The sequence below is a fragment of the Pseudomonas sp. Leaf15 genome (assembly GCF_001421425.1).
Classification (GTDB): domain Bacteria; phylum Pseudomonadota; class Gammaproteobacteria; order Pseudomonadales; family Pseudomonadaceae; genus Aquipseudomonas; species Aquipseudomonas salomonii.
In genome coordinates this window covers 56,411-111,901 of record NZ_LMKI01000007.1, presented here as the reverse complement: position 1 = coordinate 111,901, position 55,491 = coordinate 56,411, and the positions used below count along the sequence as shown (strand labels likewise).

57 protein-coding genes and 2 pseudogenes (1 of these 59 running past the window's edge) are annotated in these 55,491 nt (G+C 60.7%); 34 read left to right on the top strand and 25 right to left on the bottom strand.

The window, feature by feature from the left end; genetic code table 11:
• From recB to ASE80_RS07645, 5 genes are all read left to right on the top strand, one after another.
• Positions 1-976: the 3' portion of an exodeoxyribonuclease V subunit beta gene (gene recB / locus ASE80_RS07665; RefSeq protein WP_056858377.1), read on the top strand. Its footprint begins 2,696 nt before the window's first position; 976 of the gene's 3,672 nt are visible here — the last part of the coding sequence; its start codon lies off the left edge, out of view; it ends in the stop codon at positions 974-976.
• Entirely contained in the window at positions 973-3,042 is a 2,070-nt protein-coding gene (gene recD, locus ASE80_RS07660; protein WP_056858376.1) for an exodeoxyribonuclease V subunit alpha, read from the top strand. The genes recB and recD overlap by 4 nt, the downstream gene beginning before the upstream one ends.
• A 142-nt stretch (positions 3,043-3,184) precedes the next feature.
• A complete protein-coding gene (locus ASE80_RS07655; RefSeq protein ID WP_056858375.1) occupies positions 3,185-3,751 on the top strand; it encodes a YfiR family protein in 567 nt (188 codons plus the stop codon).
• Positions 3,748-5,010 carry a diguanylate cyclase domain-containing protein gene (locus tag ASE80_RS07650; RefSeq protein WP_056858374.1) on the top strand — a complete coding sequence of 421 codons (1,263 nt, stop codon included), beginning with the start codon at positions 3,748-3,750 and terminating at the stop codon, positions 5,008-5,010. The genes ASE80_RS07655 and ASE80_RS07650 overlap by 4 nt, the downstream gene beginning before the upstream one ends.
• 4 nt (positions 5,011-5,014) lie before the next feature.
• The gene (locus tag ASE80_RS07645; RefSeq protein WP_056858373.1) at positions 5,015-5,506 is read left to right on the top strand and encodes an OmpA family protein; all 492 of its coding nucleotides are present in this window, start codon (positions 5,015-5,017) and stop codon (positions 5,504-5,506) included.
• Positions 5,507-5,809: 303 nt separating this feature from the next.
• Here the strand turns inward: ASE80_RS07645 and ASE80_RS07640 are convergent, their stop codons facing one another.
• Together ASE80_RS07640 and ASE80_RS07635 are read right to left on the bottom strand one after the other, a co-directional pair.
• A complete protein-coding gene (locus tag ASE80_RS07640) occupies positions 5,810-6,100 on the bottom strand; it encodes a DUF3077 domain-containing protein (RefSeq protein ID WP_017137974.1) in 291 nt (96 codons plus the stop codon).
• Between the two features lie 326 nt (positions 6,101-6,426).
• On the bottom strand, positions 6,427-7,374 hold the full coding sequence (locus tag ASE80_RS07635) for a LysR family transcriptional regulator (protein ID WP_017137973.1): 948 nt from the start codon (positions 7,372-7,374) through the stop codon (positions 6,427-6,429).
• A 130-nt stretch (positions 7,375-7,504) separates the two neighbouring features.
• On the opposite strand from ASE80_RS07635, the gene ASE80_RS07630 reads away from it, so the two are divergent.
• Together ASE80_RS07630 and mmsB are read left to right on the top strand one after the other, a co-directional pair.
• The gene (locus tag ASE80_RS07630; protein WP_056858372.1) at positions 7,505-9,022 is read left to right on the top strand and encodes a CoA-acylating methylmalonate-semialdehyde dehydrogenase; all 1,518 of its coding nucleotides are present in this window, start codon (positions 7,505-7,507) and stop codon (positions 9,020-9,022) included.
• A gap of 15 nt (positions 9,023-9,037) precedes the next feature.
• Positions 9,038-9,925 (top strand): 3-hydroxyisobutyrate dehydrogenase, encoded by an 888-nt coding sequence (gene mmsB / locus ASE80_RS07625; RefSeq protein WP_056858371.1) that lies wholly within the window; start codon positions 9,038-9,040, stop codon positions 9,923-9,925.
• Between the two features lie 51 nt (positions 9,926-9,976).
• Here the strand turns inward: mmsB and ASE80_RS07620 are convergent, their stop codons facing one another.
• On the bottom strand, positions 9,977-11,227 hold the full coding sequence (locus tag ASE80_RS07620; RefSeq protein WP_056858370.1) for an OprD family porin: 1,251 nt from the start codon (positions 11,225-11,227) through the stop codon (positions 9,977-9,979).
• A gap of 105 nt (positions 11,228-11,332) precedes the next feature.
• A complete protein-coding gene (locus ASE80_RS07615) occupies positions 11,333-11,677 on the bottom strand; it encodes a cupin domain-containing protein (RefSeq protein ID WP_003194115.1) in 345 nt (114 codons plus the stop codon).
• 374 nt (positions 11,678-12,051) lie between these two features.
• Between ASE80_RS07615 and kynB the strand changes: the two genes are divergently transcribed.
• On the top strand, positions 12,052-12,702 hold the full coding sequence (gene kynB, locus ASE80_RS07610; RefSeq protein WP_056858369.1) for an arylformamidase: 651 nt from the start codon (positions 12,052-12,054) through the stop codon (positions 12,700-12,702).
• Positions 12,699-13,556: a tryptophan 2,3-dioxygenase gene (gene kynA, locus ASE80_RS07605; RefSeq protein WP_017137968.1), complete on the top strand. Its 858-nt coding sequence runs from the start codon at positions 12,699-12,701 to the stop codon at positions 13,554-13,556. The genes kynB and kynA overlap by 4 nt, the downstream gene beginning before the upstream one ends.
• A gap of 175 nt (positions 13,557-13,731) precedes the next feature.
• Here the strand turns inward: kynA and ASE80_RS07600 are convergent, their stop codons facing one another.
• From ASE80_RS07600 to antA, 4 genes are all read right to left on the bottom strand, one after another.
• A complete protein-coding gene (locus ASE80_RS07600; protein WP_056858368.1) occupies positions 13,732-15,132 on the bottom strand; it encodes an amino acid permease in 1,401 nt (466 codons plus the stop codon).
• 72 nt (positions 15,133-15,204) lie between these two features.
• Complete coding sequence (gene antC, locus ASE80_RS07595) at positions 15,205-16,212, bottom strand: anthranilate 1,2-dioxygenase electron transfer component AntC (protein WP_056858367.1); 1,008 nt, start codon at positions 16,210-16,212, stop codon at positions 15,205-15,207.
• Between the two features lie 245 nt (positions 16,213-16,457).
• On the bottom strand, positions 16,458-16,949 hold the full coding sequence (gene antB, locus ASE80_RS07590; RefSeq protein WP_056858366.1) for an anthranilate 1,2-dioxygenase small subunit: 492 nt from the start codon (positions 16,947-16,949) through the stop codon (positions 16,458-16,460).
• Positions 16,949-18,340 (bottom strand): anthranilate 1,2-dioxygenase large subunit, encoded by a 1,392-nt coding sequence (gene antA / locus ASE80_RS07585; protein ID WP_056858365.1) that lies wholly within the window; start codon positions 18,338-18,340, stop codon positions 16,949-16,951. The genes antB and antA overlap by 1 nt, the downstream gene beginning before the upstream one ends.
• Positions 18,341-18,653: 313 nt before the next feature.
• On the opposite strand from antA, the gene ASE80_RS07580 reads away from it, so the two are divergent.
• Positions 18,654-19,646, top strand: a complete 993-nt coding sequence (locus ASE80_RS07580; RefSeq protein ID WP_056858364.1) for an AraC family transcriptional regulator — start codon at positions 18,654-18,656, stop codon at positions 19,644-19,646.
• A 133-nt stretch (positions 19,647-19,779) separates the two neighbouring features.
• Here ASE80_RS07580 and ASE80_RS07575 read toward each other — a convergent pair whose 3' ends face one another.
• Positions 19,780-20,655 carry a LysR family transcriptional regulator gene (locus ASE80_RS07575; RefSeq protein WP_056858363.1) on the bottom strand — a complete coding sequence of 292 codons (876 nt, stop codon included), beginning with the start codon at positions 20,653-20,655 and terminating at the stop codon, positions 19,780-19,782.
• A 114-nt stretch (positions 20,656-20,769) separates the two neighbouring features.
• Here ASE80_RS07575 and ASE80_RS07570 point away from each other — a divergent pair, with 114 nt between their 5' ends.
• The 3 genes from ASE80_RS07570 to catA are packed head-to-tail and all read left to right on the top strand — an operon-like array spanning position 20,770 to position 23,171.
• Entirely contained in the window at positions 20,770-21,897 is a 1,128-nt protein-coding gene (locus tag ASE80_RS07570) for a muconate cycloisomerase family protein (protein ID WP_056858362.1), read from the top strand.
• Positions 21,898-21,909: 12 nt separating this feature from the next.
• Positions 21,910-22,200 carry a muconolactone Delta-isomerase gene (gene catC / locus ASE80_RS07565; protein WP_056858361.1) on the top strand — a complete coding sequence of 97 codons (291 nt, stop codon included), beginning with the start codon at positions 21,910-21,912 and terminating at the stop codon, positions 22,198-22,200.
• A gap of 41 nt (positions 22,201-22,241) precedes the next feature.
• On the top strand, positions 22,242-23,171 hold the full coding sequence (catA, locus tag ASE80_RS07560; RefSeq protein ID WP_056858360.1) for a catechol 1,2-dioxygenase: 930 nt from the start codon (positions 22,242-22,244) through the stop codon (positions 23,169-23,171).
• Between the two features lie 131 nt (positions 23,172-23,302).
• On the opposite strand, the gene ASE80_RS07555 is transcribed toward catA, so the two are convergent.
• The gene (locus ASE80_RS07555) at positions 23,303-23,776 is read right to left on the bottom strand and encodes an Lrp/AsnC family transcriptional regulator (RefSeq protein ID WP_017531067.1); all 474 of its coding nucleotides are present in this window, start codon (positions 23,774-23,776) and stop codon (positions 23,303-23,305) included.
• A 144-nt stretch (positions 23,777-23,920) separates the two neighbouring features.
• On the opposite strand from ASE80_RS07555, the gene kynU reads away from it, so the two are divergent.
• On the top strand, positions 23,921-25,171 hold the full coding sequence (kynU, locus tag ASE80_RS07550; RefSeq protein WP_056858359.1) for a kynureninase: 1,251 nt from the start codon (positions 23,921-23,923) through the stop codon (positions 25,169-25,171).
• 137 nt (positions 25,172-25,308) lie between these two features.
• Positions 25,309-26,715 (top strand): amino acid permease, encoded by a 1,407-nt coding sequence (locus tag ASE80_RS07545; RefSeq protein ID WP_056858358.1) that lies wholly within the window; start codon positions 25,309-25,311, stop codon positions 26,713-26,715.
• On the opposite strand, the gene ASE80_RS07540 is transcribed toward ASE80_RS07545, so the two are convergent.
• Positions 26,661-27,551, bottom strand: coding sequence for a LysR substrate-binding domain-containing protein (locus ASE80_RS07540; RefSeq protein WP_056858357.1), 891 nt, complete (start codon positions 27,549-27,551; stop codon positions 26,661-26,663). The two genes, ASE80_RS07545 and ASE80_RS07540, sit on opposite strands and share 55 nt — an antisense overlap.
• A 190-nt stretch (positions 27,552-27,741) precedes the next feature.
• Between ASE80_RS07540 and ASE80_RS07535 the strand changes: the two genes are divergently transcribed.
• The 5 genes from ASE80_RS07535 to ASE80_RS07515 all read left to right on the top strand — a co-directional run bounded on the left by ASE80_RS07535 (position 27,742) and on the right by ASE80_RS07515 (position 32,788).
• Complete coding sequence (locus ASE80_RS07535) at positions 27,742-28,506, top strand: sulfite exporter TauE/SafE family protein (RefSeq protein ID WP_056858356.1); 765 nt, start codon at positions 27,742-27,744, stop codon at positions 28,504-28,506.
• A gap of 124 nt (positions 28,507-28,630) precedes the next feature.
• Positions 28,631-29,221, top strand: coding sequence for an NAD(P)H-dependent oxidoreductase (locus ASE80_RS07530; RefSeq protein WP_056858355.1), 591 nt, complete (start codon positions 28,631-28,633; stop codon positions 29,219-29,221).
• A 30-nt stretch (positions 29,222-29,251) separates the two neighbouring features.
• Positions 29,252-30,148, top strand: a complete 897-nt coding sequence (locus tag ASE80_RS07525) for a LysR family transcriptional regulator (protein WP_056858354.1) — start codon at positions 29,252-29,254, stop codon at positions 30,146-30,148.
• 103 nt (positions 30,149-30,251) lie between these two features.
• Positions 30,252-31,145, top strand: coding sequence for an NAD-dependent epimerase/dehydratase family protein (locus tag ASE80_RS07520; protein ID WP_056858353.1), 894 nt, complete (start codon positions 30,252-30,254; stop codon positions 31,143-31,145).
• A gap of 197 nt (positions 31,146-31,342) precedes the next feature.
• Positions 31,343-32,788, top strand: coding sequence for a SulP family inorganic anion transporter (locus tag ASE80_RS07515; protein WP_056858352.1), 1,446 nt, complete (start codon positions 31,343-31,345; stop codon positions 32,786-32,788).
• On the opposite strand, the gene ASE80_RS07510 is transcribed toward ASE80_RS07515, so the two are convergent.
• Positions 32,789-33,181, bottom strand: a complete 393-nt coding sequence (locus tag ASE80_RS07510; RefSeq protein WP_056858351.1) for a lysozyme inhibitor LprI family protein — start codon at positions 33,179-33,181, stop codon at positions 32,789-32,791.
• A 193-nt stretch (positions 33,182-33,374) separates the two neighbouring features.
• Between ASE80_RS07510 and ASE80_RS07505 the strand changes: the two genes are divergently transcribed.
• The 5 genes from ASE80_RS07505 to ASE80_RS30655 are packed head-to-tail and all read left to right on the top strand — an operon-like array spanning position 33,375 to position 37,775.
• Positions 33,375-34,778: a GntT/GntP/DsdX family permease gene (locus ASE80_RS07505; protein ID WP_056858350.1), complete on the top strand. Its 1,404-nt coding sequence runs from the start codon at positions 33,375-33,377 to the stop codon at positions 34,776-34,778.
• Positions 34,779-34,804: 26 nt separating this feature from the next.
• Positions 34,805-35,665 (top strand): MurR/RpiR family transcriptional regulator, encoded by an 861-nt coding sequence (locus ASE80_RS07500; RefSeq protein ID WP_056858349.1) that lies wholly within the window; start codon positions 34,805-34,807, stop codon positions 35,663-35,665.
• A gap of 1 nt (position 35,666) precedes the next feature.
• Positions 35,667-37,130: an N-acyl-D-amino-acid deacylase family protein gene (locus tag ASE80_RS07495; protein WP_056858348.1), complete on the top strand. Its 1,464-nt coding sequence runs from the start codon at positions 35,667-35,669 to the stop codon at positions 37,128-37,130.
• A gap of 29 nt (positions 37,131-37,159) precedes the next feature.
• Positions 37,160-37,528 carry a glyoxalase superfamily protein gene (locus ASE80_RS07490; RefSeq protein ID WP_056858347.1) on the top strand — a complete coding sequence of 123 codons (369 nt, stop codon included), beginning with the start codon at positions 37,160-37,162 and terminating at the stop codon, positions 37,526-37,528.
• Between the two features lie 49 nt (positions 37,529-37,577).
• On the top strand, positions 37,578-37,775 hold the full coding sequence (locus tag ASE80_RS30655; RefSeq protein ID WP_133257339.1) for a hypothetical protein: 198 nt from the start codon (positions 37,578-37,580) through the stop codon (positions 37,773-37,775).
• A 403-nt stretch (positions 37,776-38,178) separates the two neighbouring features.
• Here the strand turns inward: ASE80_RS30655 and ASE80_RS31720 are convergent.
• Positions 38,179-38,772: pseudogene (locus ASE80_RS31720) on the bottom strand (methyl-accepting chemotaxis protein); the annotation flags it as partial.
• Between the two features lie 309 nt (positions 38,773-39,081).
• Positions 39,082-40,098 (bottom strand): annotated as a pseudogene (locus tag ASE80_RS31715) (methyl-accepting chemotaxis protein); the annotation flags it as partial.
• A gap of 264 nt (positions 40,099-40,362) precedes the next feature.
• On the opposite strand from ASE80_RS31715, the gene ASE80_RS07480 reads away from it, so the two are divergent.
• On the top strand, positions 40,363-40,980 hold the full coding sequence (locus ASE80_RS07480) for an FKBP-type peptidyl-prolyl cis-trans isomerase (protein ID WP_056858345.1): 618 nt from the start codon (positions 40,363-40,365) through the stop codon (positions 40,978-40,980).
• A 145-nt stretch (positions 40,981-41,125) separates the two neighbouring features.
• Here the strand turns inward: ASE80_RS07480 and ASE80_RS07475 are convergent, their stop codons facing one another.
• From ASE80_RS07475 to ASE80_RS07465, 3 genes are all read right to left on the bottom strand, one after another.
• Positions 41,126-41,383 carry a PA4570 family protein gene (locus tag ASE80_RS07475; RefSeq protein ID WP_056858344.1) on the bottom strand — a complete coding sequence of 86 codons (258 nt, stop codon included), beginning with the start codon at positions 41,381-41,383 and terminating at the stop codon, positions 41,126-41,128.
• A gap of 159 nt (positions 41,384-41,542) precedes the next feature.
• On the bottom strand, positions 41,543-41,884 hold the full coding sequence (locus ASE80_RS07470; RefSeq protein ID WP_056858343.1) for a zinc ribbon domain-containing protein YjdM: 342 nt from the start codon (positions 41,882-41,884) through the stop codon (positions 41,543-41,545).
• Between the two features lie 193 nt (positions 41,885-42,077).
• Positions 42,078-43,046, bottom strand: coding sequence for a polyprenyl synthetase family protein (locus ASE80_RS07465; RefSeq protein WP_056858342.1), 969 nt, complete (start codon positions 43,044-43,046; stop codon positions 42,078-42,080).
• Positions 43,047-43,285: 239 nt separating this feature from the next.
• Here ASE80_RS07465 and rplU point away from each other — a divergent pair, with 239 nt between their 5' ends.
• From rplU to ASE80_RS07430, 7 genes are all read left to right on the top strand, one after another.
• Entirely contained in the window at positions 43,286-43,600 is a 315-nt protein-coding gene (gene rplU, locus ASE80_RS07460) for a 50S ribosomal protein L21 (protein WP_007950961.1), read from the top strand.
• 34 nt (positions 43,601-43,634) lie between these two features.
• Positions 43,635-43,892, top strand: coding sequence for a 50S ribosomal protein L27 (rpmA, locus tag ASE80_RS07455; RefSeq protein WP_003176049.1), 258 nt, complete (start codon positions 43,635-43,637; stop codon positions 43,890-43,892).
• 193 nt (positions 43,893-44,085) lie between these two features.
• On the top strand, positions 44,086-45,309 hold the full coding sequence (gene cgtA / locus ASE80_RS07450) for an Obg family GTPase CgtA (RefSeq protein ID WP_016976186.1): 1,224 nt from the start codon (positions 44,086-44,088) through the stop codon (positions 45,307-45,309).
• A 111-nt stretch (positions 45,310-45,420) separates the two neighbouring features.
• Entirely contained in the window at positions 45,421-46,539 is a 1,119-nt protein-coding gene (gene proB, locus ASE80_RS07445; protein WP_026013771.1) for a glutamate 5-kinase, read from the top strand.
• Between the two features lie 16 nt (positions 46,540-46,555).
• A complete protein-coding gene (locus tag ASE80_RS07440; protein ID WP_017137940.1) occupies positions 46,556-47,020 on the top strand; it encodes a CreA family protein in 465 nt (154 codons plus the stop codon).
• Positions 47,021-47,121: 101 nt separating this feature from the next.
• Positions 47,122-47,604 (top strand): glutathione peroxidase, encoded by a 483-nt coding sequence (locus tag ASE80_RS07435; RefSeq protein ID WP_056858341.1) that lies wholly within the window; start codon positions 47,122-47,124, stop codon positions 47,602-47,604.
• 286 nt (positions 47,605-47,890) lie between these two features.
• Complete coding sequence (locus ASE80_RS07430) at positions 47,891-48,994, top strand: NADH:flavin oxidoreductase (protein ID WP_056858340.1); 1,104 nt, start codon at positions 47,891-47,893, stop codon at positions 48,992-48,994.
• A 107-nt stretch (positions 48,995-49,101) separates the two neighbouring features.
• Here ASE80_RS07430 and ASE80_RS07425 read toward each other — a convergent pair whose 3' ends face one another.
• Positions 49,102-50,280 carry a glycosyltransferase family 4 protein gene (locus ASE80_RS07425; RefSeq protein WP_056858339.1) on the bottom strand — a complete coding sequence of 393 codons (1,179 nt, stop codon included), beginning with the start codon at positions 50,278-50,280 and terminating at the stop codon, positions 49,102-49,104.
• Between the two features lie 54 nt (positions 50,281-50,334).
• Positions 50,335-51,099 carry a sulfate transporter CysZ gene (cysZ, locus tag ASE80_RS07420; RefSeq protein ID WP_056858338.1) on the bottom strand — a complete coding sequence of 255 codons (765 nt, stop codon included), beginning with the start codon at positions 51,097-51,099 and terminating at the stop codon, positions 50,335-50,337.
• A 292-nt stretch (positions 51,100-51,391) separates the two neighbouring features.
• Here cysZ and trxB point away from each other — a divergent pair, with 292 nt between their 5' ends.
• Entirely contained in the window at positions 51,392-52,354 is a 963-nt protein-coding gene (trxB, locus tag ASE80_RS07415) for a thioredoxin-disulfide reductase (protein ID WP_010206474.1), read from the top strand.
• A gap of 181 nt (positions 52,355-52,535) precedes the next feature.
• On the opposite strand, the gene ASE80_RS07410 is transcribed toward trxB, so the two are convergent.
• The 6 genes from ASE80_RS07410 to ASE80_RS07385 are packed head-to-tail and all read right to left on the bottom strand — an operon-like array spanning position 52,536 to position 55,463.
• A complete protein-coding gene (locus tag ASE80_RS07410) occupies positions 52,536-52,877 on the bottom strand; it encodes a HopJ type III effector protein (RefSeq protein WP_056858337.1) in 342 nt (113 codons plus the stop codon).
• Positions 52,870-53,166 carry a DUF1244 domain-containing protein gene (locus ASE80_RS07405; RefSeq protein ID WP_017135092.1) on the bottom strand — a complete coding sequence of 99 codons (297 nt, stop codon included), beginning with the start codon at positions 53,164-53,166 and terminating at the stop codon, positions 52,870-52,872. Before ASE80_RS07405 ends, ASE80_RS07410 begins: the two co-directional genes overlap by 8 nt.
• A gap of 16 nt (positions 53,167-53,182) precedes the next feature.
• Positions 53,183-53,554 carry a dihydroneopterin triphosphate 2'-epimerase gene (gene folX, locus ASE80_RS07400; protein ID WP_017135091.1) on the bottom strand — a complete coding sequence of 124 codons (372 nt, stop codon included), beginning with the start codon at positions 53,552-53,554 and terminating at the stop codon, positions 53,183-53,185.
• A 2-nt stretch (positions 53,555-53,556) separates the two neighbouring features.
• Positions 53,557-54,117: a GTP cyclohydrolase I FolE gene (gene folE / locus ASE80_RS07395; protein WP_056858336.1), complete on the bottom strand. Its 561-nt coding sequence runs from the start codon at positions 54,115-54,117 to the stop codon at positions 53,557-53,559.
• Between the two features lie 20 nt (positions 54,118-54,137).
• Positions 54,138-54,848 carry a dihydromonapterin reductase gene (gene folM / locus ASE80_RS07390; protein ID WP_056858335.1) on the bottom strand — a complete coding sequence of 237 codons (711 nt, stop codon included), beginning with the start codon at positions 54,846-54,848 and terminating at the stop codon, positions 54,138-54,140.
• A 57-nt stretch (positions 54,849-54,905) separates the two neighbouring features.
• A complete protein-coding gene (locus ASE80_RS07385; protein ID WP_056858334.1) occupies positions 54,906-55,463 on the bottom strand; it encodes a hypothetical protein in 558 nt (185 codons plus the stop codon).
• Positions 55,464-55,491 lie beyond the last annotated feature (28 nt).

Genomic DNA, 55,491 nt, shown 5'->3' with positions numbered 1-55,491 from the left:
CCACCCGCCGCGCAACGAGGCTACCTTGCTCGCACCGCTACTGCCCAAGCGCAAGGCCGCTGAAAACTGGTGGATCGCTTCCTACAGCGCTTTGAGAATTGGCGACAGCTTGAGCGCCGCAAGCCTTGAAGCGCCGGAAAGCCCACAAGCCCAGAAACTGTTCGACGACGAACGCCTCGACCCCGACGCACCGCGTGAAGTGGCAGCGTCTGGCGGCGACATTCACCGTTTCCCACGGGGCCCTAACCCCGGCACCTTTCTCCATGGCCTGTTGGAGTGGGCGGGCGAGGAAGGCTTCAACGTGACGCCCGAGGCCATCGAAAAAGCCGTGGGCGCACGCTGTAACCGGCGTAACTGGGAAGGCTGGATCGTCACCCTCAGCGGCTGGCTCGGCCATTTGCTGCAAACGCCGCTGCCGGTAGATAACGATCTGGTCGCCCTCAGCAGCCTGCAGCACTACCAGATCGAAATGGAGTTCTGGTTCGCCAGCCACAAAGTCGACGTGCTGGCCCTCGACAAGCTGGTGTGCCAATACACCCATAAAGGCGTGTCCCGAGTGGCCGCCGAACCGGTGCTGCTTAACGGCATGTTCAAGGGCTTTATCGACCTGACGTTCGAACACGACGGGCGCTATTACGTGGCCGATTACAAATCCAACTGGCTTGGGCCTGACGATTCGGCCTACACGCAGGACGCCATGGAACAGTCGATCCTCGAGCATCGGTACGACCTGCAATACGTACTTTACCTGCTGGCCCTGCACCGCCAGTTGAAGGCACGCCTGCCGGATTATGACTACGACCGCCATGTCGGCGGCGCGCTGTACCTGTTCCTGCGTGGCACCCAGGCCACCGGCCAAGGTGCGTATTTCACCCGGCCGCCACGGGAGCTGATCGAAGGCTTGGACCTGTTGTTCCAGGGCAAACCCATACCGCCCAAGGTTGAGCCCGCCTGGGAACAAGGAGTGCTGCTATGAGCCTGTCGCCATTACCGCTTGAGGACCTGCTGCCCCTCAGCCGCGCCGCCGACCTGGTGCAGTTGTTGGAGCGTTGGGTCGACCGTGGCTGGCTGCGCGCATTGGACAAAGCCTTCGTCGGCTTCCTCCACGAACTCGACCCGCAGGCCGACCCGCTGGTATTGCTGGCCGCCGCATTGACCAGCCACCAACTGGGCCATGGCCACGTCTGCCTGGACTTGTTCGAAACCCTTAAAGCGCCAGACTTTGCCCTGTCATTGCCCCCCGAAGGCGACCTGCAAACCGGCGCCATGTTGCTGCCCTCGCAATTGCTCGACGGCCTTGATGGCGCGCACTGGTGCCATGCGCTGGCCGCCAGCCACTTGGTCGCGCTGGCTGTGGATGGCAGTGAATCGGCCCAAAGCCGCCCGCTGGTGCTGTCCGGCAAACGCCTGTATTTGCGCCGCTACTGGACCTACGAACGGCGCATCGACACAGCGTTGCGCCTGCGCCTGGCCACCCAGGAAACTGTCGCCACTGATTTGCCGCAGCGCCTGAACACCTTGTTCGATCAAGCGCCGCCGGACGGCGTGATCGACTGGCAAAAACTCGCCTGCGCCCTGGCCACACGCGCAGCCTTCAGCATCGTCACCGGCGGCCCCGGCACCGGCAAAACCACTACGGTGGTGCGCTTGCTCGCGCTGCTGCAGGCCCCGGCCGTAGAGGCCAGCAGCCCATTGCGCATTCGCCTCGCCGCGCCCACCGGCAAAGCCGCCGCACGCCTCACCGAATCCATCAGCCAGCAAGTGTTGTCGCTGAATGTGCCGGACAGCGTGCGGGAAAAAATCCCCACCCAAGTCACCACGGTTCACCGCCTGCTCGGCAGCCGTCCCGGCACGCGACATTTTCGCCATCACATCGGCAACCCGTTGCCATTGGACGTGCTGGTGGTGGACGAAGCCTCGATGATCGACCTGGAAATGATGGCCAACCTGCTCGACGCGTTGCCGGCCCACGCACGCCTGGTATTGCTCGGGGACAAAGACCAACTCGCCTCGGTAGAAGCCGGCGCCGTGCTCGGCGACTTGTGCCGTGATGCCGAAGCCGGCTGGTACAGCCCCGACACGCGCCAATGGCTGCAAGCGGTCAGTGGCGAAGACCTCAGCGCCAGCGGCCTGCAGGAAGACCTCGAGGGCAGTCATCCGCTCGCCCAGCAAGTGGTCATGCTGCGCTACTCGCGACGCTTCGGCGAAGGCAGTGGCATTGGCCAACTGGCGCGCTGGGTCAACCAGCAAAATGCCGAGGAGGCGCGCAAACTGCTTGCCGCGCGCAGCCACAGCGACCTGTTCTGCTTAAGCCTCAAGGGCGAACACGATCACGCCCTTGAGCGCCTGGTGCTGGACGGGCAGGGCGACGAAGCCCAGGGTTATCGCTATTACCTGAATCTGCTGCAAAGCGCGCGTCCGGCACTCGACACCCCACGCGAAGACGCCGCCTGGACCCACTGGGCGCAACAACTGTTGCAAGCCTTCGACGCCTTCCAGCTGCTCTGCGCCGTGCGCAAGGGCCCGTGGGGTGTGGAAGGTTTAAACCAGCGCATCACCGCCGCCTTGCGCAAAGTGCGGCTGATCGAAGGCGACGACCAATGGTACGAAGGCCGACCGGTGCTGATGACGCGCAACGACTACGGCCTGGGCTTGATGAACGGCGACATCGGCATCGCCCTCAAACTGCCCGAAAGCGACGGTGGCCCGCAGGTGCTGCGTGTGGCTTTCCCACGCAACGATGGCCAAGGCGGCGTGCGTTTTGTACTGCCCAGCCGTCTGAATGATGTGGAAACCGTGTACGCCATGACCGTGCACAAATCCCAGGGCTCGGAATTCACCCACACGGCGCTGATACTGCCGGATGCGCTGAACCCGGTGCTGACCAAAGAGCTGATCTACACCGGCATCACCCGCGCCAAACGCTGGTTCAGTTTGATCGAACCGCGAGCCGGGGTGTTTGAGGAAGCGGTGCGGCGCAAGGTCAAACGCCTGAGCGGGTTGATGCTGGAGTTGGAGGCTGCGCCTGATGAAACTGACTGATCGGTCGTAAAATATTTCTGGTTTAGTTGCCTGATTTTTCTGAAAAAATAGCGGGCTTTGATAAACCCCCAAGTCGTGGGGTTTTCTGCCGCTGTGCTATCGTTGCGGCATCACCCTGTAAAATAGCTGAGAGAATCGCTGCATGAACGTGGCTGTCTCGCCCACAGAGCGCAGTTTGAGCTGGAGACGCATGTTACTGGTGGCGGTGCTATGCCTGCTCGCCCCGCGTGTATTTGCGCAGACGCCCAGCCTGGCGGATCACCGCGCCCAGGCGGTCACCCAAGTGGTACTCGGCATCCTCAGTTATGCCCGTTGGCCGGTGGAGCCTGCGCAACTGCGCTTGTGCATCGTCGGCCCCACCCAATACACCGACGACCTGATCAAAGGCACCACCCAGGCCACTGGCCGCCCGGTAGTGGTGCAGCGCCTGTTGGCCGATAATCCCAATATCGTCAGCGCCTGCGACGCCATTTACATCGGCAAACTCTCCGCCGATGAACGCGGCCGTTTGTTCACCTCATTGATCGGTCACCCGGTGCTCAGCATCAGCGAAGGCGGCGACCAATGCACCGTGGGCAGTCTGTTCTGCCTGCGCGTAAGCGATGAGCAAGTGTCGTTTGAGGTCAACCTGGACTCCGTCGCCCGCAGTGGCGTGCGTATTCACCCCAGCGTGTTGCAACTGTCCCGCCGTCGAGCGCCAGCGCCATGAGTACCGCTAAAGTGCGGCCGACCTTGCGTTCGGTCATTGGCCGTGGGCATTTGATCCTGGCACTGGTGGCCGTGACCCTGGCCAGTGTGTCGCTGACCCTGCTCGGCGTGTTGGCGCTGCGTGTGTATGCCGAGCACAACCTGCACCTGATCGCGCGCTCCATCAACTACACCGTTGAGGCGGCAGTGGTGTTCGACGACAGTGCCGCCGCCACCGAGGCCCTGAGCCTGATTGCCTCCACCGAAGAAGTGGCCCAGGCCGAAGTCTTCGATGCCAACGGCAAGCTGCTGGCGCAATGGATACGGCCCGATACCGGCATGCTCTCCAGGGTTGAACTGGCGGTGGCGCACACCCTGCTCGAACAGCCCATCAGCCAGCCGATCCTGCACCAGGGCCAACCCGTCGGCAGCATTCACTTGATCGGCCATGGCGGCAGCCTGCTGCGTTTCTTGCTCAGCGGCCTGGCCGGGATTCTCATCTGTACCGCGCTCAGCGCCTGGGTCGCGTTATACCTGGCGCGGCGCCTGTTGCAAGGCATCACCCAACCGCTGCAAAGCCTCGCCGCCGTGGCCCACGCCGCCCGCAGCGAGCGCGATTTCGACCGGCGCGTGCCGCCGGCGCAGATCGCCGAACTCGACAGCCTCGGCAGCGACTTCAACGCCCTGCTCGGCGAGATGGAAGCCTGGCAGAGCCACCTGCAAAGTGAAAATGAAACCCTTGCGCACCAGGCCAGCCACGACAGCCTCACCGGCTTGCCCAATCGCGCATTTTTCGAGGGCCGAATGATCCGCGCCCTGCGCAGCGCCGCCAAGGTCAATGAGAAGGTGGCGGTGCTGTTCCTCGACAGCGACCGCTTCAAAGACATCAACGACAACTTCGGCCACGCCGCCGGCGATGCCGTGCTGGTCGCCGTCGCCGAGCGTGTGCGTGCACAACTGCGTGAGGATGACCTGGTGGCGCGCCTGGGCGGTGATGAGTTCGCGATCCTGCTGGCGCCGCTGCACAAGGCCGAGGATGCCCAGCGCATTGCCGACAAGATCATTGCCAGCATGGACAAGCCGATCCCGTTGCCCGGCAATACCCAGGTGTTGACCTCCCTCAGTATCGGCATCGCCATCTACCCCGATCATGGCGCCACTCCCGGCACCCTGCTCAATGCCGCCGACGCGGCCATGTACCAAGCCAAGCGGCTGTCCCAGGGCGGCCAGCAAACGGCGGAGGCGGAGCCTACCGCTGCCAATGTTCAACACAGGAGTTGATCCCTTGTTCTCGAAAACGCGTGTTCTGTTTATCACTTTGCTGGTGGCCTTTTTGGCCCTCGGCGGCTGTCAGACGCCGCCACCCAAAGGCCTGACCCCCGCCCAAGTCGCGGTCCTCAAACAACAAGGCTTTGAACTCACCGACGAAGGTTGGGCGTTCGGCCTGTCCGGCAAAGTGCTGTTCGGCAGCGACGTCGAAAGCCTTAACAAAGCCAGCACTGACATCGTCGAACGCATCGGCAAAGCCCTGACGGGCGCCGGCATCGAGCGCGTGCGCGTCGACGGCCACACCGATGCCTCGGGCAAAGAAACCTACAACCAGCAACTGTCCCTGCGCCGCGCAAAAAGCGTGGGCAAGGTGCTGACCAGCGTGGGCATGAAAGAAGAAAACGTCCAACTGCGCGGCCTGGGCAGCAGCGAACCGGTGGCGTCGAACACCACCGTGGCAGGCCGCACCGAGAACCGGCGCGTGTCGATCGTTGTGATTGCCGACTAAGCACCTCACTCAATCCCAACGTGGCAATGCGGTCAACGGTGGGAGCTGGCTTGCCTGCGATGGCGGTGTATCAGCAGTAGATAAGCTGCCTGACCCACCGCCATCGCAGGCAAGCCAGCTCCCACACTTATTTGTGCCAGACCTGAATCCTGTACCCACCACCCTTCAACTGTCACCGATCGTTCCCACGCTCCGCGTGGGAATGCATCCTGTGACGCTCGGCGTCACGACTTCAAGAGCAGACGCAGAGCGTCCAGGGCGGCATTCCCACGCAGAGCGTGGGAACGATCTGCGATCTAGCCTTTAGCTCGTAGGCGTCATCGCTTGTGTCAGGTCATCCACCACGGCTTTGCCCATCTCACACAGGTAGTGTGCGGCCCAGGCGTATTGCTCGCCGCGTACATCCATGGCGGCTTCCATGGCGAGTTTCTTGGAGTAAAACAGCAGGGTGGAGGCGTGTTCCAGGGCTTGCTCGATGGGCATGCCGGAGTTGACGCGGAACAGTGGTTTTTGGTTTTCGCCGTAATCGCCGAAGGTGACGACGCCGAGGGTGGTGATGGAGGAAAGCGGTGGATCGGGGACGATTTTTGACATGATGTTTCCCAAATTTGCAGTAGGGGGCACCGCGGCATGTCGCTAAACATGAAGAGGTGGCAGCTGTACACGGGTTAGCGAACCGGTAAATTTGGGAACCCGGCAGACCCGAAGGTCTCCCGCGTACAGCCGCCATAAAACGGTAAAGACAGGCAAGAAGCCTGGCAATACTTTGGCATCACATCCCAACTAATCCGAGTCGCTAAACCCGATCGCTGATGAGCAGCGAAGTCAGGAGGCTAGTGACCCAAACGGTAAGGCGCAATAGGGTAGAGAGTCTCTAGGAAACGTCCTGCAAATTAAAGCGAATCGTCGCTGATGGCCCTTTAATCCGCGAACCTCATCTCCCGCGTTTCCCCCATCAACAACCCCGCGTTCTGCTCCGTCACTTCCCTGATGTAATCCCACAACAACGTAATCCGCTTCAGCTTCCTCAAATCCTCCCGGCAATACATCCAGAACTGCCGCGTAATCGCAATCTGCTCGCCCAGCACCGGCAACAACCGTGGGTCTTGCGCTGCCAAAAAGCACGGCAATATCGCCATCGACCGGCCCTGCTGCGCCGCCACGTACTGGGCGATCACGCTGGTACTGCGCAAACTCGCGCTGGCGCCGGGCACCACGTTGGCCAGGTACAACAGCTCCGAACTGAACGCCAGATCATCCACATAGCTGATAAACGGATGCTCGGCCAAATCCGCCGGTTTGCGGATCGGCGGGTGTTGGTCGAGGTAGTCCTGGGTCGCGTACAGCTGCAGTTTGTAGTCGCACAGTTTGCAGCACACATACGGCCCGTGTTCCGGGCGCTCCAGGGCGATCACTATGTCGGCTTCGCGCTTGGACAGGCTGATGAAGTGGGGCAGGGGCAAAATATCCACCGAGATTGCCGGATAAGTGTCGACAAAGTGGCTGAGTTGCGGCGTGACGAAGAAGCTGCCGAAACCTTCGGTGCAGCCCATGCGCACATGGCCGGACAGCGCCACGCCGGAGCCGGAAACCTGTTCGCAGGCCATGTGCAGCGTGCTTTCGATGGACTCCGCATACCCCAGCAAACGCTGGCCTTCGGTGGTGAGCACGAAGCCGTTGGTCCGGGATTTTTCGAACAGCAATGTGCCCAGCGACACTTCCAACGAACTGATGCGCCGCGACACGGTGGTGTAGTCCACCGCCAGGCGCTTGGCGGCGACGCTGGCCTTGCGGGTGCGGGCCACTTCGAGGAAAAACTTCAGGTCATCCCAGTTCAGGGAGCCTAGTGACGTGATGTTTTTTTGCATATTGGACCGGCTTTTATGTGCGTTCTTATTAGAGATTTGCACATCTATACTCCAAAAACAGTCCGAACGCCTCATTTCCCAAGGCGGTTTACGCGCCTTGTCTCTGCATAAATATAAGATTGGAGACCACATGAACGCTTCTGCCGATATTTCCGTGCAACAGGTCAAGTTGCTGATCAACGGTGAATGGGTCGAGTCCAAGACCACCCACTGGCAAGACATCGTTAACCCGGCCACTCAAGAGGTGCTGGCCAAAGTCCCTTTCGCCACCGCCGATGAAGTCAACGCCGCCATTGACGCCGCCCTTCAAGCTTTTCAAACCTGGAAGCTCACGCCGATCGGCGCACGCATGCGCATCATGCTCAAGCTGCAGGCCTTGATCCGCGAGCATTCCAAGCGCATCGCCGTAGTCCTCAGCGCCGAGCAGGGTAAGACCATTGCCGATGCCGAAGGCGATATTTTCCGTGGCCTGGAAGTGGTCGAACACGCGTGTTCCATTGGCACCTTGCAGCTGGGCGAGTTCGCTGAAAACGTCGCCGGTGGCGTCGACACCTACACCCTGCGCCAGCCCATCGGCGTGTGCGCCGGTATTACCCCGTTCAACTTCCCGGCGATGATTCCGTTGTGGATGTTCCCGATGGCGATTGCCTGCGGTAACACCTTCGTGCTCAAACCGTCCGAGCAAGACCCGCTGTCGACGATGCTGCTGGTAGAGCTGGCGCTGGAAGCCGGTGTGCCGGCCGGCGTGCTCAACGTAGTGCACGGCGGCAAGGATGTGGTGGATGCGCTGTGCACCCATAAAGATATCAAGGCAGTTTCTTTCGTCGGTTCGACCGCCGTCGGCACCCACGTGTACGACCTGGCCGGCAAACACGGCAAGCGTGTGCAGTCGATGATGGGCGCCAAGAACCATGCCGTGGTGCTGCCGGACGCCAACCGCGAACACACCTTGAATGCCCTGGTAGGTGCCGGTTTCGGCGCGGCGGGCCAGCGGTGCATGGCCACCTCGGTGGTGGTGCTGGTGGGCGCGGCCAAGCAGTGGCTGCCGGATTTGAAAGCGCTGGCGCAAAAACTCAAGGTCAATGCCGGCAGCGAAGCGGGCACGGATGTCGGCCCGGTGATCTCCAAACGCGCCAAGGCGCGCATCCTGGAACTGATCGAAAGCGGCGTGAAAGAAGGCGCCAAGCTGGAGCTGGACGGCCGCGACATCAAGGTGCCAGGCTTCGAACACGGCAACTTTGTCGGCCCGACCCTGTTCTCGGGCGTGACCACCGATATGCAGATCTACACCCAGGAAATCTTCGGCCCGGTGCTGGTGGTGCTGGAAGTCGCCACGCTGGATGAGGCCATCGCGCTGGTCAACGCCAACCCGTTCGGCAACGGCACTGGCCTGTTCACCCAAAGCGGTGCGGCGGCGCGTAAGTTCCAGAGCGAAATCGATGTAGGCCAAGTCGGTATCAACATCCCGATTCCGGTGCCAGTGCCGTTCTTCAGCTTCACGGGTTCGCGTGGCTCCAAGCTCGGCGACCTCGGCCCGTATGGCAAGCAAGTGGTGCAGTTCTACACCCAGACCAAAACCGTCACCAGTCGCTGGTTCGACGACGACACGGTCAACGATGGCGTCAACACCACCATCAACCTGCGCTGATTTGGGGAGACGATCATGAAGATTGCATTTATCGGCTTGGGCAACATGGGCGCGCCCATGGCCCGAAACCTGCTTTTGGCTGGCAATAAGCTGAATGTGTTCGACGTAAATCCAGGCGTGTTCAAGGAGTTCGCAGAACTGGGCGCCACCGTCGCAGGCTCACCGCGTGAAGCGGCACAAGGCGCGGAGCTGGTGATTACCATGCTGCCCGCCGCCGCCCATGTGCGCAGCGTTTGGCTGAATGAAGACGGTGTGCTCGCCGGGATGGGTGAAGGCGTGCCGGCCGTGGATTGCAGCACCATCGACCCGCAAACCATTCGCGAGGTTGCCGCTGCGGCGGCCAAGCTAGGTGTGGTGATCGCTGATGCTCCAGTCTCTGGCGGCACCGGTGGTGCTAGCGCCGGGACGCTGACCTTCATGGTCGGCGCCACCCCGGAACTGTTCGCCACCCTGCAACCGGTGCTGGCGCAGATGGGCCGCAATATCGTGCATTGCGGCGACGTCGGCACCGGCCAGATCGCCAAGATCTGCAACAACCTGTTGCTCGGCATCAGCATGGTCGGCGTCAGCGAGGCCATGGCCCTGGGCGATGCCTTGGGCATCGACACGCAAGTGCTGGCCGGCATCATCAACAGCTCCACCGGGCGCTGCTGGAGTTCCGATACTTACAACCCATGGCCGGGCGTGATTGAAACTGCGCCGTCGTCCCGTGGGTATACCGGTGGTTTCGGCGCCGACCTGATGCTCAAGGACCTGGGCCTGGCCACTGAAGCTGCGCGCCAGGCCAAGCAACCGGTGATCCTCGGCGCCGTGGCCCAGCAGTTGTATCAATCGATGAGTCAGCGTGGGGAAGGTGGCAAAGACTTCTCGGCCATCATCAACAGCTATCGCAAACCCCAGTAGGGGCGTTTCCGGGAGCCCGCGTCGGGCGGGCTCCCGGGTTTTTGCCGGTGGTTACCACAGAGGCCGTTCGTAGCTCACGATCAAGCGGTTTTCATCGACATTGCGCTCAAAGTTGGAACGCACCACCGCATTGCGCAGGCGGACCTTGACGTTTTTCAGGGTCGGGTTCTGGAATGCATAGGTCACGTCGATATCCCGCTCCCACTCGCGGCCATCCGAGCGCCCCGGGCCGCGGTCGACGTTGCTGCCTGAACCATAGCGCGTAAACATCGACAGGCCGGGAACGCCCAGTGCGGTGAAATCGTAGTCGTAACGAGCCTGCCAGGATTTTTCATCTTTATTGGCGAAGTCGCTGTACTGGAAAAAATTCACCAGCGAAGAGAAGCTGCCCCTGAGTGACGCAAACCCGGTTTTGCCGGCCATGGTCTGATAGGCGCCGGTCCACTTATGTGAGCCCAGTGAGTAGCTCAGTGCGGCGCCCCACATGGTGTTGTCAATGTTGGTGTTGCCGTTGTCGGCAGAGCGCGCGTAACGCAGTTCGCTTTTCAGGCTTTGGTTCTCTGCCACGGGGTAGGTGTGTTGCACAGAGGCTGCGTGTTGGGTGTAGAGGTCATCCAGCGCGCTGCGGTAGTAACTGGCGGTGAGGTGTTTGCTGAAGGCGTAACTGCCGCCGGCAAAGTCGAATGCATTCGATTGGTTCTTGCCCCGCACAACAATGTTTTTGCGTGAACCCGTGCCGACACCCAAGGCTTCAAAGTTGGTGGAGTTGCCTTGGTTGACGTGGGTAATTCTGCCCACATCCAGCGTCAGGTCTTGCAGCTCTTGCGAGCGCAGGTACATGCCCTTGAAGTATTGCGGTTGCAGCGTGCCCAGGTTCTTTTCCAGGATCGGCAGTGACGGCGGGGCCAGCGTGCCGATTTTCAGCGTGCTTTGCGAGGCCCTGAATTTGGCCGTTACGCCTATCTCGCCGTAGCTGTCTTCGGCTTTACCGGACTCACGCACGGGCAGCAGGCCGGTGCGGGTGCGGCTGGCGCTCGAGTCGAGCTTGAACCCCGCCATTGCCAGTACGTCGACCCCCACGCCCACGGTGCCTTCGGTAAACCCCGACTCAAGCTGCAAGGCAAAACCTTGTGCCCACTCCTCGCGCTTGGACTGCGTGGCATCGGGGTCGCGATAGTCTCGGTTGTAGTAGACGTTTTTCAGTTCCAGCTTGCCGGTGCTGTCGTTGATGAAGTCAGCAAAGGCAGAGGGTGCGAGAAAAATGCAGATATTCAGCGTGCATATTTTGGTCAGAACGTTCACTTGGGCAGCCTGCGTGAGAGAGGGGACTCATCGCAGGGTGCTTTAAGGAATTGTGACTCACGCTAGGACTAAGCTGAAGTTAGCCAGGGATTTGTCTGGTGTGATTTACGCGAAGACAAAATACTTACGCACGGTCTCGACCACTTCCCACGTGCCCTTCATGCCGGGTTCCACCACGAAGATATCCCCGGCGCGCAGGTGAATCGGCGCCATGCCTTCCGGGGTGATCACGCAGTAGCCTTCCTGGAAGTGGCAGTATTCCCATTTCACGTATTCCACGTACCACTTGCCCGGTGTGCAGATCCAGGTGCCCATGATTTTGCTGCCGTCTTCGCTGGTGTAGGCGTTGAGGTTGACGGTGTGCGGGTCGCCCTCGAGCTTTTCCCACTTGCAGGCATCCAGGACAGGTAGCGGGTGGGTATCGCGCAGTACGGTGATGGGCTTGGACATGATGGCTCCGAGGCAGGGAATGGAAGCGTCCACCCTAAGGCCTTGGGCGTTGGGCCAGTGGTCTGAACTCGACATCGGGATGCCCAGAAGCGCAGGTGCGTCGTGATTCACCAGGCGCCGCAAACCCCTGTGGGAGCCGGGCTTGCCCGCGATAGCGGAGTGTCAGGTGCTGGAGATGCAAGCTGTGCCGCCGTCATCGCGGGCAAGCCCGGCTCCCACTGGGAATGGAGGAATTCTTGTGTGATAGGTTTGTGCGGTAAACCGCTGTTTCCTCGCAGTAACTGCGAAATATTTCCCGCCTTGCGCAGGAATTAGCAAGAAAATGCACGGCTGGCCCTCGTATCATTCACCCAAGTACGAGTGAGAGCCTTGCAATGAACCCAATAAAAACGTGGTGGGATATCAGCCCGCCCTTGAGTACGGCGACGCCGACCTGGCCGGGCGATACGCCGTTCCAGGAAGCGCGCGTATGGCAGTTCGGCCCTGAGTGCCCGGTGAATGTAGGGCGTGTGACCTTTTCGCCGCACACCGGCGCCCATGTGGATGCGCCGCTGCATTACAGCGCCGACGGCGCGCCGATCGGTGAGGTGTCGCTGGATGTGTACATGGGCCCATGCCGGGTGCTGTATTGCCTGGGCAGCGGCGCACTGGTGCAGCCGCATCAATTGCAAGGGCGTGTGGATAACTTGCCTGAGCGCGTGCTGCTGCGTACTTATCCACAAGCGCCGCTGACCGAATGGGACTCGAATTTCACCGCCATCGCCCCGCAAACCATTGAACTGCTCGCCAGCCTGGGCGTGCGCTTGATCGGTATCGACACACCGTCGCTGGACCCGCAACAGTCCAAGACCATGGATTCGCACAATGCCGTGGCCCGCCATGGCATGGCGATTCTCGAAGGCATCGTGCTCGATGACGTGCCGGAGGGCGATTATGAGTTGATCGCGCTGCCGCTGCGTTTTGCCAACCTGGACGCCAGCCCCGTCCGTGCCATTCTGCGCCCGCTCAAGGAGCCCACGCGATGAGCCAGTGTCCCTTTTCACCTGATTACCAGCCGCCGGAAGAATGGCATAACGCCGAACTGAATTTTTCCGAGTCCATGAGCTACGGCGACTACCTGGACCTGGGCAAAGTCCTCAGTGCCCAGCACCCGCTGTCGCCGGACCACAACGAGATGCTCTTTATCATCCAGCACCAGACCTCGGAGCTGTGGATGAAACTGATGCTCCACGAACTCAAGGCCGCTCGCGAACACGTGCGCCTGGGTGAGTTGCCGCCGGCCTTCAAGATGCTGGCGCGGGTGTCGCGGATCTTCGACCAACTGGTGCACGCCTGGGCCGTGCTGGCGACCATGACGCCGTCGGAATACAAGGCGATTCGCCCGTTCCTGGGGCAGTCGTCGGGGTTCCAGTCGTTCCAGTACCGCGAGATCGAATTTATCCTCGGCAATAAAAGCGCAGCACTGTTGCGCCCGCATGCGCATCGGCCAGAACTGTTGAATGAGTTGAAAGTGGCGATTGCCACGCCGTCGTTGTATGACGAGGCGATCAACCTGATGGTTAAAGCGGGTTTGGCGATTGACCCCAAACGCGCCGAACGCGACCCGACGGCGGCCACGGTTCACGATGAGTCGGTGGAGGCGGCGTGGCGCGAGGTGTATCGCGACCCGAGTCGGTATTGGGATTTGTACCAGTTGGCCGAGAAGTTTATCGACCTGGAAGACTCATTCCGCCAGTGGCGCTTTCGGCATGTGACCACGGTGGAGCGCATCATCGGCTTCCAGCCCGGCACCGGTGGCACGGAAGGCGTGGGTTACCTGCGCAAGATGCTCGACACGGTGTTGTTCCCCGAACTGTGGCGAGTGCGTTCCACGCTCTAAAAAAAGCCCCGGAATTCCGGGGCTGATCGTTCCCACGCTCTGCGTGGGAATGCCGCTTTGGACGCTCTGCGTCCGCTTCATGTGGGAGCTGGCTTGCCTGCGATAGCGGTGTGTCAGCCAGCCCATCCACTGACTGACCCACCGCCATCGCGGGCAAGCCCGGCTCCCACAGGTATCACTGCGCCACGGCTACTTTCGCGTTTCTGATCCGCAACCGGTAGGCAATGTAGATAATTCCCACCCACACCGGCATCGCATACACCGACTCGCGAATGCCTGGAATCGCCAGCATCACGCTGATGATCACCACCATGAACGCCAGGCACAGGTAGTTGCTGAACGGGAACCAGAAGGTCTTGAACGACGGCGTCACGCCTTGCTCGCCCATGGCCTTGCGGAATTTGATGTGGGTGAGGCTGATCAGCGCCCAGTTGATCATCAGCGAGGCAACCACCAGCGCGAACAGCAGTTCCAGCGCACTGTGCGGCGCGACGTAGTTGACCACCACGCACAGCATCGTCACCAGCGCCGAAATGGCAAGGGCGCGAATCGGCACGCCTTGCTTGTTGAGCTTCATCAGCGCCTTGGGCGCATCGCCTTGCTCGGCCAGGCCGAACAGCATGCGGCTGTTGCAGTACACGCCGCTGTTGTACACCGACAGCGCCGCGGTCAGCACCACGAAGTTGAGGATGTGCGCGGCAGTGTCGTTACCGATCAGCGAGAAGATCTGCACAAACGGGCTGCCGCTGTAGGGATCGCCCGACGCGCCGAGGGTTTGCAGCAGTTGGTCCCACGGGTACAGCGACAACAGCACGGTCAGTGCGCCGACGTAGAAAATCAGAATCCGGTAGACCACCTGGTTGATGGCTTTGGGGATCACTTTACGCGGCTCGCTGGCCTCGGCGGCGGTAATGCCCACCAGCTCCAGGCCGCCGAACGAGAACATGATGAACGCCATCGACATCAACAGCCCCATGCCGCCATTGGGGAAGAACCCGCCGTGGCTCCACAGGTTGCTCACCGAAGCTTGCGGGCCGCCGGTGCCGCTGAACAACAGGTAGCAGCCGAGTACGATCATGCCGACAATCGCCACCACCTTGATGATCGCAAACCAGAACTCGGCTTCACCGAAGAACTTCACGTTGAGGGTGTTGATCAGGTTGACCGCGACAAAGAACACCAGCGCACTGACCCAGGTCGGAATCTCCGGCCACCAGAACTGGATGTATTTGCCCACGGCCGTCAGTTCGGCCATGCCCACCAGCACGTAGAGCACCCAGTAGTTCCAGCCCGCCAGGAAGCCTGCGTAGCCGCCCCAGTATTTATGCGCAAAGTGGCTGAAGGAGCCGGCCACCGGCTCTTCGACGATCATCTCGCCAAGCTGGCGCATGATCAGGAACGCGATGAAACCGGCAATCGCGTAACCCAGGATCATCGACGGCCCCGCCGACTTGAGTACCCCGGCCGAACCGAGGAACAACCCTGTGCCAATCGCCCCTCCCAAGGCAATCAGCTGAATGTGCCGGTTCTTCAGGCCACGCTTGAGGCCCACCGGGTTAACCATGTCATCCGCCATTAACATTCCCTTCTACTTGTTTTTCTTGAGGGTGATTGCACGCCGCATCAACCCCTCAGAACCGCTGAGGGGTCAGATATTACTCTGCGTAAACTTTTCGTAATACAGTTGAACGCCATCAAGTGCCTGATCCGCCAGCCATTGTTGAATGGATTCGACCATTGGAGGGGGCCCGCACACGTACATATCCGCCGAACCGTCCCGCAATTCGGCCAGGTCGAAATGTTCGGTGAGGTAGCCGCGTTTGCCCGGCCACTCGGGCGACGGGTCGCTGAGCACTTCGGTGTAGCGAAAGCCGGGGATTGTCGAGGTGTAGGCCTGGATGCGTTGGGCTTCGCACAAGTCCTCGGCCCCGCGCACGCCGTAATACAAGTGGACCGGCTGGTTGCAGCCGCTGGCAGCCAGCTCGTCGAGCATGCCCAGCAAGGCCGACAGGCCGGTGCCGCCGGCCACCAATATCAGCGGCCGGGTGACATGCCTGAGGTAGAAGGCACCCAATGGCGCCTCCATCAGCACTTCATCACCCACCTGGCAGCGTTCGCGCAGGTAGTTGCTCATGACACCATCGGGCAACAGGCGCACCAGAAACTGCAATTGATTGCCCGACCGGTTGGCAAAAGAATACGAACGCCAACGGTCGGTGCCTGGAACCGACAGACGGGCATATTGACCGGGCAGGAAGTCCAGTGAATCGTCCAGGGTCACCTGCAAAATCGCAGTGCTGGCCGACACCCGCTGCACCCCACTGACCTTGCCGCGCACGTGCACCGGCCCCGGCGCATTGCACAGGCTCGATTCAAAATCGAAGTAGAACGTAGCGTCGGACTGCACCCGCGTCTGGCAACTGAGCATCTTGCGTTGCTTGAGGTCGAGGCTGGAGAGGGCTTCGTCGTCGACATAATCCTGGGTGTAATCGCCGGACTCGCAACGGCCCTGGCAGGTGCCGCACACGCCTTCACGGCAATCGAGGGGGATCCTGATGCCGTTGCGCAATGCCGCATCCAGCAGGATTTCATTCGCGCCTACCGGGAAAAACAGGGTTTTGCCGTCGGCAAAACTGAAGGCCACTTTGTGATTCATCCGCATAACTCCGCGTATCTGATTTTTGTGGCTGCCCCGTGAGCTTTTGTGGCGACCGGGCTTGTTGTGGCAAACGGGCTTGTTGTGGCGAGCGGGCTTGCCCCGCGTTGGGCTGCGAAGCAGCCCCAATAAAGTCACCGCATTTATCCAGTCAAACCGCAGTGCCTGGGCCAGGGGCCGCTTCGCGCCCCAACGCGGGGCAAGCCCGCTCGCCACAGGACGGTGCTTGTCACAAAATTTCTCTGCTACAGGTGATAGAAATCCAGCACCGAGTTGATGGTGTCGTTGAGCAGCAAGGCGTGCTTGCGAGTGATCAGCCAGCTGTCGCCATCCGGCTTGAGGTGGTAAGTGGCAGGCCCGTAGAACTGCTCTGAGGTGGCGAGTCGATAGAACAGCGTGTGCCAGTTCAGCTTCACCTCCAGCGTGCCGTCTGCCTGCTCGGCGATCCGCACGTTATTGATCAGGTGCAAGGTGCGCGGCATCGGCGTAGCGGACGCCGCCTTGCCGGTGCGCAAACGGAACACGCGGTCTTCCAGGCCCGAACGGTTGGCGTAGTAGATCAGCGACATCTCGCGTTTGGGGTCGCGGGTGTAGACGTGTTCCGAGTCCCATTGCGGCAAGTGAAACTCGCTCTGCGGGTCGAACAGTTGCACGTAGGCATCCCAGTCCTGGGCGTCGCACAGTTCGGATTTGCGATAGAAAAATTGCTCGATCCGGTACTGCAATTGGGCATCCATCACTTCACCTCCCGCAGTGTCAGCGCTTGCTGGTCCAGGCCTTTGAGCAGAAATTGCTGCCAGTTACGGTGCTGGTTCACATACAGGCCTTCGTGGGTGAATTCGGTGCCGGTCATGGCCGGTTGAATGCCGATGGCTTCGCTGTTCGGTGTCGGCCCGGTTTCCCAGCGATGGCTGCCCCGTGAGATATCGCTCCAGCGTTCCAGGCGGCCCTGGAAACCGCGCTGGGCTTCGCGAAATTCCACCAGATCATCTGGCGTGCCCATGCCCGACACGTTGAAGAAATCCTCGAATTGGCGAATGCGGTTTTCGCGGTCGGCGTCCGACTCGTTTTTCACGCCCAGGCACTGGCTGATGATCTCGGTCTTGTTCCACGCCACCGGGCGGATGATGCGCAGCTGCGAGCTGATCTGGTCGAGAAAGAACAGGCTCGGGTAGATGTTCAGGTTGCGCAGGCGGTGCATCATCCACTCGGCTTTCTGCTGACCGTGTTCATCCACCAGGCGCGGCATGATGGTGGCGTAGCCCGAGCGCACGCTGGGGTTGGGCATGTCGCTGAACAGCACGCTGTGGCCGTTGTTGAAGGCGAACCAGCCGTCATCGGTATTCGCGTCGCCGGCGCCGAGTTTGCTGTAGTCCAGGGTGCTGGCGGAGCCGCTGCCGTTTTCGGTATTCACCTGCTGGCGATGCTGCACCGTGGCCACGTAGTTGTAGTGCACGGTGCTGACGTGATAACCGTCCAGGCCGTTTTCATTTTGCAGCTTCCAGTTACCGTCGTAGGTGTAGGCGGATTTGCCCGGCAGCACTTCCAGTTCACCGGTGGCGGACTGCGCGACCATCATGTCGAAGAACACTTTGGCGTCACCGAGGAAGTCTTCCAGGCTGTCGGTGCCTTGCACGTTGAGGCTGATGAACACAAAGCCCTTGTAGCTTTCGATACGGGCTTTTTTCAGGCCGCGTGTGGCTTTGTCGAAACCTTCCGGGTATTCGCCCGGCGCCTTGACCTTCACCAGCCGGCCGTCGCTCTTGTAGCACCAGGCGTGGAACGGGCAGGTAAAGGTCGACTGGTTGCCCTTGCCGACACGGGTCAGCGTGGTGCCGCGATGTTGGCAGGCGTTGATCAGCGCATTGAGCTGGCCCTCGCCGTCGCGGGTGATGATCATCGGCTGGCGCCCGGCGCGCATCGTCACGAAGTCGTGGTTATTGGCCAGTTCGCTTTCGTGGCAGGCGTAGATCCAGTTTTTTTCGAAGATCAGTTCCATCTCCAGATCGAACAGTTCGGGCTCGGTGAACATGTCGCGGGCAATGCGGAACACTTCGTCCACCGGCCGAAAGTCCAGGCAACCTTCGATAAACGTTTTCCACTGCTCGACGCTTCTTGCACCACTCATGGGAGGCACCTTTTTTGATAGGGGCTAATCGGTGGGTTATTAGAGGCAGTGGGGCAGGGCGCGGGCTATCCGCTTAATGGGGGAAGGCAGGCCGCAAAATTGGGCAGCAAATACCCAGTTCAGTGCGCCCAGGTGACGCCATGCGCTACTGTCATACCAAGGGAAGGTCGCAAACGCCTGCGGCTTATCCACATAGTCGACGGTTGCTATCCACCCGGTTGCATTCAGGCGGGCGTGGCGTAGAACTTGCTGTCGATTGCCAACGACGCGCCGCCAGAGCGCGCAACCGCCTAACCGCCGTGGGTGCACCCTGATGAGTAGCCATACACGCGAAATCCATATTCAACGCTTCGATCTGGAAGGCGCCTGCAGCTGGATGTCCGGCATCTGCGGGCCGCACCGCCTGGCGACAAGCACGCCCGAGCGCCTGCGTTTTCACCACAGCGCCAACGTGTTCAAGTCCCGCGCCACCACCTTGGGCGTGATCGAGTACGGCACCGACGTGACCATTGATATCGAAGACGCCGAGCACTTCAGCAGCTACAGCCTGAGCCTGCCGTTGGTGGGCGAGCAGGAGTTGAGCAAGAACGGTCAGCAGCTCAGTTCCAACCGTGACCAGGGCGTGATTTTGTCGCCCAACGAGCATCAGGTGCTGGCGATATCCGGCGACTGCCGCAAGTTGCAGGTGGTGATCACGCGGGCGGCGATGAGTGAGTCCCTGGAGGGTTTGCTGCAACGGCCTATCGAGGCGCCGCTGCGTTTTGAGCCGGTGATGGACGCGGTGGACGGTGCTTCGGCGTCGTGGTGGCGCATGGCGCGTTATTTTATTGCCGAGCTTGAATGCAGCAGCGAGTTGTATGAGCAGGCGGCGTTTACGCGAGATCTGGAAAGCTCGCTGATCAAGGGTTTGATCCTGGCCCAGCCGAACAACTATTCAGAAGAGCTGCGCGCCGTGCTGGGCGTGAAGCTGCCGCATTATTTGATCCGGGCGCGGCAGTACATTTATGACAATGCCCGCGAGACGGTGAATCTGGAGGACCTGGAAGTGGCCGCGGGTGTATCGCGGTTCAAGCTGTTCGATGCGTTTCGCAAATACTTTGCGCTGTCACCGATGGCTTACCTGAAAAAGTACCGGCTGGGTGCCGTGCGCCAGGAAATCCTCGAGCACGGTTCAATCCGCACCATCTCCGAGATCGCACTGGGCTGGGGCTTTACCCACTTGGGGCGGTTTTCGGCGGAGTATCGCAAGTTGTTTGATGAATCCCCCAGCCAAACCCTGCAGCGCAAGCGCCTGCGCAGCATTTGAAAACAATGAAGATCAACCTGTGGGAGCTGGCTTGCCTGCGATGGCGGTGGACCCGTTGGCATCCTGGTTAACTGACCCACCGCTATCGCAGGCAAGCCAGCTCCCACAGGGGAGTTGCGCTGTTTGGAGGGTTTCAGATCAACTCCTCAACCAACTGCAAACAATGACTCAGCCCCGGCGACTGATCATTCACACGCCGGCTCAGGATAATCGGCGAGGTCGCAGTGGCTTCTACAATCGGCGTGTAGCCAATATCCGCCCGGTGCAACACCTGCACCGAGGCCGGCACCAGCGTCACGCCCATCCCTGCGCCCACCAGCCCGATCGCCGTCTGCAACTCGTTGGTCCACTGCGCCACCTTGAGGCTCAAGCCATGGGCGTCGAACAGCGCAATCACATGGTCGGCATAGCTGGGGCGCGGGTTGCCGGGGTAGAGCACAAACGGCTCTGCGGCCAATTGCGCGAGGGTGGCGGGCGCGCCCAGCAGCGAGTGGCCGGCGGGCAATACGGCGACCAGTCGATCTTCCACCAGCACGCGCTGGACGATGGCCGGGTCGTCGATGCGAATGCGCCCGAAACCCACATCAATGCGCCCGGCCTTAAGCGCCTCGACTTGCTGCAGGGTGGTCATCTCCGACAAGCCCAATTCCAGCTCCAGCGCCTCATGGTTGCGCAGCCGCCGTATCAACTCCGGCAGCACGCCGTACAGGGTCGAGGGTGCGAAGCCGATGCCCAGCCAGGTCTTTTCGCCCTGGCCGATGCGCCGCGTGGTGTCGCAGACCTTGGCCAGTTGTTCCAGCAGCCCATTGGCGTGCTCATAGAAAAACCGCCCGGCCTCGGTCAGCCGCAACGGGCGGCCGCGCTCCAGCAGAATCACGCCCAGTTCATCTTCCAGTTGCTGGATCTGCCGGCTCAATGGCGGCTGGGCGATGTGCAGGCGTTCGGCGGCGCGGGTGAAGTTGAGGGTTTCACCCAGCACCTGGAAATAGCGCAGATGACGCAGTTCCATATCGGCTCCTTTCATACCTTGAGGGTATCGTTCGAGACCCATTCTATATTGGAAGCCTTTAAAAATACGGCACAGAATCGGCTCAAACCTATAAAGAACCCAACGGGTATAGCCATGCCGATTTGCGCCATCGAGTCGATCGAGACCATCATCGTCGACCTCCCCACCATTCGCCCGCACAAGCTGGCGATGCACACGATGCAAAACCAGACGCTGGTGATCATCCGCCTGCGCTGCGCCGACGGCATTGAAGGCATCGGTGAGTCCACCACCATCGGCGGTTTGAGTTACGGCAACGAAAGCCCGGACAGCATCAAGGTCAACATTGACCGTCACTTCGCGCCGCTGCTGATCGGCCAGGACGCAAGCAATATCAACGCGGCCATGTTGCGCCTGGAGCGCAGCATTCGCGGCAACACCTTTGCCAAATCCGGCATCGAAAGCGCCTTGCTCGATGCGTTGGGCAAACGCCTGAACCTGCCGGTGAGCGAACTGCTCGGCGGGCGTGTGCGCGACGCCTTGCCGGTGGCCTGGACCTTGGCCAGTGGCAACACCGAACAGGACATCGCCGAAGCCGAAAAGATGCTCGACCTGCGCCGCCATCGTATCTTCAAGTTGAAGATCGGCGCCGGTGAGGTCAGCCGCGACCTGGCCCATGTGCTCGCGATCAAAAAAGCCCTGGGCGAGCGCGCCAGTGTGCGTGTCGACGTCAACCAGGCCTGGGACGAAGCTTTGGCCCTGCGCGCCTGCAAGGTGCTGGGCGATAACGGCATCGACCTGATCGAGCAGCCGATTTCGCGCAACAACCGTGGCGGCATGGCCCGGCTCAACCTGTCGAGCCCGGCGCCGATCATGGCCGATGAATCGATTGAATGTGTGGAGGACGCCTTCAACCTGGCCCGCGAAGGCGCGGCTTCAGTGTTCGCGCTAAAGATCGCCAAAAACGGCGGCCCGCGTGCGCTGTTGCGCACCGCCGCGATTGCCGAGGCGGCGGGCATCGGCCTGTACGGCGGCACCATGCTCGAAGGCGGCATCGGCACGTTGGCGTCGGCGCATGCCTTTCTTACGCTGAACACGCTGGCGTGGGGTACCGAACTGTTCGGCCCGCTGCTGCTCACCGAAGACATCCTCACCGAGCCGCCGGTGTATCGCGATTTTGAGCTGCATGTTTCCACCGCACCGGGCCTGGGCCTGGCCATTGATGAAGAGCGCCTGGCGTTCTTGCGTCGTGACACACACTAAGAGGCGCCTGCCATGTTGTTCCACGTAAAAATGACCGTGAATCTGCCGCTGGACATGAACCCCGAGCGCGCCGCCAGCCTCAAGGCGGAGGAGAAAGCCCTGGCGCAGCGCCTGCAGCAAGAAGGCAAATGGCGCCACCTGTGGCGCATCGCCGGGCACTACGCCAACTACAGCGTATTCGACGTCGACAGCGTGCAAGACCTGCATGACCTGCTGATGCAACTGCCGCTTTTTCCCTACATGGCCATCGAAGTGAACGCCCTGTGCCGCCACCCTTCGTCGATCCATGAGGACGACCGTTAAGCCCGTTTTCACCCAATAATTACAAGATGAGGATTTGCACCATGTCCATCCGACTGTCCCAGACTGCCGACGCCCAGGCGTTTCTCGAAGAAGCCAGCGGCAACCATAACGACGGCGGCAACCCGCGCGCCAAGGCGCTGATCTATCGGATCCTGCGCGATACGGTAAACATCATCGAAGACCTGGACGTGACCCCGGAAGAGTTCTGGAAGGCGGTCAATTACCTCAACGAATTGGGCAAGCATCAGGAAGCGGGTTTGCTCGCCGCCGGCTTGGGCCTGGAGCATTACCTGGACCTGCTGATGGACGCTGCGGACCAACAGGCCGGCAAATCCGGCGGCACGCCCCGCACCATCGAAGGCCCGCTGTACGTGGCTGGCGCACCGCTTAGCCACTACGAAGCGCGGCTGGACGATGGCAAGGACGACGCGGTGCCGCTGTTTATGCGCGGGCAAGTGCGGGGCACCGACGGCAAGCCGTTGGCGGGTGCGATTGTGGATGTGTGGCAGGCCAACACGGGTGGCACCTATTCGTGGTTTGACCCAACGCAATCGGAGTTCAACCTGCGTCGGCGCATTGAGACCGATGCCCAGGGCAACTACCGGTTCCGCAGCATCGTGCCGTCGGGCTACGGTTGCCCGCCGACCGGGCCGACTCAGCAACTGCTCGACCAACTGGGGCGCCATGGGCAGCGGCCGGCGCATATCCACTTCTTCATCTCGGCGCCAGGGCATCGGCACCTCACCACGCAGATCAACCTGTCGGACGACCCGTACCTGCATGATGATTTTGCCTACGCGACGCGCGATGAGTTGATCGCCGAGATTCGGTTTAGTGAGGATCAGCAATTGGCGCGGGAGTTTGGGGTGCAAGGGCGGTTTGCGCAGATTGATTTTGACTTTGAGTTGCAGCTGGCAGACGCACCGGTAGAGCAAAAGCGCATGCAGCGCGTTCGTGCCCTCGAAGACTGATTAAACGAGGAAGATCGTTCCCACGCTCGGCGTGGGAATGCCGCCCAGGACGCTCCGCGTCCGCTCTTAAAGGCGTGACGCAGAGCGTCACAGGAGACGTTCCCACGCAGAGCGTGGGAACGAGCATCTGGCTATTTGCGGACGACCAGGTCCAACACCTCATCCCGATCCTTGATCTTCTGCAACACAATCTCCGAACGAATATCCATCACCCCGGCCGTGCGGTTCAGGTGGTTCACGATAAAGTCGGAAAAGTGCTTGAGGTTACGCGCCTGCACGCGCAATACATAGTTGCTGGCGCCGGTGATCACATAGGCGCTGGCGACCTCCGGCCAACCTTGCACCTTCTTGATAAAGGTCTCGTGCCAGTCCTCCACATCCTGGCGCAACGACAGGTGCACGATGGCCTCCAGCTCAATCCCCAACTGTTCGGCATTCAACACGGCGCGGTAGCCGCTGATAACTCCTTCGCTCTCCAGCAGGCGCAAACGGCGCAGGCAGGCGGAGGGCGACAGGGCGACTTTTTCCGCCAATTCCTGGTTGCTGATGCGCCCATCCTGTTGCAAAAAATGCAGGAGGCGCAGGTCGGTGGCGTCGAGAATCATGCTTAGAATAAATCCGCGTGTTTGGGGGTTAAATTCGAATTTCCTTCAGCTTAATTAGCCTGTTACCCACCACTTTGCACGAAAATTCTCTAAAACTTCGTTCATTATTTGGTCCATCCTTACTTACAAAAATCAGGACGACCCATGACCTCTCGAAGCCACTGCCAAGCCCTCGACGCCCAGGACCCGCTGGCGCCACTGCGTCAGCAGTTCGCCTTGCCCGCAGGTGTGATTTACCTCGATGGCAACTCTCTGGGCGCACGGCCGGTGGCGGCGTTGGAGCGAGCGCAGCAGGTGATCGCCGAGGAGTGGGGCAATGGCTTGATTCGCAGCTGGAACAGCGCCGGTTGGGCCGATTTGTCCCTACGCCTGGGCAACCGCCTGGCGCCGCTGATCGGCGCGCGTGACGGTGAAGTGGTGATTACCGATACCACCTCGATCAACCTGTTCAAGGTGCTCAGCGCTGCCTTGAGCGTGCAGCGCCAACGCGAGCCTGCGCGCAAGGTGATCGTCAGCGAGGCGAGTAACTTCCCCACCGACCTGTACATCGCCGAGGGCCTGACCGAGTTGCTGCAACAGGGCTATTCCATCCGGCTGGTCAACAGCCCGGACGAACTGCCCCAGGCCATCGACCAGGACGTGGCGGTGGTGATGCTCACCCACGTCAATTACAAGACCGGCTACATGTACGACATGCAGGCGCTCACCGCCCTGAGCCACGAATGTGGCGCGCTGAGCATCTGGGACCTGGCGCATTCGGCGGGCGCGGTGCCCATCGACCTGAACAAGGCCGGCGCCGATTATGCGATCGGCTGCACCTACAAATACCTGAATGGCGGGCCGGGCTCCCAGGCGTTTGTGTGGGTCAACCCGGCGCTGGTGGATGTGGTGCGCCAGCCTTTGTCGGGTTGGTTCGGGCACACACGCCAGTTCGCCATGGAAGCTCACTACGCGCCAAGCGCCGGCATCGCGCGCTACCTGTGCGGCACACAACCGATCACGTCATTGGCCATGGTCGAATGCGGCCTGGAGATTTTTGCCCAGACCGACATGGCCAGCCTGCGCAGCAAATCCCTGGCCTTGACCGACCTGTTTATCGCGCTGGTCGAAGCCCGTTGCGCCGCCCACGGGCTGGAGCTGATTACGCCGCGTGAGCATGCCAAGCGCGGCAGCCATGTGAGTTTCGAACACCCGGAAGGTTATGCGGTGATCCAGGCTTTGATCGCCCGTGGGGTGATCGGTGATTACCGTGAGCCGCGCATCATGCGCTTTGGGTTTACGCCGTTGTATACGAGCTTTACCGAGGTATTTGATGCTGTAGAGATCCTGGGCGAAATCCTCGATAACTCCACTTGGGACCAGCCGCAATTCAAAGTGCGCAACAGCGTCACTTAAGAACAACACCTATCAACTGTGGGAGCTGGCTTGCCTGCGATAGCAATAGTGAATGCACCACCGCCCTCGCAGGCAAGCCAGCTCCCACAGGGTTCAGCACCGGCAGTAACCATCACAATAATAAAGGGGCACGCCACGTGACCACGCCAGACAACGGCTTTGCAGAGATCACCCACCGCGAACTGGGCCTGAGGCGCCAGCTCACTTCCGGCCAGATGAGCATGATCGCCATCGGTGGCGCCATCGGCACCGGCCTGTTTATGGGCAGCGCCTACGCCATCGGGTATGCCGGGCCGAGTGTGCTGGTGAGTTACGCCATCGGTGCGTTGATCACCTTGCTGCTGATGGGCTGCCTGGCGGAGATGACCGTGGCGCACTCCACCTCGGGCTCGTTCGGCGCCTATGCGGAGTTTTACATCAGCCCGCTGGCCGGCTTTCTGGTGCGTTATGCCTACTGGGCGGCGATTGTGCTGGCAGTGGGCGCCGAGGTCACGGCGGTGGCGATGTACATGAAGTACTGGTTCGCCAACGTGCCGGAGTGGGTGTGGATCGTGTCGTTTTCCAGTGTGCTGATTCTGCTCAATGCTATCAGCGTAAAGACCTTCGGCAACTTCGAATACTGGTTCTCGACCATCAAGATCACCGCGATCGTGGGCTTCATCATCCTCGCGGTGTACGTGGTGTTCGGCTCCGGTAACCCTGACTATGGCGTGCAGAACTACACGGCCCATGACGGGTTTTTTCCCCATGGGTTGAGCGGCATGTGGATTGCGGTGATTGTGTCGATCTTCAGCTATCTGAGCGTAGAAATGATCGCCGTGGCCGCCGGTGAAGCCGCCGACCCGGAGCAGGCGGTGAAGAAGGCCTTTCGCGCCACCATCGTGCGGTTGGTGGTGTTCTACCTGCTGACCCTGGCATTGATGCTCGCCATCGTGCCGTGGAACCAGGCCGGCCAGACCCAGAGCCCGTTTGTCACGGTGATGCAGACCATCGGCATTCCCGGTGCCACCGGAGTGATGAACTTCGTGATCCTGATCGCGGCGTTGTCGGCGATGAACAGCCAGCTCTATATCACCACACGCATGATGTTCAGCCTATCGCGTGCAGGCTTTGCGCCCAAGTCCATGGGCGCCTTGAGCAAGAGCGGCATTCCGCTGAACGCGTTGCTGCTGTCCAGCTCCGGCATTGCCCTGGCGACCTTGCTGAATGTGGTTTACCCGGAAAGCTCGTTCACGCTGATGATGGCGATTTCGATGTTTGGCGCGATCTTCACCTGGTTCATGATCTTCCTCACGCACCTGTTTTTCCGCCGTTATCGCAAGCGCCACGGCGGGCCGAAGCTGTCGTTCCAGCTGCGCCTGTTCCCCTACAGTACGCTGCTGGGCCTGGTGCTGATGGGCGCGGTGATGATCACCACGTACTTCACCGAGGCCTTCAAGATGACGCTGGTGTTTGGAGGGCCATTCCTGCTGATTCTGTCGGCGGTGTATTACGGGTTTTTCCGCAAGGGCAGGGCCAGGGCGTCGAACAAGGCCTTGGCGTAACCCGGCAACTGCTCGAAGGAACGGGCGCATAACAGCAGCGTGCGACAGGCCCAGTCTTCAGTTAATGGCTGGGCCTTGATGCGCTTTACTGTCGGCCAGCGTTCCAATGCGGCCTGGGGCACGATGCCCAGGCCGGCGCCGCCGGCGACCATGCGGATCAACCCATCAAAACCCTCGGCGCGAATGCGGGTTTGCAGGCGAAAGCCTGCGTGCAAGGCCTGTTCTTCCAGGTAGACCGAAAGTGCGCTGCCGGCGGTCAGGCCTACATAATCGTATTGCAGGCTGTCGATGAAGTTCGCCGTCGCCAACGGATGATCGAGGGGCATGATCAGCACCAGCGGGTCATCGCGAAACGGCAGGGTCTGCAAGCCGTGGGTGTCCACCGCATCGGAGATAATCCCCAGGTCTGCTGTGCCTTGGCGCAAGGCTTGGGTAATGCGCAGGCTCGGCAGCTCCTGCAAGTCGATATCGAGGTTGGGGTGTTGGCGCAAAAAATCCGCCAGCAGTTCCGGCAGGTATTCGCTCAGGGCGGTGGTGTTGCACAGCAGGCGCACCTGGCCTTTGATGCCCTTGGCGTATTCGGCCAGGTCCTGTTGCAGGTGCTCGGCCTGTTGCAACAACAGGCGGGCGTGACGGGCCAGGGCTTTGCCGGCGGGTGTTGGGGTGACGCCACGACGGTTACGTTCGAGTAGCTCGATGCCCAATGATGCTTCCATCGCGCGGATGCGTGCGCTGGCCGCCGCCAGGGATAAATGGCTGCGCGCCGCGCCGGCGGTGATGTTGCCGGTGTCGAGGGTGTGCAGGTAGAGGCGCAGGTCGATCAGGTCAAAGTGCATGGCTGGGGGTTCTCGAGTGACTTCACTGGCCTTATCGCAGGCAAGCCAGCTCCCACCTTTTGCTTTGTGAACACAGTGAAATGTGGGAGCTGGCTTGCCTGCGATAGCTATTTCAGCCTCACGAAAAACAAGAGGCTACCTCAGTATATGGCGAATTTTCGGCCTCAACGAAATCCTGCAAAATCGCCCCATGACTACCTTCCTGGCGTTCTACCAAAACCTCGGCCCCGCCTTGACCCTGCTGGTAATCGGCACCTTCCTGCTGGCCGGCACGGTCAAAGGCGTGATCGGCCTGGGCCTGCCCACCGTGGCCATGGGCATGCTCGGCCTGGCTATGCTCCCGGCGAAGGCTGCGGCTTTATTGATCATCCCTTCAACGGTCACCAACCTCTGGCAACTGGCGTTCGGCGGCCACTTGAGCGCCTTGCTCAAGCGCCTATGGCCCATGCTGCTGCTGATTTTCCTCGGCACCGGGCTCGGCACCTTGTGGCTGGGCATGGACGGCGGGCACTGGGTGGTTCGCGCGCTAGGGGGCGCCTTGCTGGTGTATGCGTTAAGTGGCTTGTTCCTGCCGACCTTCAAGGTGGAGCCTCAAACGGAGCGCTGGCTGGGCCCGTTGTGCGGTCTGGTCACCGGCCTTATCACTTCGGCGACCGGTGTGTTCGTGATTCCGGCTGTGCCCTATCTGCAAGCCCTGGGTTTGCACCGCGATCAATTGGTGCAGGCGCTGGGGCTGGCGTTCACAGCTTCCACGCTGGCGTTGGCCGCTGCGTTGGCCTGGCGCGGCACCTTGGGCGGTGGCGAAGTCAGTGCTTCGTTGCTGGCACTGGTGCCCGCGCTGCTGGGCATGTGGCTGGGCCAGGTGTTGCGCCAGCGCATCAGTGCGGTGCTGTTCAAGCGAGTGTTTTTTATCGGCATGGCGCTGCTGGGCAGTCACTTGCTGATAAGCGGTTAAATCAATAGTCCGTGGGCTATTCGTGCGTTTTGGTCAAATGTATTTTGCCGCACCGCCGCTTATTCCAAGGGTTGAATGTCGATAGCCTGCCGGCAGATATCTTCATCCCTTTGGAATCCCTCCCATGAAAAAAGTCCTCCTGCTCAACGGCGGCAAAAAATTCGCCCACTCCGATGGCCGCTATAACACCACCTTGCATGACGCCGCCGTGGCCGTGCTCGACCGTGGCGGCATCGACGTCAAAGTCACCCATATCGACGAAGGCTATGACGTGGCTGAAGAAGTCGCTAAGTTCCTCTGGGCCGATGTGATCATCTACCAGATGCCTGGCTGGTGGATGGGCGCGCCGTGGATCGTCAAGAAGTACATCGACGAAGTCTTCACCGAAGGCCACGGCAGCCTGTACGCCAGCGACGGCCGTACGCGCTCCGATGCGTCGCAGAAATACGGCAGCGGCGGCCTGATCCAGGGCAAGCAATATATGCTCTCGCTGACCTGGAACGCGCCGCAGCAGGCCTTTGACGACCCAACCGATTTCTTCGAAGCCAAGGGCGTGGACGCCGTGTACTTTCCGTTCCACAAGGCCAACGAGTTTCTTGGCATGACCAGCCTGCCGACCTTCCTGTGTGTGGACGTGATGAAACGCCCGGCGATCGAGGCCGACGTGGCGCGCTACGAGCAGCATCTGGCGCAGGTGTTCAATTTCTCGGTGTAAGCTGCCAGCAACCGATAAAGAGGACAGCCTGTGAAAGCCCGATCCGATGAGCTACAGATCTTCGTCAGCGTGATTGAGTGCGGCTCGATTTCGGCGGCTGCGGAGCAGGTCGGGCAGACGCCTTCGGCAGTCAGCCGCACCTTGTCGCGCCTGGAAGCCAAGCTCGACACCACGTTGATCAACCGCACCACGCGGCGCATGGACCTGACCGAAGAGGGCAAGTATTTTTTCGAACAGGCCAAGGTGATCCTGGCGCAGATGGACGAGCTGGAAGAGCGCTTGTCGTCGCGCCAGAAGAACCCTTCCGGGCGCCTGCGCATCAATGCGGCCGTGCCGTTCATGCTGCATGGGATCGTGCCGTACATTGCCGAGTTTCGCAGCCTCTACCCGGATATCCAGCTGGAACTGAACAGCGACGACCTGATCATCGACCTGCTGGAGCAAAGCACCGACATTGCCATTCGCATCGGCGCCCTGGCCGACTCGACCCTGCATGCACGCTCACTGGGTTGCACGCCGCTGCATATCCTCGCCAGCCCCGACTACCTCAAGCAGTTCGGCACGCCGAAGACAGTGGCCGAGTTGGCCGACCATACGCTGCTGGGCTTTACCCAGACCGAAACCCTCAACCACTGGCCGCTGCGCCACGTGGAAGGCGACCGCTGGCTGATCCAGCCGAGCATTGCCGCCTCCAGTGGCGAAACCGTGCGTCAGTTGGCGCTGGAAGGGCAGGGCATTTGCTGCCTGTCGAACTTCATGACCATCGCCGATATCGATGCCGGCCGCCTGGTGCCGGTGCTGGAAGCCTTCAACAGCGGCTATCGCCAGCCGATCCACGCGGTGTTCTACCGTAACTCGCAATTGGCGCTGCGCATCCAGTGCTTCCTGGACTTCATTCAGGTCAAGCTGGCGCGGTATGCCTGCTGATTCGTGACCTGCGCGCAAGATTGAATTGGGCAACATGGGCTTATTCGGCGCAAATGACTGCTTGATACTGGGCCCATCACTTACCCCGTCAGGAGCAACCTCCATGAATGTATTCGTCACCGGCGCAGCAGGGTTTATCGGCGGCTCCATCGCCACCGGCCTGGTCAAGGCCGGCCACACGGTCACCGGCCTGGTGCGCAGCGCCGAGCAAGCGGCTGAAATGACTGCCCTGGGCATCACGCCCGTGATCGGCACGCTGGATGACGTCGCCGTGTTGACCGCGCAGGCTTCTAAAGCTGATGCGGTGATCAATGCCGCCAGCAGCGACCATCGTGCTGCCGTCGAAACCTTGCTGGCCGCCTTGAAAGGTTCAAACAAGCCGTTCCTGCACACCAGCGGTTCGAGCATTGTCGGTGATGCGTCGGGCGGTAAAGCCAGCGATGTCATCTACCTTGAAGACAACCTGCCGGAGCCGACCGTCGACAAGGCCGCGCGCGTGGCCATCGACAACCTGATCCTGGCAGCGGCCAAAGACGGCGTGAACTCGGCGGTGATCTGCAATACCCTGATCTACGGCCACAGCCTGGGCGTGAAGCGTGACAGCGTGCAATTGCCACGACTGCTCAAGCAAGCGCGCAAAAGTGGCGTGGTACGGCATGTGGGCACCGGCCAGAACATCTGGTCCAACGTACACATTGAAGACGTGGTGGCCCTGTATCTGCTGGCGCTGACCAAAAACGTCCCGGGCACGTTCTACTTTGTGGAAAGCAGCGAAGCGGCGTTTGTCGACATGACCACCGCGATTGCCCAAGCGCTGAACCTGGGCGAGCCGCAGGACTGGCCATTGGCCGAGGCTGAGGCCGAGTGGGGCTATGAAATGGCCAACTATGGCCTGGGCTCCAACAGCCGGGTGCGTGGCAAGCATGCGCGTGAGTTGTTGGGCTGGGCGCCGAAGCGCACGTCGGTGGTGGAGTGGATTCGTCACGAGATGGTGTGATGTTCGCTTAGCATCTTGGCGCTGCCATCGCAGGCAAGCCAGCTCCCACACTTGAAGGTATTCGCAATTCAAAATGTGGGAGCTGGCTTGCCTGCGATGAAGGCGACTCGGTTCATGTGTTGTTACACATTACTGGCCCCACCCGCCGCAATTCCGTACCATCCCCCGCCATATCCCTCGCTACTCCCTGGTACCTCATGAACCTCACCCGTCTGCGCGCCGATGCCCTGGCCGGCCTCACCACGTCTTTTGCGCTGCTGCCCGAATGCATCGCCTTTGCCCTGGTGGCTCACCTCAACCCACTGATGGGCCTCTACGGCGCCTTTATCATCTGCACGCTCACGGCCTTGTTCGGCGGCCGGCCAGGCATGGTCTCGGGCGCGGCGGGTTCGATGGCGGTGGTGATCGTGGCGCTGGTAGTGCAACACGGCGTGGAGTATCTGCTCGCGACGGTGCTGCTGGGCGGGCTGATCATGGTTGCGTTCGGCCTGTTACGGCTGGGCAAACTGGTGCGCATGGTGCCGCACTCGGTGATGCTCGGGTTCGTCAACGGCCTGGCGATTATCATTGCGCTGGCACAGCTGGAGCATTTCAAAAGCGGTGAAACCTGGCTGAGCGGCACGCCGTTGTACGTGATGGCCGGGCTGGTGGCGGCCACCATGGCGATTGTTTACCTGCTGCCACGCCTGACCCGCGCCGTGCCGCCCGCGCTGGTGGCGATTTTGGGCGTTGGGTTGGCGGTGTACGTGTTGGGCTTGCCGACCCGTACGTTGGGCGACATGGCCCACATCGCCGGCGGCCTGCCGACCTTTGCGTTGCCGCAGATCCCCTGGACCCTGGAAACCCTCGGCATCATCGCGCCCTACGCGTTCCTGACGGCCATGGTTGGCCTGCTGGAAACCCTGCTGACCCTGAACCTCACCGATGAAATCACCGAAACCCGTGGCTACCCCGACCGCGAGAGCGTGGCCCTGGGCGCGGCGAATATGGTCTCGGGGCTGTTTGGCGGCATGGGTGGTTGCGCGATGATCGGGCAAACCGTGATCAACTTAAGCTCTGGCGGGCGCGGGCGTTTCTCCGGGGTGTTTGCCGGGGTGATGATCCTGTTGTTCATTTTGTTTCTGTCGCCGCTGATCGAGCGCATTCCGCTGGCGGCGCTGGTGGGGGTGATGTTCGTGGTGTCCCAGCAGACCTTCGCCTGGGCGTCGCTGCGGGTGATCAACAAGGTGCCGGTCAACGACGTGCTGGTGATTATTGCGGTCACGGTGATTACCGTGTTCACCGACCTGGCCACCGCCGTGCTGTGCGGCATCGTGATTGCGGCGCTGAACTTCGCCTGGCAACAGGCCCGTGAGTTGTATGCCGATGAGCATCTGGAAGCCGACGGCAGCAAGCTGTATCGCCTGCACGGCACGCTGTTCTTTGCCTCGACCACGCCGTTCTTGAACCAGTTCGACCCGGCCAACGACCCGGCCCAGGTGACGCTCGATTGTCGTCACCTGAGCTTTGTCGACTACTCGGCGATTGCTGCGTTGATGACCCTGCGCGAGCGCTATACCAAGGCCGGCAAACATGTGCGCGTGCTGCATTTGTCGGAGCGCTGCAAGAAGTTGCTCAAGCGCGCCCGCGTGCATCACGACTGATTACAGCGGCAGCATGTTTTCCAGTTCCTGGGCGCGGGTCTGGGTCATGTCCAGCATGCAGCCGATGCCATTGACCTGATCGATGGTGCCGCCGGTCGCTGAGCCGATGAAGCCGCAGTTGGCGTCCCGGTACTTGATCCACAGGCGCTGCACGTCTTGCAGTTGCTGCTTTTGTTTGCCTTCCTGAAGGGCAAGGACGGCTTTGTAGGCCTTGTTCAGGCGCGCATCCTGGATCTTGGCTTCGGTGGCGTTGCAGGCAACCATATCCGCCGTGGTGTTGGCGCCATCCAGGCATTTTTTCAGCGCCGGGCTGTCATCGGCCGAGGCGCTGCCGCAAAAGGCCAGCAGCAGTGCGCTGGCGGCGAAAGGAACAAGCAGGGTCTTGCGCTTCATTGTCGGTTTTCCTGGTTGTGAGTAGGGCTGCCATCTGAGACTCGGCCCTGGTAGCTGAGTTTCCCCGCGCAGAAAACTTCGTGTAAGAACACCCCCCGAATTTTCATCCGCTGGCGTTGGGCATATCCCAAAGCGACAGCGCTTATCCGTGGGCGAAAATTACTTTCATAAAAATTGAAAACCCAGCCCGGTAATGATTTATGAGTTTCACAACCAATTCGACGTGACCCTTTCCAAGGAGTACCGCATGGCCGCACCACTGGGCTTTGGGCTGTTGGCATACGCTGGCATCGCCATCATTGCATTGATCGTGCTGATTGCACGTTACCGACTCAACCCGTTTATCGTCATCACATTGGTGTCCATTGGCCTGGCCTTGATGGCCGGCATGCCGGCGGACACCATCATGGGCTCGTATGAGGCGGGCGTCGGCAAGACCCTTGGGCATATCGCCCTGGTGGTGGCGCTGGGCACCATGCTTGGCAAGATGATGGCCGAATCCGGCGGTGCCGAGCAGGTGGCGCGTACGCTGATCAACCGTTTCGGCGAGCGCAACGCGCATTGGGCGATGGTGTGTATCGCGTTCCTGGTGGGGCTGCCGCTGTTTTTCGAGGTCGGTTTTGTGTTGCTGGTGCCGATCGCCTTTACCGTGGCGCGGCGTGTGGGCGTGTCGATCCTGATGGTCGGCTTGCCGATGGTCGCCGGTCTGTCGGTGGTGCACGCATTGGTACCGCCACACCCGGCGGCGATGATGGCGGTGCTGGCGTATAACGCGTCGGTGGGGCAGACCGTGCTGTACGCAATCTTGATCGGCATTCCTACCGCGATCATCGCCGGCCCCGTGTACGCCAAGTTCATCGTGCCACGCATCCACCTGCCGGCGGAAAACCCGCTGGAACGCCAGTTTATCGAACGCGAGCCACGTACCCGCCTGCCAAGTTTTGCCCTGACCATGGGTACCATCCTGCTTCCGGTGGTGCTGATGATGATCGGCGGTTGGGCCAACGTGATTTCCACTCCGGGCACTGGCTTCAACCAGTTCCTGCTGTTTATCGGCAACTCGGTGATCGCGCTGCTGGTCGCCACGCTGGTGAGTTTCTGGACCCTGGGTCTGGCCCAGGGCTTCAATCGCGAAGCGATCCTCAAGTTCACCAATGAATGCCTGGCGCCGACCGCTAGCATCACCTTGCTGGTGGGCGCGGGCGGTGGCTTGAACCGCATCCTGGTGGACGCGGGTGTGACCAATGAGATTCTTGGCCTGGCGCATGCCTTCCAGCTGTCGCCGTTGGTAATGGGTTGGCTGTTTGCCGCGTTGATGCGCATCGCCACCGGCTCGGCCACTGTGGCCATGACCACGGCCTCGGGTGTGGTCGCGCCCGTTGCCTTGGGCCTGGGTTATCCACACCCGGAATTACTGGTGCTGGCGACCGGCGCGGGTTCGGTAATTTTTTCCCACGTCAACGACGGCGGCTTCTGGCTGATCAAGGAATACTTCAATATGACGGTGATCCAGACATTCAAGACCTGGACCGTGTTGGAGACTTTGATTTCGGTGGTCGCATTTGGTCTGACTTATGGCCTTTCTCTTGTTCTATAAGCCTCATTTTGTAAGCCGGAGCCGCCATGGACATCCTCTACCAGATCCGCGCCCGCCAGGATTCGTTCAGCGCCGGCGAGGGCCGTATCGCCAAGCTGATGCTCGATGACGTGGGCTTTGCTGCGTCGGCCAGCCTGGAAGCGTTGTCACAACGGGCCGAGGTCAGCACGGCAACCTTGTCGCGGTTTGCCCGCAGCGTCGGTTGCCGCGATCTACGCGATTTGCGCCTGCAATTGGCCCAGGCCAGTGGCGTGGGCAGTCGCTTCCTCGACCCGGCCGGGTTGCCGGAACAGTCGGCGTTTCACCGGCAGATTCTGGGGGATATCGAAGCGACATTGCGTCAGCACCTGTCGGGGTTTAACCAGGCCAGTTTTGTTGATGCGGTCGGCCTGTTGGGCAAGGCGCGGATGATTCACGCGTTCGGCATGGGCGGCCCATCGAGCCTGTGCAGCGACGAATTGCAGGTGCGCCTGGTACGCCTGGGCTACCCGATTGCCGCCAGCCATGACCCGGTGATGATGCGGGTCACGGCGGCCACTTTAGGCCCGGAGCAGGCGTTGATCGTGTGCTCGCTCACCGGGCTGACGCCAGAACTGTTGGACGTCGTGAAACTGGCGCGTAGCTACGATGCGCCCATCATCGCCATCACCCTGGCCGATTCCCCTCTGGCCGACTTGGCGGACGTCTTACTGCCGTTGCAACCGGCCGAAACCAGTTTTATCTACAAGCCCACCGCGGCGCGCTACGGCATGCTGCTGGCCATCGACCTGCTCGCCACCGAGCTGGCGCTGGCCCGGCCGGACGACAACCAGGAACGCCTGCGCCGGATCAAGCTGGCCCTCGACGATTATCGCGGCGGCCCCGACAGCCTGCCGCTCGGAGACTGATATGAAGTACGACACGCTGATCCGCCAGGCGCTGATCATTGATGGCAGCAACACGCCGGGCTATGTCGCCGATGTGGGGCTGCGCGCCGGGCGCATCGAGCGCATTGGCGATTTGTCGAGCGCAACCGGTGAGCAGGAAATCGACGCCAGTGGCCGCGTGTTGGCACCGGGTTTTATCGATGTGCACACCCACGATGACACGGTGGTGATCCGCCATCCGCAGATGCTGCCCAAGCTCAGCCAGGGCGTGACGACGGTGATTGTCGGCAACTGCGGCATCAGTGCATCGCCAGTGAGTTTGCGCAATGATCCGCCCGACCCGATGAACCTGCTGGGGACGCGTGAAGCATTCGCCTATCCACGGTTTGCCGACTATCGCGCGGCGGTGGAGCGTGCCCATCCGGCAGTCAACGTTGCCGCATTGATCGGCCACACCGCCTTGCGCAGCAATCATATGGACGACCTGCATCGCACCGCCACGCCCGGCGAAATTGCCGCCATGCGCGTGCAGTTGCAGGAGAGTCTGCAGGCGGGTGCCCTTGGTTTATCCACAGGCCTGGCCTACGCCAGCGCGTTCAATGCCGAGACCGATGAAGTGCTGCAGCTCAGTGAGGAACTCACGGCGTTTGGTGCGGTGTACACCACGCATTTGCGCAGCGAATTCGAACCGGTGCTGGAAGCGATGGATGAGGCGTTTCTGATTGGCCGACATGCGCAGGCGCCGGTGATCATTTCCCACCTCAAGTGTGCGGGTGCGGGCAATTGGGGGCGCAGTCCGCAACTGCTGGCATCACTGGAGCTGGCGGCGAAAACCCATCCGGTCGGGTGTGATTGCTACCCCTATGCCGCCAGCTCGTCGACGCTGGATTTGAAGCAGGTGACTGATGCGTTTCGGATCACCATTACCTGGTCAACACCGCACCCGGAAGTCGGCGGGCGCGACTTGCAGGACATCGCGGCGCAGTGGGACGTTTCGCTGATGGATGCGGCACGTCGCCTGCAACCGGCAGGGGCGGTGTATTACGGAATGGATGAGGCGGATGTACGGCGTATTCTTGCGCATCCGTTGTCGATGGTGGGGTCGGATGGGCTACCGGAAGACCCGTTTCCCCATCCGCGTTTGTGGGGCGCGTTTCCACGGGTGCTGGGGCACTTCAGCCGCGATGTGGGGTTGTTTCCACTGCACACGGCGGTGCACAAGATGACCGGGTTGTCGGCGGCGCGTTTTGGGCTGGCCGAGCGCGGGGAAATTCGTGAAGGGCACTGGGCCGACCTGGTGTTGTTTGACCCGTTGCGGGTGCGCGATGTGGCGGATTTCAAAGAGCCGCAGCGCGCCGCCGAGGGGATTGATGGCGTGTGGGTCAATGGCGTGCTGAGTTATAGCGATGGGCAGGCCAATGGTCAGCGGCCGGGGCTGTTCCTGGCGCGCAATGGGGATTTGCGCGACGGGTTTTCGTCTCTATAGTGGGCGCATTCATACACGGAGCGGTTGCCATGCACTTAGGAAAAGTCACCCCGATTTTGCGGATCTTCGACGAGGCTAAAGCGTTGGAGTTCTACGTCGACTTCCTCGGGTTCAAGGTTGATTGGCAGCACCGTTTCGAGGCGAATTTCCCGTTGTATCTGCAAGTGTCGCTGAGCGAGTGCGTGCTGCATTTGTCCGAGCACCATGGCGATGCTTCGCCGGGCTCGGCGGTGCGGATTCAGGCACAAGGCGTGGACGGCTACCAGCAGCAGTTGCTGGCCAAGGACTACCGGTATGCCAAGCCTGGGGTTGAAGAAACGCCTTGGGGCTCGCGGGAGATGAGCATCAAGGACCCGTTTGGGAACCGGCTGGTGTTTGTTGAGGAAGGCGAGGGCTGAGGGGTAAATCGCAGGCAATAAAAAACCGCCTTAGTAGGGCGGTTTTTTATTGCAAACCAGTTTGCGACTGGGTTGCTATCCAAAAGACGCAATCGACCCGCAGCCAGATACTACCGCCGGTCATGTCGTCACGCAAGACGGAACGGTCGCCGGCATGGATACTTTAGGTGTTTTTCTCTGCCCGATTTGGCTGCAAAAGCTTGCAATGAATCTATCGGTCGATACTGGATATTTAACCACTGTTTGACACACCTTAGACGGGAATGTTGGTTAGGATCCTCCCCGTTCTGCGTTTGTTGCTTTTTAGGTGCGCCGGGTATGCGGACGAATTCTGGACCGACCGCCACGGGCTAGTAATCCGTGCCGGATTGATGCGGAAGGACCATTAGCCCGGCCGCCTCAAAAGGCGCAATCGACCCGCGTCTGAAGGCTCACGTGTTCCGGTAAGTGCGCTGGAGGTAAGGCCCAACTCAAGGAGGGCCGAGTATGTCTAAGTTTGCACGACGTACGTGGAACCTCGTAGTGAATGCCCTGCGTGTTTATCACGTATGGGTATTCCTGCGGGACAGCTTCGATGACCTTTAAGGTCTGAGAAGTGGAGCCGCCTCGGCTTGAACCGAGGCGGCTTTTTGGTTTTTGCGCTTTGGGTTTTACACCCGGAAATGACTGACCATCTGCTGCAACTGGCTGCCCAAACGCGCCAGTTCCACGCTCGATTTAGCCGTCTCGTCACTCGCAGTAGCCGTCTGCTCCGACACATCGCGTACGTTCACAATGCTGCGGCTGATCTCTTCAGCCACGGCGCTCTGCTGCTCAGCGGCCGCTGCAATCTGCTGGTTCATCGACTGAATATTCGACACGGTACGGGTGATGTTCTCCAGCGATACACCGGCCTTGCGCGTCAGCTCGACGCTGCTGTCGGTGAGGCTGCGGCTGTTGTTCATCACCGTGGCCACTTGCTGGGTGCCGTTCTGCAAACCGGCGACCAGGCCTTCGATTTCTTCGGTGGATTTTTGTGTGCGCTGGGCCAGGCCGCGCACTTCGTCAGCCACTACGGCAAAGCCACGACCGGCTTCACCGGCACGCGCCGCCTCAATCGCCGCGTTGAGCGCCAACAGGTTGGTCTGCTCGGCCACGGCCTTGATCACGTCCATCACGCTGCCGATCTTGTTGCTCTCTTGTTGCAGGTGCGTCATCGCGTCGGTGGAGCGTGCCACTTCGGCGGCCAGGCGTTCGATCTGGGCGATGGCCTCGGCCACCACTTTGTCGCCGGCGCGGGCTTGGCCATCGGCGTCGGCGGCGGCCAGCGAGGCTTGCTCGGCGTTGCGCGCGACTTCCTGCACGGTGGCAGTCATTTCATGCATCGCGGTGGCGACTTGATCGGTCTCGATCTTCTGGCTGTTCACGCCGGCACTGGTCTGCTCGGTCACGGCCGAGAGTTCTTCGGCGGCGCTGGCGATCTGGGTTACGCCGTCGCGAATACCGCTGATCAGCTCGCGCAGGGTGGTGCCCATGCGCTGGATACCTTGCTGCAATACGCCGAGTTCATCGCGGCGGGTCACCTGGATGTTGTGGCTCAGGTCACCGGAAGCGATACGTTCCACCACGGCCAGGGTGTCCTGGATCGGGCGAGTGATCTGGCGGGTGATGACCAGGGCCGCGATGATGCCCACCAGCAACGCCAGCAAGGTGCTGATCAATTGCAGGCTACGGGCCTGGGTGCTTTCGGCATCACGGCGGTCGAGCTGAATATCGTACAGCTTGTCGCTGATGGTGACGATATCGGCGCCCTGGGTGGTCATTTCGGCACGGGCGCTGACGATGTTGGCGTTGGCGGCCTTGTAGCTCTGTACGGCGCTGCGATAGGCGCCAAGTGCGGTTTCCAGCGACGTCAGTGCGCTTTGTTGGCTTGAACCCAATACGCTGCTGAGGCCTTTCAAGCCACTGATGGCTTTCTCGATCTGAGCCGCAGCGCGGGCTTCGTTTTCTGCGCTGGGGGAGTTGGTGTAGCCACGCACTTCATAGCGCGCCAGGTGGAACTCTTCCTTGGCGTGCGTCACGGCCTGGTACTGGGCGAAGCGCTCCGGGCTGTCGGGCGCTTGCTGCACGCCGGTCTCCAGTGCGTCGATCTGCCCGTTGGCGATGTCGGCCTTGTCGCCCATTACTTGGCGCGCGGCATTGCCGTTACGGTAGGCCTCACGCATTTTGTTCAGCGACTGCTGGTAAGCCGTGATGACGGCTTTCTGCTCGGTGAGCAGCTTGCGGTTTTCCGGGCTCTTGAAGCTGTCCAGCAGTTTCTGCTGCTGGGTGGCGAAGGCGTCGAGACTGGTCTGGACGTTCTGTGCCACGGCTTCGTCGCCATTGGCCAGCATGTATTGCAGGCGCACGATGCGCAGCTTGGTCAGGGACGCGTTGAGCTGGGTGATGTCGCTCATCCAGTTACTGCGGTCGATCAAGCCGCCCAGGCTGGTCCAGCCGGTCAGGGCCAGGATCGAGGTGAGGACCAGCACCAGGCCAAAGCCCAGGCCGAGTTTGAGGTTGACGCTGATGTTGCCGAACCAGCTATTCATCGAATGCTCCGCAAGAATGATGTGTGTCTGCTGGACGGTGTTGTTGTTTGAGCCAGCCAAAGTTTGTAGCGCTGTATCGGCGGCGGGGGATGATTCTGAAATACATTTCTTACGGGTGCGACGAAGGGTCGCTGTTGCAAGGTTGGATCCTCTGAAGGCGGCAGCCGGGGGGCTGATCAGAGGCGGCTCTTGTGTGCTAGTCTGCGGGCCCTTTTAGTTCTGGATGGCACGGGAAACCGTGCTGCCCTACAGCGGAGCCTCTTCATGTCCGAAGTTAATCTGTCCACCGACGAAACCCGCGTCAGCTACGGTATCGGCCGTCAGTTGGGCGACCAACTGCGCGACAACCCGCCGCCGGGCGTAAGCATCGACGCCATCCTGGCCGGCCTGACCGACGCGTTCGACGGTAAACCAAGCCGCGTTGACCAAGAGCAGATGGCGGCCAGCTTCAAAGTGATCCGTGAAATCATGCAAGCCGAAGCGGCAGCCAAGGCCGAAGCGGCTGCTGGCGCTGGCCTGGAGTTCCTGGCTGAAAACGCCAAGCGTGATGGCATCACCACCCTGGCTTCCGGCCTGCAATTTGAAGTGCTGACTGCGGGTAGCGGCGCCAAGCCGACCCGTGAAGACCAGGTGCGTACTCACTACCACGGCACCCTGATCGACGGCACTGTGTTCGACAGCTCCTACGAGCGCGGCCAGCCTGCAGAATTCCCGGTAGGCGGCGTGATCGCCGGCTGGACCGAAGCCCTGCAACTGATGAATGCCGGCAGCAAATGGCGCCTGTACGTGCCGAGCGAACTGGCTTACGGCGCCCAAGGCGTTGGCAGCATTCCGCCGCACAGCGTTCTGGTGTTCGACGTTGAGCTGCTCGACGTTCTGTAAGACCTGTTAATTGCGCCTGGCTCCACGTGGGAGCTGGCTTGCCTGCGATAGCATCACCTCGGTAGCGGGTTTGACCGAGTCGCCTGTATCGCGGGCAAGCCCGGCTCCCACATGAAGCCGGTGCATTCAGGTTTTGCGCGGTGGTTCATGGGTGGAACTTGCCATTGAGCTCCGTCGCCGGGCGCAACGCTCGGGCATAGCAGAACAGAAACAGATTACGCACCACCTCCTTCAGCACCCCAGGTTCACTCGAGCTCAAGCCGTTGACGTCCAGGTCGCCCTGGTCCTGCAGTTCGCTCAAGGCTTCTTCTTCCAGCACCGCACAGACTTCGCCGGTTTCCCGATGCAGGATCCGCAGGTAAGGGTGTGGGCGATCCAGCCAGGCATCTATCAAATAAGTCATGATCGTTCTCCTTGATGAGTTTCAATGAGAATAATTCTTATTCGTGAAATAGCAAGTGCCTATTGGCGGTTTCCTGGTTTTTCTGTGTGGATATTGAGACAGGTCAGCGCAGAGGGCAAAACGCCATCCCGCGGCGGGCGCGGGATGGATGCAGCAGGTTCAGACTTTGCGCACGAACTCGGATTTGAGTTTCATCGGGCCGATACCGTCGATCTTGCAATCGATATCGTGGTCGCCGTCGCACAGGCGGATGTTCTTGACCTTGGTGCCGACCTTGACCACCAGGGACGTGCCCTTGACCTTGAGGTCCTTGATCACGGTAATGGTGTCGCCGTCTTGCAGGACATTGCCCACAGAGTCTTTCTTCACGGTTTCATCAATCGCCGCTTCGGCTTCGCCATTGGCGGACCACTCGTGGGCGCATTCCGGGCAGATCAGCTGGGCGCCGTCTTCGTAGGTGTACTCGGAATTGCATTTTGGGCAGGGTGGCAGCGTGCTCACTAAAGCTCCTTGAGAGTCAGGATGGCTAAAAGTCGCACATTATATAGGGTTTATTACAGGTTGGGGGGGCGCTTCGGAACCTTGTGGGAGCTGGGCTTGCCCGCGATGCAGGCACCTCGGTGTGTCAGTGATGCCGAGGTGCTGCTATCGCAGGCAAGCCAGCTCCCACACAAGCCGCCTCTGCAAAGAGTCTTTAGTGCGTACGGGCTACCGCAAACTCACTCAGCTCAACCAGGGCGTCCCGGTATTCGCTGGCTGGCAGGGCGTCCAGGCACTGGATGGCACGGGCCACATAGTCACGCGCCAACTGTGCGGTGTATTCCAGCGAACCCGAGGCTTCTACCGCTGCACGGATAGCTTCGAGGTCTTCAATCCCGCCTTTCTGGATCGCCTTGCGCACCAGGGCGGCCTGTTCCGGCGTGCCTTCGCGCATGGTGTAGATCAGCGGCAAGGTCGGCTTGCCCTCGGCCAGGTCGTCACCGACGTTCTTGCCCAGGGTTTCGGCGTCGCCCTTATAGTCGAGCAGATCGTCGACCAGTTGGAATGCCACGCCCAGGTGATCACCAAAGGTGCGCAGGGCTTCGGCCTGTTCGGCCGTTGCGCCACACAGGGCGGCGGCACTGTGCGTCGAGGCTTCGAAGAGCATCGCGGTTTTGCCGCGAATCACTTCCATGTAGGTTTCTTCGGTGGTACTGGCGTCGCGGACCTTGGACAGCTGCAACACTTCGCCTTCGGCGATGATGCGCGTGGCTTGTGAAAGAATCTTCATCACCGGCATCGAGCCCAGCTCGACCATCATTTCGAACGAGCGCGAGTACAGGAAGTCGCCTACCAGTACGCTGGGGGCATTGCCCCACATCGCATTGGCCGTCTCGCGGCCACGGCGCATGCCGGACATGTCGACCACGTCGTCATGCAGCAGAGTGGCGGTGTGCAGGAATTCGATGGTGGCGGCCAGCAGGCGCAGGTCATCGCCTTCGCGGCCCAGGGCCTTGCCACACAGCAACACTAATAAAGGACGCAGGCGTTTACCGCCCGCCGACGTAATGTAGTCGCCAATTTTGGAGACCAGCGGCACTTTAGACGTCAGCTGCTGCTTGATGATGCCGTCGACGGCGCTAAAATCGTCCGCGACCGCGCGGTAGAAAGCTTGGGGTTGCATCAGCGACAGTCGCTCCAGAAGGGTTGCGCGGCATGCTAGGACCCTGACCCCGCAGTGTCAAGGCGCGATAGACGGCCCCTTGCAAGGCATCTATAGCTTGCGTACAATCGCGCACCCTGAACTTCCTGGGCAGCACCTGCCTTACGCAATTGCATTCGGGACGTCCATCCCATGCAGCCATGCCAGCCAATACCTTTTCTTATAAAGCGCTGGGTGAGCAGGATTATCGGAGAAATACCATGTCGTACGCAGTAATTGTTACTGGTGGCAAGCAATACAAGGTCGCCCCAGGTGAATACCTGAAGATCGAAAAACTGGAAGTCGCTACTGGCGAATCCGTTACCTTTGATCGCGTTCTGTTGGTCGCTAATGGCGATGACGTGAACATCGGCGCTCCAGTTGTTGCTGGCGCTACCGTTGTGGCTGAAGTGATCTCCCAAGGTCGTCACGATAAAGTCCGCATCATCAAGTTCCGTCGTCGTAAGCACCACATGAAGCGTATGGGCCACCGCCAGTGGTACACCGAGATCAAAATCACCGGTATTCAGGCTTAATTTCAGCCTAATTCCTCACTAGGAGAATTGACTCATGGCACACAAAAAAGCTGGTGGTAGTACCCGTAACGGTCGCGACTCAGAAGCCAAACGCCTTGGCGTTAAGATGTATGGCGGCCAGAAAATCATTCCGGGCAACATCATCGTGCGTCAGCGCGGCACCCAATTCCACGCCGGTTACGGTGTTGGCATGGGTAAAGATCACACCCTCTTCGCTAAAATCGAAGGCGTGATCAAGTTTGAAGTAAAAGGCGCGTTCAACCGCCGTTACGTGAGCGTTGTCGCCGCTTAATTGCGCGATCGCTGGAAAAGCCCTGTCTCGCGACGGGGCTTTTTCGTTTGTGGAGTGAGTCTCTTGCAAAGCTGTTTGTGATGGGCTCAGGCGCTGGATGTGCGGTCGTTTTCTGAGGTCGCTGCGCTCATTTTTGCAAGAGTCTTATGTCTTGGTTTCTTAAGCTCGTCCATGCGACGAGAGGCGTTTTGTTATGAAGTTCGTTGATGAAGTTTCCATCCGAGTAAAAGCAGGCGACGGCGGTAACGGTTGCATGAGTTTCCGTCGCGAAAAATTCATCGAAAACGGTGGTCCAAACGGCGGTGACGGCGGTGACGGCGGTTCCATCTACATGATGGCCGACGAAAACCTCAACACCCTGGTCGACTACCGTTACACCCGGCACTTCGATGCCGAGCGTGGTTCCAACGGCGGCAGCACCGACTGCACCGGCAAAAAAGGCGAAGACCTGGTGCTGCGCGTACCGGTCGGCACCACGATCATCGACTCCGCGACCCAGGAAGTGATTGGCGACCTGACCAAGGCCGGCCAGAAGCTGATGGTTGTGCAGGGCGGCTGGCACGGTCTGGGTAACACCCGATTCAAGTCCAGTACCAACCGTGCGCCACGCCAGACCACGCCGGGCAAGCCGGGCGAGCAGCGTGACCTCAAGCTGGAGATGAAAGTACTGGCAGACGTGGGCCTGCTGGGCTTGCCGAACGCCGGTAAAAGTACCTTCATCCGTTCGGTTTCGGCCGCCAAGCCGAAAGTCGCCGACTACCCGTTCACCACCCTGGTGCCAAACCTGGGCGTGGTCAGCGTAGACCGCTGGAAAAGCTTCGTGATCGCCGACATTCCCGGCTTGATCGAAGGCGCTTCCGACGGCGCCGGCCTGGGGATTCGCTTCCTCAAGCACTTGTCGCGTACCCGTTTGCTGCTGCACCTCGTCGACATGGCGCCGCTGGATGACACCAGCGCACCAGACGCCGCCGAAGTGATCGTCAGCGAGCTGACCAAGTTCAGCCCGGCCCTGGCCGAGCGTGACCGCTGGCTGGTGCTGAACAAGTGCGACCAGATCCTCGAAGAAGAGCACGAAGAACGCGTCAAGGAAATCGTTGACCGCCTGGAGTGGGAAGGGCCGGTCTATGTGATCTCGGCCATCGCCAAAGAAGGCACCGAGCGCCTGACCCGCGACATCATGCGCTACCTCGAAGACCGCGCCGACCGCCTGGCGGCCGACCCGGTCTTCAAGGCCGAACTGGCCGAGCTCGACCAGCAGATCGAAGACGAAGCCCGCGCCCAGCTGCAGGCTCTGGACGACCAGCGTGCCCTGCGCCGCAGCGGCGTGAAGTCGGTTCATGACATCGGCGACGACGATTGGGACGAAGAAGACGTGGATGATGAAGACGGTCCGGAAATCATTTACGTGCGCGACTGATTCGTTGCAGTAAACTTGAACGCCGCTCCTTACAGAGCGGCGTTTTAGTATCCGGATATAACGTTATGGCCAGCGCTGGGTCGCGCGGCCCTCTATCTAAGGTTGAAGATGATGCGGAGCAAAGTGACAGGTGCGCAGCGCTGGGTCGTAAAGATCGGAAGTGCGCTGCTGACGGCGGATGGCAAAGGTCTGGATCGCGCAGCCATGAGCGTCTGGGTCGAGCAGATGGTGGCCTTGCATGAGGCCGGTGTCGAGTTGGTGCTGGTGTCGTCCGGGGCCGTTGCCGCCGGGATGAGCCGCCTCGGCTGGACCGCGCGACCCAGCGCGATGCACGAACTGCAAGCCGCCGCCGCCATCGGCCAGATGGGCCTGGTGCAAGCCTGGGAATCCAGCTTTGCCGAGCACGGCCGCCACACGGCGCAGATCCTGCTGACCCACGACGACCTGTCCGACCGCAAACGTTACCTCAACGCTCGCAGCACCCTGCGCGCACTGGTTGAACTCAAGGTCATCCCGGTGATCAACGAGAACGACACGGTGGTCACCGACGAAATCCGCTTCGGTGATAACGACACCCTGGCCGCGCTGGTCGCCAACCTGGTTGAAGCCGACCTGCTGGTGATCCTCACCGACCGCGACGGCATGTTTGACGCCGACCCGCGTAACAACCCCGACGCCCAGCTTATCTACGAAGCCCGCGCCGATGACCCGGCGCTCGACGCCGTGGCCGGCAGTGTCGGCGGTGCATTGGGCCGTGGCGGCATGCAGACCAAGCTGCGAGCTGCTCGCCTGGCCGCACGTTCCGGCGCGCACACCATCATCGTCGGTGGGCGCCTGGAGCGTGTGCTGGACCGCCTCAAGGCCGGTGAGCGCATCGGTACGCTGCTGTCGCCGGAACGCGGCATGCTCGCGGCGCGCAAACAGTGGCTGGCCGGTCATCTGCAAACCCGGGGCACGCTGGTTCTGGACGACGGCGCTGTGTCAGCCTTGTCCCAGGGCAACAAGAGCCTGCTGCCGGTCGGCGTCAAGTTGGTGCAGGGCAGCTTCCGCCGTGGCGAGATGGTGGTGTGTGTGGCGCCCGATGGTCGCGAGATCGCCCGTGGCCTGGCCAACTACAGCGCCCTTGAAGCACAGAAGATTATTGGACAATCGTCCGACGCGATTGTCGGACTCTTGGGTTACATGGCCGAACCGGAACTGGTTCACCGCGATAACCTGATCCTGGTCTGAATAAAGGAAATACACGATGCGTGTCATGAAAGGATTACTCGGCCTGCTGCTGGCCATGCCGTTGCTGGCCTCGGCCGAAGAAATCGGCCAGGTGTCGACGGTGTTCAAGTTTGTCGGCCCCAACGACCGTATTGTGGTCGAGGCGTTTGATGACCCCAAGGTCGACGGCGTGACCTGTTACCTGTCGCGTGCCAAGACCGGCGGCGTCAAAGGCGGCCTGGGCCTGGCCGAAGACCGCGCTGAAGCGTCGATAGCCTGCCGTCAGGTTGGCCCGATTCATTTCAAGGGCGAGCTCAAGGATGGCGACGAAGTATTCAAGGAGCGCACCTCGCTGGTGTTCAAGACCATGCAGGTGGTGCGCTTCCTCGACAAGAAGCGCAATACTTTGGTGTACCTGGTCTACAGCGACCGTCTGATCGAAGGCAGCCCGCAGAATGCGGTCACCGCGATTCCGATTTTGCCCTGGCCGACCGCGCAGTAACCGGCGGGCGAGTTTTTCAATCGGCGTCTATGATTGCAGGCTTGTGGTCTGTAATCTCGAACAGCCGCAACGCGAAGAACATGGGATATCTGGAGTTCGTCATGAGTGCTTTCCACGACCTGAAACTCAAAGCTTTGGACGGACAAGAGCTGGCGCTGGCGCCCTTCAAGGGGCAAGTGGTGCTGGTGGTCAACGTGGCCTCCAAATGTGGCTTGACCCCGCAATACGCGGCGCTGGAAAACCTCTACCAGCTGTATAAGGACCAGGGGTTTACCGTGCTCGGCCTGCCGTGCAACCAGTTTGCAGGCCAGGAGCCGGGCACCGAAGAGGAAATTCAGGCGTTCTGCAGCCTGAACTACAACGTGACCTTTCCGTTGGGCAGCAAACTCGACGTCAATGGCCACGATCGCCATCAGCTGTATCGCTTGCTGGCGGGCGAGGGCGCTGAGTTTCCCGGGGATATCACCTGGAATTTCGAGAAGTTCCTGCTCGGCAAGGACGGCCGCGTACTGGCGCGATTCTCGCCGCGCACCGCACCGGATGATCCGACGATCGTACAGGCCATCGAAAAAGCCCTGAGCTGAGTGCTGACGAGGGGCGCTGATAGGGCTTCTTGTGGCGAGCGGGCTTGCCCCGCGTTGGGCTGCGAAGCGGCCCCTCTTCCAGGCAGCGCATTTCAGGTTGGAGGAATGCGGGGATCTTACTGGGGCTGCTACGCAGCCCAACGCGGGGCAAGCCCGCTCGCCACAGGTTGGCGGCGATTCACCTCTCTCACTTTTACCCCTTAATCACCCAGATCAATAGTGCTACCCAGCACGCTGCATGGCCCATATTATCCACATCATAAATCTCTTTGTGTGGAGTGCCCCCATGCCTGTCCAAGCTTTGTTCAAACCCTTCCAGCTCGGTGCACTGCAACTGTCCACCCGTGTGGTCATGGCGCCCATGACCCGTTCGTTCTCGCCGGGTGGCGTACCCAATTCCAAAGTCATCGAGTACTACCGTCGCCGCGCCGCTGCCGGTGTGGGCCTGATCATCACCGAAGGCACCGTGGTCGGCCATCAGGCTTCCAACGGCTACCCGAACGTCCCGCATTTTTACGGTGAGGCCGCGCTGGCCGGCTGGACGAAAGTGGTCGACGCCGTACACGCCGAAGGCGGCAAGATCGTCCCGCAGCTGTGGCACGTGGGCAGCGTGCGTCGTATCGGCACCGAGCCTGATGCCAGCGTGCCGGCCTACGGCCCGATGGAGAAACTCAAAGACGGCAATGTCGTGGTTCACGGCATGACCCAGCAAGACATCAAGGACGTGATCAACGCCTTCGCTCAAGCCGCCAAGGATGCCCAACGCATTGGCATGGATGGCGTGGAGATCCACGGCGCACACGGCTATCTGGTCGATCAGTTCTTCTGGGAAGGCAGCAACCAGCGCACTGACGAATACGGCGGCAGCCTGGCCAACCGTTCGCGGTTTGCCATCGAGTTGATCCAGGCCACCCGCGCCGCCGTCGGCCCGGACTTTCCGATCATCTTGCGCTTCTCTCAATGGAAGCAGCAGGACTACACCGCACGCCTGGTGCAAACCCCCGAGGCGCTGGGTGAGTTCCTTAAGCCGTTATCGGACGCCGGTGTGGATATTTTCCACTGCTCCACGCGTCGGTTCTGGGAACCGGAATTCGAAGGCTCCAACCTCAACCTGGCCGGTTGGACCCGCCAGCTCACCGGCAAGCCGACCATCACCGTCGGCAGTGTGGGCCTGGATGGCGAGTTCCTGCAGTTCATGGTCAACACCGACAAGGTCGCCCAACCAGCCAGCCTGGAAAAACTGCTGGAGCGCCTGAACAACGACGAGTTCGACCTGGTTGCCGTGGGCCGTGCCTTGCTGGTGGACCCGGATTGGGCCGTGAAAGTGCGCGAAGGCCGTGAGGGCGACATTCTGCCGTTCAGTCGTGAGGCGTTAACCAGCCTGGTGTAGCGTCTGCTCCGACGCCATCGCGGGCAAGCCCGGCTCCCACAGGAAAATGCGTTCCAATGTGGGAGCCGGGCTTGCCCGCGATAGCGATCTAACGCCCAACACTGGCCTCAGATCAAACGCGACTCCCCCGCAATCACCGTCCGCTCGCCGCACACCCCGCGCAATTGACGCTCAAACTGCTCGATAATCGCCGGCCAACCCTGGCGGCTCGCATGCTGGCGAGCATTCAAGCGCATGCGGCGCAAACTCTCAGCATCCTCCAGCAGCCAATTGGCGGCGTCACAAAACGCATCCTCATCGCCTGGCATCGCCAGCACGCCGTTGTAACCATGACGAATATGCTGGGTGGCGGCTGCTTGGTCGTAAGCCACCACACCCAGTCCCGAGGCCATGGCTTCCAGCACCACGTTGCCGAAGGTTTCGGTCAGGCTGGGGAACAGGAACACATCACCGGACGCGTAGTGCCGCGCCAGTTCTTCACCGCGCAGGGTGCCGCAGAAAATCGCCTCGGGCAGTTCCTTTTCCAGCGTCGCCCGTTGCGGGCCGTCACCGACGATGATCAGTTTCAGCTGGCGCAGCGGGTAGGTGTCCTGCAAGGTTTCAAAGCAGCGCTTGAGCAGCCCCAGGTTTTTTTCCTGTGCCAGTCGGCCTACATGCAGTACGGCGATCTGGTCGTTGTTCAGCGCCCAGCTTTCACGCAACGTGTTATCGCGTTTGGCGGGGTGGAACAGCTGGCTGTCGACGCCGCGTGACAACATGCCCAGGCGCTCGAAGTGGCGACGCTCCAGCTCCAGGCGCTGGCTGGCGCTGGGCACCAGGGTCAGGGTCGAGCGGTTGTGAAACCAGCGCAAGTAGTGGGTGACCATGCGGCTGAGCAGGCTCAAGCCATATTGATTGGAGTATTGCTGGAAGTTGGTGTGAAACCCGCTGACCACGCTGATCCCCAGGCGCCGCGCCGCACGTAGCGCCGACAGCCCCAGCGGCCCCTCAGTGGCGATGTACAGCACGTCCGGGCGCTGGCGTGTCCAGCGCCGCAGCAACTTGTGCATCGACGACTGGCCCCATTGCAGCCCCGGGTAACCCGGCAGTGGCCAGCCGCGACACAACAGTAATCCATCGTCGCTGGGGCGGCTTTGGTCGACGCCCTGGCGTGGGCGCACCAACTCGACCTGATGGCCACGCGCGCGCAAGCCCTCGCACAGGCGGCCAAGGGTATTGGCCACCCCATTGATCTCCGGCGGGAAGGTTTCGGTAATCAGGGTGATGTGGAGCGAGGCTGTCGTCATGACCCACAGTGTCACCGTGGGCCATGTCGTCATTGTGACGCTAGGATGATGGATTTATGACTTTGCTATCGCCTGTCGTGCCATCGCCTCGGCGCCTTGCTCACGCACCCAGAACAATGTCGCCCCGGCCACTGCAGCCGGCATCATCAGCAGGTTGACCACCGGCACCAGCAGCACCAGATAAACAATGCCGCCAAAGCTCATGCTCTGCCAGCGTTTCTGGCGCAGCCACGCGAGCATCTCCTTCCAGCCCAGCTTGTGGTTATCCGCCGGGTAGTCGATGTACTGGATCGCCATCATCCACACGCCGAACAGCAGCCACAGCGGCGCGGCGATCAGGTTGACCACCGGAATGAACGACAGGATAAACAGGCCGATGGCGCGTGGCAGGAAGTAACCCAGTTTGCGCATTTCCCGCGCCAGGGTGCGCGGGACCATGGCAATCAACTCGCCCCAGCTGAAGGCGGGGAAGTCATCGGTGCCGCGCACCACCACCTCGACTTTCTCCGAGAGAAAACCGTTAAACGGCGCGGCAATGATATTGGCCAGCATGGTGAAGGTGAAAAACACCATCAACACCACCAGTACCACAAACAAGGGCCACAGGATGTAACTGAGGAAACTCAGCCAACCGGGTAGCGTTGGCATCAAGGTGTCGACCCACAGGCTGAACTGATGGCCGGCGAAATAGATCAAACCGACGAACAGCACCAGGTTGATCGCCAACGGCAGTAGCACAAACAGGCGCAGGCCAGGGCTCAACACCAGTTTGAGGCCTTCACGCAGGTATTGCGGGCCAGAAAGAGCAGGGGCGGGCATGGAGAACTCCGAGCAGGAAGACGAACGCGCCGACCTTACCGGCTTTGCTTGTTCGGCGAAAGCGGCGACATCAGCGGTAACAACTGGGCAAGCAGGGTGTCGATTAGCCGCGTCGACTGCATAGAGACCACCTATGAGCTGGATTGTTATTCCGTATTTCCTTAATCTTGCCCCCCTCTATACGCTGCACCCATTATTTTCAGGGCCTGCGAGTTCAAGCCTTCCCCAAGTGCTTCGCGGTCCTTTTTTATTCCAGCTGCCTTGTAGTCCGGGCGGTCGATAGGAGTGAGTCATGTCTGATACCCGTCATTCGCGAGTGATTATTCTCGGTTCCGGCCCTGCCGGTTACAGCGCTGCCGTCTACGCTGCCCGGGCCAACCTCAAGCCGCTGCTGATTACCGGCATGCAGGCGGGCGGTCAGTTGACCACCACCACTGAAGTCGACAACTGGCCGGGCGATGTGCACGGCCTGACCGGCCCGGTGTTGATGGAACGTATGAAAGAGCACGCCGAGCGCTTTGAAACCGAGATCGTTTTCGACCACATCAACCAGGTCGACTTCTCGAAAAAGCCTTACAGCCTGACCGGCGACAGCGGTGTCTACACCTGTGACGCGCTGATCATCGCCACCGGCGCCAGCGCCCGTTACCTGGGCCTGCCATCGGAAGAAGCGTTCATGGGCAAAGGCGTCTCCGCCTGCGCGACCTGCGACGGTTTCTTCTACCGCAACAAGCCGGTGGCTGTGGTCGGTGGCGGCAACACTGCCGTGGAAGAGGCGCTGTACCTGGCCAACATCGCCAGCACCGTGACCCTGGTTCACCGCCGTGAGACTTTCCGCGCGGAGAAGATCCTGATCGACAAGCTGCACGCCCGTGTGGCTGAAGGCAAGATCATCCTCAAGCTCAACGCCACCCTGGACGAAGTCCTGGGCGACAATATGGGCGTGACCGGTGCCCGCCTGAAAAACAACGACGGCAGCTTCGACGAGCTGAAAGTCGACGGCGTGTTCATCGCCATCGGCCACACCCCGAACACTTCGCTGTTCGAAGGCGTGCTCGAAGCCAAAGACGGCTACCTGGTTGTGCAAGGCGGCCGTGAAGGCAACGCCACTGCGACCAACATCGAAGGTATCTTCGCCGCCGGTGACGTGGCTGACCACGTGTACCGCCAGGCCATCACCTCGGCCGGCGCCGGTTGCATGGCGGCGCTGGACGCCGAGCGTTACCTCGACGGTTTGAAGGACGCTTCGTTCTAAACCCGTTGAAATGAAAAAACCGGCCGAGAGGTCGGTTTTTTTATGCCAGGGGTTTAGGGGCAACAGAGATCAAATGTGGGAGCGGGCTTGCTCGCGAATGCGGAGTGTCAGTTACAGAATATTTTTCTGATACACCGCTTTCGCGAGCAAGCCCGCTCCCACATTTTGATTTGTATCTGTCTCAGGGTTTACGGGTCAGGGGTTGTGCGGTGAATTTCACACCGGCCAAACCATGCGCAATCAACGCCCGAATATTGCCGTGATCACTGCCCTCAGGCGTCGCGACCACCGAACGGTAATGCTCACCAAACGCCAGCAACGCTTCCTGATCGCTCAAGCCTTCCAGCAGCGCCAAGCCCAAGGTCTTGCACGAACCTTCGTTCTGACCAGCAGCATTTTCTACGCCGCCATTGGTAAAAGCCTGCGGCTGGTAGTCGTAACCGGCAGCCACAAAAGCCAGGGTGTCGGCAAAAACATGTTCGCCGCTGTTGAGGCTGGCACGCAGGGTGTTCAGATCAGTCATGGGGTTTTCCTTTGGCGAACGCCGCCTGTTGGTCGGCGCTGGCTTCTTGCTGGTATTGGGCTTTCCACTCGGCGTACGGCATGCCGTACACCACTTCACGGGCGTCATCGAGGCTCAGTTCGATGTGGCGCTCGTCGGCCTCGGCCTTGTACCACTTGGACAAGCAGTTGCGGCAAAAGCCCGAGAGGTTCATCAGGTCGATGTTCTGCACATCCTTGCGGCTGTCCAGGTGGGCCACCAGCCGGCGAAAGGCGGCGGCTTCGAGTTCGAGGCGTTGTTGATCGTTCATAGGGCTCACTTAACTATCAGCGGCTGGCCGCCAGGGTAATCGACACCGACTCGGCAAAGCGCAGCGCATGGGGCTTGTCCACTTCGACTTCGGCATACAGCACTGACTCATTGCTCATCACCAGGTCCAGCAACTCTTGCGTCAGACGTTCGAGCAGCGCAAAGCGATTGCCTTCGACGTGGGCAATGATCGCCTTGGTGATGGTGCGGTAATTCAGCGCGTGGTCGATGTCATTGTCGCGCACAGCTTCCTGTGCGGCATACAGGATGGTCAGGTTGATCAGCACATCCTGCTTGTTGTTGATCTCATCTTCATTGATGCCAATAAAGGTGCGCAGGCACAGGTCCTTGACCCGGATGCGCGCCATGCCTGGTTGAAGTTGTGGCATTGCTACTTGCTCCGTCCGATCAGTTGCAGGAACTCCATGCGCGTGGTGTTCGACTCGCGGAACGCGCCGAGCATCACCGAGGTGTTCATGGTTGAATTTTGTTTTTCCACGCCGCGCATCATCATGCACATGTGCTTGGCTTCGATCACCACCGCCACGCCTGCGGCCTGGGTGACCTGCTGGATCGCGTCGGCGATCTGCCGCGTGAGGTTTTCCTGGATCTGCAGGCGCCGCGCGTACATGTCGACAATGCGCGCCAGCTTCGACAGGCCCAGCACCTTGCCGGTCGGTATATAGGCCACGTGGGCCTTGCCGATAAAGGGGAGCAAATGGTGTTCGCACAGCGAATACAGCTCGATGTCCTTGAGGATCACCATCTCGTCGTTATCGGAGGCGAACAAGGCGCCGTTGACGATGGTTTCCAGGTTTTGCTCATAGCCATGACACAGGTACTGCATGGCCTTGGCGGCGCGCTTGGGGGTGTCGAGCAAGCCTTCGCGCTCCGGGTCTTCGCCCAGGCCTTTGAGGATCTCGCGGTAGTGTTGGGGCAGGGACAAGGTCATACAACATCCTCACAAACGGCTTACTTGATATGCCGCCCGCCGTTGACGGTCAGGGTGGTTCCGGTGACATACGGGTTGTCCAGCAGGTAACGCACACTCTGGTAGATCACATCAGGCCCAGGCTCGATGCCCAGCGCCGACTTGGCCAGCACCTTGGTTCGGTACGCCGCATCGTCGCCCGCGTTGAACATCACCATCGCCGGCGCAATGCCGTTGACCTTGATCAGCGGCGCGAACTGCGCGGCAAACGACAGTGTAAGGCTGTCGAGGCCGGCCTTGGTGGCGCAGTAGGCGATGTGCTGGCGGCTGCCCTTGCGCACCACGTCATCGCTGATATGCACGATATCGGCCGGTGTCGAGCGTTGCAGCAAAGGTGAACAATGCAGGTTGATCAGGTACGGCGCAAGCATGTGCACGCTGAACATATCGGTGAAGGCGCGGCTTTCGTCGCCGGGCGTTTCCGCAACCCACGCCGACGCGTTGTGAATGATCGCACGCAGGCTGTCGGTATGGGTTTTCAGCTCGGCGATAAAGGCCAGAATCCCGGCCTCAGTGGAGAAGTCGGCAAACACGCCGAGCGCACCACGCTCACGCAAGGCCTCAACGCCCGGGCGTTGGCTGCGGTAGCTGAAAATCACCCTGTGGCCTTCGTCCAGCAGGCGCTCGGCGCAATACAGGCCGACACGCTGGCCGGCACCGGTGATCAGGATCGGGGCGTTGGTAACCGTCATGGGAGACTCGAGTCGCTGGCAGGCTGAAACTATACCAGCGACCGGCCGCCCCTGTACTCACGCAGCGGCTTCGGTAGCCTTGGGCGTGGGCGTTGGATGCAACCAACTCGCGAGCAGATGGGTCGAGAGCGGAATAAAGAAGTACACCATCAACGGCGTGAGTGCCAGGGTACTGACCAGCACACGCGGAAACATGTCCAGCTCGCTGAGCAGCGGCCCAAGGCCTGCGTTGAACAACAGCGACACCGGGAAAAATGCCAGCCAGATCGCCACTGCCTGTTTCCAGCGCGGTGGTCGTGCGCCCACGGCACCGAACCAGCCGTCGATGCCACTGACGCGATGCTCGGACGGGTCGGCAAACAGTTCGCTGCCACGGCTTAGCCAGGCGCTGCGCGAGGCGGAGAACTCCCAGGCATGCAGGGTTTTTTCATCGGCGAAGCGGAAGATGATCTGAAACTCATCATCATGGGGCGGCGGCGCAAGCACGCCGGAACCCAGGTAGCCGGGGAAGTCAGTGGCCAATTGCTCGCCTTCGCGCAGCCAGGCCATCAATTCTTCATAGCGCCCTTTGGCCACGCGGCGCGCAACCATCAAGGTGACGGGAGAGGTAGACATTGTGTATCTCCAAGTAATCAAGTGCGCT

Bases quoted from the DNA above. Each gene is read 5' to 3' on its own strand.
- ASE80_RS07575 (WP_056858363.1), bottom strand. From the start codon at position 20,655: ATGGAACTGCGTCATCTGCGCTATTTCCAGGTGCTGGGTGAAACCCTC.
- ASE80_RS07630 (WP_056858372.1), top strand. From the start codon at position 7,505: ATGAACGCTTCTGCCGATATTTCCGTGCAACAGGTCAAGTTGCTGATC.
- ASE80_RS07510 (WP_056858351.1), bottom strand. From the start codon at position 33,181: ATGAAGCGCAAGACCCTGCTTGTTCCTTTCGCCGCCAGCGCACTGCTG.
- ASE80_RS07655 (WP_056858375.1), top strand. From the start codon at position 3,185: ATGAACGTGGCTGTCTCGCCCACAGAGCGCAGTTTGAGCTGGAGACGC.
- ASE80_RS07540 (WP_056858357.1), bottom strand. From the start codon at position 27,551: ATGCACTTTGACCTGATCGACCTGCGCCTCTACCTGCACACCCTCGAC.
- ASE80_RS07490 (WP_056858347.1), top strand. From the start codon at position 37,160: ATGCACTTAGGAAAAGTCACCCCGATTTTGCGGATCTTCGACGAGGCT.
- kynA (WP_017137968.1), top strand. From the start codon at position 12,699: ATGAGCCAGTGTCCCTTTTCACCTGATTACCAGCCGCCGGAAGAATGG.
- ASE80_RS07650 (WP_056858374.1), top strand. From the start codon at position 3,748: ATGAGTACCGCTAAAGTGCGGCCGACCTTGCGTTCGGTCATTGGCCGT.
- ASE80_RS07405 (WP_017135092.1), bottom strand. From the start codon at position 53,166: ATGAACGATCAACAACGCCTCGAACTCGAAGCCGCCGCCTTTCGCCGG.
- ASE80_RS07530 (WP_056858355.1), top strand. From the start codon at position 28,631: ATGAAAAAAGTCCTCCTGCTCAACGGCGGCAAAAAATTCGCCCACTCC.
- cgtA (WP_016976186.1), top strand. From the start codon at position 44,086: ATGAAGTTCGTTGATGAAGTTTCCATCCGAGTAAAAGCAGGCGACGGC.
- antB (WP_056858366.1), bottom strand. From the start codon at position 16,949: ATGGATGCCCAATTGCAGTACCGGATCGAGCAATTTTTCTATCGCAAA.
- ASE80_RS07500 (WP_056858349.1), top strand. From the start codon at position 34,805: ATGGACATCCTCTACCAGATCCGCGCCCGCCAGGATTCGTTCAGCGCC.
- trxB (WP_010206474.1), top strand. From the start codon at position 51,392: ATGTCTGATACCCGTCATTCGCGAGTGATTATTCTCGGTTCCGGCCCT.
- ASE80_RS07570 (WP_056858362.1), top strand. From the start codon at position 20,770: ATGCCGATTTGCGCCATCGAGTCGATCGAGACCATCATCGTCGACCTC.
- ASE80_RS07515 (WP_056858352.1), top strand. From the start codon at position 31,343: ATGAACCTCACCCGTCTGCGCGCCGATGCCCTGGCCGGCCTCACCACG.
- antA (WP_056858365.1), bottom strand. From the start codon at position 18,340: ATGAGTGGTGCAAGAAGCGTCGAGCAGTGGAAAACGTTTATCGAAGGT.
- ASE80_RS07520 (WP_056858353.1), top strand. From the start codon at position 30,252: ATGAATGTATTCGTCACCGGCGCAGCAGGGTTTATCGGCGGCTCCATC.
- ASE80_RS07430 (WP_056858340.1), top strand. From the start codon at position 47,891: ATGCCTGTCCAAGCTTTGTTCAAACCCTTCCAGCTCGGTGCACTGCAA.
- ASE80_RS07505 (WP_056858350.1), top strand. From the start codon at position 33,375: ATGATTTATGAGTTTCACAACCAATTCGACGTGACCCTTTCCAAGGAG.
- ASE80_RS07640 (WP_017137974.1), bottom strand. From the start codon at position 6,100: ATGTCAAAAATCGTCCCCGATCCACCGCTTTCCTCCATCACCACCCTC.
- rpmA (WP_003176049.1), top strand. From the start codon at position 43,635: ATGGCACACAAAAAAGCTGGTGGTAGTACCCGTAACGGTCGCGACTCA.
- ASE80_RS07475 (WP_056858344.1), bottom strand. From the start codon at position 41,383: ATGACTTATTTGATAGATGCCTGGCTGGATCGCCCACACCCTTACCTG.
- folE (WP_056858336.1), bottom strand. From the start codon at position 54,117: ATGACCTTGTCCCTGCCCCAACACTACCGCGAGATCCTCAAAGGCCTG.
- folM (WP_056858335.1), bottom strand. From the start codon at position 54,848: ATGACGGTTACCAACGCCCCGATCCTGATCACCGGTGCCGGCCAGCGT.
- ASE80_RS07410 (WP_056858337.1), bottom strand. From the start codon at position 52,877: ATGACTGATCTGAACACCCTGCGTGCCAGCCTCAACAGCGGCGAACAT.
- ASE80_RS07600 (WP_056858368.1), bottom strand. From the start codon at position 15,132: ATGGCGGATGACATGGTTAACCCGGTGGGCCTCAAGCGTGGCCTGAAG.
- folX (WP_017135091.1), bottom strand. From the start codon at position 53,554: ATGCCACAACTTCAACCAGGCATGGCGCGCATCCGGGTCAAGGACCTG.
- catA (WP_056858360.1), top strand. From the start codon at position 22,242: ATGTCCATCCGACTGTCCCAGACTGCCGACGCCCAGGCGTTTCTCGAA.
- ASE80_RS07555 (WP_017531067.1), bottom strand. From the start codon at position 23,776: ATGATTCTCGACGCCACCGACCTGCGCCTCCTGCATTTTTTGCAACAG.
- ASE80_RS07435 (WP_056858341.1), top strand. From the start codon at position 47,122: ATGAGTGCTTTCCACGACCTGAAACTCAAAGCTTTGGACGGACAAGAG.
- ASE80_RS07615 (WP_003194115.1), bottom strand. From the start codon at position 11,677: ATGTCCAAGCCCATCACCGTACTGCGCGATACCCACCCGCTACCTGTC.
- kynB (WP_056858369.1), top strand. From the start codon at position 12,052: ATGAACCCAATAAAAACGTGGTGGGATATCAGCCCGCCCTTGAGTACG.
- rplU (WP_007950961.1), top strand. From the start codon at position 43,286: ATGTCGTACGCAGTAATTGTTACTGGTGGCAAGCAATACAAGGTCGCC.
- ASE80_RS07425 (WP_056858339.1), bottom strand. From the start codon at position 50,280: ATGACGACAGCCTCGCTCCACATCACCCTGATTACCGAAACCTTCCCG.
- ASE80_RS07495 (WP_056858348.1), top strand. From the start codon at position 35,667: ATGAAGTACGACACGCTGATCCGCCAGGCGCTGATCATTGATGGCAGC.
- cysZ (WP_056858338.1), bottom strand. From the start codon at position 51,099: ATGCCCGCCCCTGCTCTTTCTGGCCCGCAATACCTGCGTGAAGGCCTC.
- proB (WP_026013771.1), top strand. From the start codon at position 45,421: ATGCGGAGCAAAGTGACAGGTGCGCAGCGCTGGGTCGTAAAGATCGGA.
- ASE80_RS07440 (WP_017137940.1), top strand. From the start codon at position 46,556: ATGCGTGTCATGAAAGGATTACTCGGCCTGCTGCTGGCCATGCCGTTG.
- ASE80_RS07385 (WP_056858334.1), bottom strand. From the start codon at position 55,463: ATGTCTACCTCTCCCGTCACCTTGATGGTTGCGCGCCGCGTGGCCAAA.
- mmsB (WP_056858371.1), top strand. From the start codon at position 9,038: ATGAAGATTGCATTTATCGGCTTGGGCAACATGGGCGCGCCCATGGCC.
- recD (WP_056858376.1), top strand. From the start codon at position 973: ATGAGCCTGTCGCCATTACCGCTTGAGGACCTGCTGCCCCTCAGCCGC.
- antC (WP_056858367.1), bottom strand. From the start codon at position 16,212: ATGAATCACAAAGTGGCCTTCAGTTTTGCCGACGGCAAAACCCTGTTT.
- ASE80_RS07465 (WP_056858342.1), bottom strand. From the start codon at position 43,046: ATGCAACCCCAAGCTTTCTACCGCGCGGTCGCGGACGATTTTAGCGCC.
- ASE80_RS07580 (WP_056858364.1), top strand. From the start codon at position 18,654: ATGAGTAGCCATACACGCGAAATCCATATTCAACGCTTCGATCTGGAA.
- kynU (WP_056858359.1), top strand. From the start codon at position 23,921: ATGACCTCTCGAAGCCACTGCCAAGCCCTCGACGCCCAGGACCCGCTG.
- ASE80_RS07535 (WP_056858356.1), top strand. From the start codon at position 27,742: ATGACTACCTTCCTGGCGTTCTACCAAAACCTCGGCCCCGCCTTGACC.
- catC (WP_056858361.1), top strand. From the start codon at position 21,910: ATGTTGTTCCACGTAAAAATGACCGTGAATCTGCCGCTGGACATGAAC.
- ASE80_RS07480 (WP_056858345.1), top strand. From the start codon at position 40,363: ATGTCCGAAGTTAATCTGTCCACCGACGAAACCCGCGTCAGCTACGGT.
- ASE80_RS07635 (WP_017137973.1), bottom strand. From the start codon at position 7,374: ATGCAAAAAAACATCACGTCACTAGGCTCCCTGAACTGGGATGACCTG.